General features: G+C 68.9%; 47 protein-coding genes and 1 pseudogene (2 of these 48 running past the window's edge). 18 read left to right on the top strand and 30 right to left on the bottom strand.

From position 1 onward, the window contains the following. Together H4O13_04235 and H4O13_04240 are read right to left on the bottom strand one after the other, a co-directional pair. A protein-coding gene (locus tag H4O13_04235; GenBank protein ID MBE5314593.1) for a hypothetical protein crosses the window boundary here: on the bottom strand, positions 1-558 show its 5' portion. The gene continues 501 nt to the left of window position 1, outside the view; the window shows 558 of its 1,059 coding nt (coding positions 1-558); the start codon lies at positions 556-558; the stop codon falls past the left edge of the window. A 5-nt stretch (positions 559-563) separates the two neighbouring features. Continuing rightward, a complete protein-coding gene (locus H4O13_04240) occupies positions 564-1,496 on the bottom strand; it encodes a triacylglycerol lipase (protein ID MBE5314594.1) in 933 nt (310 codons plus the stop codon). Positions 1,497-1,727: 231 nt separating this feature from the next. Between H4O13_04240 and H4O13_04245 the strand changes: the two genes are divergently transcribed. Further along, positions 1,728-4,316 (top strand): tandem-95 repeat protein, encoded by a 2,589-nt coding sequence (locus H4O13_04245; protein ID MBE5314595.1) that lies wholly within the window; start codon positions 1,728-1,730, stop codon positions 4,314-4,316. A 77-nt stretch (positions 4,317-4,393) separates the two neighbouring features. Next, on the top strand, positions 4,394-5,245 hold the full coding sequence (locus H4O13_04250; protein MBE5314596.1) for a DMT family transporter: 852 nt from the start codon (positions 4,394-4,396) through the stop codon (positions 5,243-5,245). Positions 5,246-5,332: 87 nt separating this feature from the next. Here the strand turns inward: H4O13_04250 and H4O13_04255 are convergent, their stop codons facing one another. The 9 genes from H4O13_04255 to H4O13_04295 all read right to left on the bottom strand — a co-directional run bounded on the left by H4O13_04255 (position 5,333) and on the right by H4O13_04295 (position 15,782). Next, on the bottom strand, positions 5,333-6,511 hold the full coding sequence (locus tag H4O13_04255) for a hypothetical protein (protein ID MBE5314597.1): 1,179 nt from the start codon (positions 6,509-6,511) through the stop codon (positions 5,333-5,335). 40 nt (positions 6,512-6,551) lie between these two features. Continuing rightward, positions 6,552-7,811: a hypothetical protein gene (locus H4O13_04260; protein ID MBE5314598.1), complete on the bottom strand. Its 1,260-nt coding sequence runs from the start codon at positions 7,809-7,811 to the stop codon at positions 6,552-6,554. Next, on the bottom strand, positions 7,808-8,611 hold the full coding sequence (locus H4O13_04265; protein MBE5314599.1) for an outer membrane lipoprotein-sorting protein: 804 nt from the start codon (positions 8,609-8,611) through the stop codon (positions 7,808-7,810). The genes H4O13_04260 and H4O13_04265 overlap by 4 nt, the downstream gene beginning before the upstream one ends. Then, positions 8,608-11,121, bottom strand: coding sequence for an MMPL family transporter (locus H4O13_04270; GenBank protein MBE5314600.1), 2,514 nt, complete (start codon positions 11,119-11,121; stop codon positions 8,608-8,610). Before H4O13_04270 ends, H4O13_04265 begins: the two co-directional genes overlap by 4 nt. A gap of 226 nt (positions 11,122-11,347) precedes the next feature. Then, positions 11,348-12,289, bottom strand: coding sequence for a hypothetical protein (locus tag H4O13_04275; GenBank protein ID MBE5314601.1), 942 nt, complete (start codon positions 12,287-12,289; stop codon positions 11,348-11,350). 121 nt (positions 12,290-12,410) lie between these two features. Next, on the bottom strand, positions 12,411-12,638 hold the full coding sequence (locus tag H4O13_04280) for a helix-turn-helix transcriptional regulator (GenBank protein MBE5314602.1): 228 nt from the start codon (positions 12,636-12,638) through the stop codon (positions 12,411-12,413). Further along, positions 12,635-13,249 carry a hypothetical protein gene (locus H4O13_04285; protein ID MBE5314603.1) on the bottom strand — a complete coding sequence of 205 codons (615 nt, stop codon included), beginning with the start codon at positions 13,247-13,249 and terminating at the stop codon, positions 12,635-12,637. The genes H4O13_04280 and H4O13_04285 overlap by 4 nt, the downstream gene beginning before the upstream one ends. Before the next feature lie 121 nt (positions 13,250-13,370). Then, positions 13,371-15,188 (bottom strand): ABC transporter ATP-binding protein/permease, encoded by a 1,818-nt coding sequence (locus H4O13_04290; protein MBE5314604.1) that lies wholly within the window; start codon positions 15,186-15,188, stop codon positions 13,371-13,373. A gap of 111 nt (positions 15,189-15,299) precedes the next feature. Next, entirely contained in the window at positions 15,300-15,782 is a 483-nt protein-coding gene (locus H4O13_04295) for a peroxiredoxin (protein ID MBE5314605.1), read from the bottom strand. A 126-nt stretch (positions 15,783-15,908) separates the two neighbouring features. Here H4O13_04295 and H4O13_04300 point away from each other — a divergent pair, with 126 nt between their 5' ends. From H4O13_04300 to genX, 5 genes are all read left to right on the top strand, one after another. Further along, positions 15,909-16,583, top strand: a complete 675-nt coding sequence (locus H4O13_04300; protein MBE5314606.1) for a glutathione S-transferase — start codon at positions 15,909-15,911, stop codon at positions 16,581-16,583. Beyond that, positions 16,583-17,197: a rhomboid family intramembrane serine protease gene (locus tag H4O13_04305; protein MBE5314607.1), complete on the top strand. Its 615-nt coding sequence runs from the start codon at positions 16,583-16,585 to the stop codon at positions 17,195-17,197. The genes H4O13_04300 and H4O13_04305 overlap by 1 nt, the downstream gene beginning before the upstream one ends. Before the next feature lie 286 nt (positions 17,198-17,483). Beyond that, positions 17,484-19,277 (top strand): elongation factor 4, encoded by a 1,794-nt coding sequence (gene lepA / locus H4O13_04310; GenBank protein MBE5314608.1) that lies wholly within the window; start codon positions 17,484-17,486, stop codon positions 19,275-19,277. 57 nt (positions 19,278-19,334) lie between these two features. Further along, positions 19,335-20,129 (top strand): signal peptidase I, encoded by a 795-nt coding sequence (gene lepB, locus H4O13_04315; protein MBE5314609.1) that lies wholly within the window; start codon positions 19,335-19,337, stop codon positions 20,127-20,129. Positions 20,130-20,134: 5 nt separating this feature from the next. After that, positions 20,135-21,112 (top strand): EF-P lysine aminoacylase GenX, encoded by a 978-nt coding sequence (gene genX / locus H4O13_04320; protein ID MBE5314610.1) that lies wholly within the window; start codon positions 20,135-20,137, stop codon positions 21,110-21,112. Positions 21,113-21,471: 359 nt separating this feature from the next. On the opposite strand, the gene H4O13_04325 is transcribed toward genX, so the two are convergent. Next, a complete protein-coding gene (locus H4O13_04325; protein MBE5314611.1) occupies positions 21,472-25,866 on the bottom strand; it encodes an autotransporter domain-containing protein in 4,395 nt (1,464 codons plus the stop codon). Positions 25,867-26,010: 144 nt separating this feature from the next. Here H4O13_04325 and H4O13_04330 point away from each other — a divergent pair, with 144 nt between their 5' ends. Next, positions 26,011-28,302, top strand: coding sequence for a caspase family protein (locus H4O13_04330; GenBank protein ID MBE5314612.1), 2,292 nt, complete (start codon positions 26,011-26,013; stop codon positions 28,300-28,302). 165 nt (positions 28,303-28,467) lie between these two features. Here the strand turns inward: H4O13_04330 and H4O13_04335 are convergent, their stop codons facing one another. From H4O13_04335 to H4O13_04355, 5 genes are all read right to left on the bottom strand, one after another. Beyond that, positions 28,468-29,199: a sulfite exporter TauE/SafE family protein gene (locus tag H4O13_04335; GenBank protein ID MBE5314613.1), complete on the bottom strand. Its 732-nt coding sequence runs from the start codon at positions 29,197-29,199 to the stop codon at positions 28,468-28,470. 16 nt (positions 29,200-29,215) lie between these two features. Next, entirely contained in the window at positions 29,216-29,416 is a 201-nt protein-coding gene (ccoS, locus tag H4O13_04340; protein MBE5314614.1) for a cbb3-type cytochrome oxidase assembly protein CcoS, read from the bottom strand. Further along, the gene (gene cadA, locus H4O13_04345; GenBank protein ID MBE5314615.1) at positions 29,413-31,848 is read right to left on the bottom strand and encodes a cadmium-translocating P-type ATPase; all 2,436 of its coding nucleotides are present in this window, start codon (positions 31,846-31,848) and stop codon (positions 29,413-29,415) included. The genes ccoS and cadA overlap by 4 nt, the downstream gene beginning before the upstream one ends. Before the next feature lie 8 nt (positions 31,849-31,856). Beyond that, positions 31,857-32,366: a FixH family protein gene (locus H4O13_04350; GenBank protein MBE5314616.1), complete on the bottom strand. Its 510-nt coding sequence runs from the start codon at positions 32,364-32,366 to the stop codon at positions 31,857-31,859. A gap of 560 nt (positions 32,367-32,926) precedes the next feature. Beyond that, positions 32,927-33,508 (bottom strand): NAD(P)H-dependent oxidoreductase, encoded by a 582-nt coding sequence (locus tag H4O13_04355; GenBank protein MBE5314617.1) that lies wholly within the window; start codon positions 33,506-33,508, stop codon positions 32,927-32,929. Between the two features lie 202 nt (positions 33,509-33,710). Here H4O13_04355 and H4O13_04360 point away from each other — a divergent pair, with 202 nt between their 5' ends. The 4 genes from H4O13_04360 to fghA all read left to right on the top strand — a co-directional run bounded on the left by H4O13_04360 (position 33,711) and on the right by fghA (position 37,941). Then, complete coding sequence (locus H4O13_04360; GenBank protein ID MBE5314618.1) at positions 33,711-34,709, top strand: LysR family transcriptional regulator; 999 nt, start codon at positions 33,711-33,713, stop codon at positions 34,707-34,709. Positions 34,710-34,821: 112 nt separating this feature from the next. Further along, on the top strand, positions 34,822-35,877 hold the full coding sequence (locus H4O13_04365; protein ID MBE5314619.1) for a calcium/sodium antiporter: 1,056 nt from the start codon (positions 34,822-34,824) through the stop codon (positions 35,875-35,877). A gap of 109 nt (positions 35,878-35,986) precedes the next feature. Beyond that, the gene (locus H4O13_04370) at positions 35,987-37,096 is read left to right on the top strand and encodes an S-(hydroxymethyl)glutathione dehydrogenase/class III alcohol dehydrogenase (protein MBE5314620.1); all 1,110 of its coding nucleotides are present in this window, start codon (positions 35,987-35,989) and stop codon (positions 37,094-37,096) included. Next, entirely contained in the window at positions 37,096-37,941 is an 846-nt protein-coding gene (gene fghA, locus H4O13_04375) for an S-formylglutathione hydrolase (protein ID MBE5314621.1), read from the top strand. The genes H4O13_04370 and fghA overlap by 1 nt, the downstream gene beginning before the upstream one ends. Positions 37,942-38,096: 155 nt before the next feature. Here fghA and H4O13_04380 read toward each other — a convergent pair whose 3' ends face one another. Next, positions 38,097-38,543: a DUF4174 domain-containing protein gene (locus H4O13_04380; GenBank protein ID MBE5314622.1), complete on the bottom strand. Its 447-nt coding sequence runs from the start codon at positions 38,541-38,543 to the stop codon at positions 38,097-38,099. 448 nt (positions 38,544-38,991) lie between these two features. Between H4O13_04380 and H4O13_04385 the strand changes: the two genes are divergently transcribed. Next, the gene (locus H4O13_04385; protein ID MBE5314623.1) at positions 38,992-40,683 is read left to right on the top strand and encodes a hypothetical protein; all 1,692 of its coding nucleotides are present in this window, start codon (positions 38,992-38,994) and stop codon (positions 40,681-40,683) included. 88 nt (positions 40,684-40,771) lie between these two features. Here the strand turns inward: H4O13_04385 and can are convergent, their stop codons facing one another. Then, entirely contained in the window at positions 40,772-41,461 is a 690-nt protein-coding gene (gene can / locus H4O13_04390) for a carbonate dehydratase (GenBank protein ID MBE5314624.1), read from the bottom strand. A gap of 191 nt (positions 41,462-41,652) precedes the next feature. Then, complete coding sequence (locus H4O13_04395; GenBank protein MBE5314625.1) at positions 41,653-42,201, bottom strand: hypothetical protein; 549 nt, start codon at positions 42,199-42,201, stop codon at positions 41,653-41,655. A 299-nt stretch (positions 42,202-42,500) separates the two neighbouring features. Between H4O13_04395 and H4O13_04400 the strand changes: the two genes are divergently transcribed. The 4 genes and pseudogenes from H4O13_04400 (at position 42,501) to H4O13_04415 (ending at position 46,083) form a co-directional block, all read left to right on the top strand. Further along, positions 42,501-43,949, top strand: coding sequence for a hypothetical protein (locus tag H4O13_04400; GenBank protein MBE5314626.1), 1,449 nt, complete (start codon positions 42,501-42,503; stop codon positions 43,947-43,949). A 138-nt stretch (positions 43,950-44,087) separates the two neighbouring features. Next, on the top strand, positions 44,088-44,945 hold the full coding sequence (locus tag H4O13_04405) for a serine protein kinase RIO (protein MBE5314627.1): 858 nt from the start codon (positions 44,088-44,090) through the stop codon (positions 44,943-44,945). A gap of 375 nt (positions 44,946-45,320) precedes the next feature. Next, positions 45,321-45,653 (top strand): annotated as a pseudogene (locus H4O13_04410) (non-ribosomal peptide synthetase). Between the two features lie 100 nt (positions 45,654-45,753). Continuing rightward, positions 45,754-46,083: a hypothetical protein gene (locus H4O13_04415; protein MBE5314628.1), complete on the top strand. Its 330-nt coding sequence runs from the start codon at positions 45,754-45,756 to the stop codon at positions 46,081-46,083. Here the strand turns inward: H4O13_04415 and H4O13_04420 are convergent. The 6 genes from H4O13_04420 to metG form a co-directional block, all read right to left on the bottom strand. Continuing rightward, the gene (locus tag H4O13_04420; GenBank protein ID MBE5314629.1) at positions 46,055-48,577 is read right to left on the bottom strand and encodes a PAS domain-containing protein; all 2,523 of its coding nucleotides are present in this window, start codon (positions 48,575-48,577) and stop codon (positions 46,055-46,057) included. The genes H4O13_04415 and H4O13_04420 overlap by 29 nt on opposite strands. Continuing rightward, positions 48,577-49,188 carry a PAS domain-containing protein gene (locus H4O13_04425; GenBank protein MBE5314630.1) on the bottom strand — a complete coding sequence of 204 codons (612 nt, stop codon included), beginning with the start codon at positions 49,186-49,188 and terminating at the stop codon, positions 48,577-48,579. The genes H4O13_04420 and H4O13_04425 overlap by 1 nt, the downstream gene beginning before the upstream one ends. A 154-nt stretch (positions 49,189-49,342) precedes the next feature. Next, the gene (locus H4O13_04430; protein MBE5314631.1) at positions 49,343-49,753 is read right to left on the bottom strand and encodes a YkgJ family cysteine cluster protein; all 411 of its coding nucleotides are present in this window, start codon (positions 49,751-49,753) and stop codon (positions 49,343-49,345) included. Between the two features lie 28 nt (positions 49,754-49,781). Beyond that, entirely contained in the window at positions 49,782-49,979 is a 198-nt protein-coding gene (locus H4O13_04435; GenBank protein ID MBE5314632.1) for a hypothetical protein, read from the bottom strand. After that, positions 49,976-50,470 (bottom strand): GNAT family N-acetyltransferase, encoded by a 495-nt coding sequence (locus H4O13_04440; protein ID MBE5314633.1) that lies wholly within the window; start codon positions 50,468-50,470, stop codon positions 49,976-49,978. The genes H4O13_04435 and H4O13_04440 overlap by 4 nt, the downstream gene beginning before the upstream one ends. Positions 50,471-50,477: 7 nt before the next feature. Then, on the bottom strand, positions 50,478-52,577 hold the full coding sequence (gene metG, locus H4O13_04445; protein MBE5314634.1) for a methionine--tRNA ligase: 2,100 nt from the start codon (positions 52,575-52,577) through the stop codon (positions 50,478-50,480). A 309-nt stretch (positions 52,578-52,886) separates the two neighbouring features. Between metG and H4O13_04450 the strand changes: the two genes are divergently transcribed. Continuing rightward, a complete protein-coding gene (locus H4O13_04450; protein MBE5314635.1) occupies positions 52,887-54,206 on the top strand; it encodes an inner membrane CreD family protein in 1,320 nt (439 codons plus the stop codon). Between the two features lie 201 nt (positions 54,207-54,407). On the opposite strand, the gene phoU is transcribed toward H4O13_04450, so the two are convergent. The 4 genes in view from phoU to pstC are tightly spaced (at most 13 nt apart) and all read right to left on the bottom strand, a layout consistent with a single transcriptional unit that may run on beyond the window. After that, the gene (phoU, locus tag H4O13_04455) at positions 54,408-55,109 is read right to left on the bottom strand and encodes a phosphate signaling complex protein PhoU (GenBank protein MBE5314636.1); all 702 of its coding nucleotides are present in this window, start codon (positions 55,107-55,109) and stop codon (positions 54,408-54,410) included. Between the two features lie 13 nt (positions 55,110-55,122). After that, positions 55,123-55,902, bottom strand: a complete 780-nt coding sequence (gene pstB, locus H4O13_04460; GenBank protein ID MBE5314637.1) for a phosphate ABC transporter ATP-binding protein PstB — start codon at positions 55,900-55,902, stop codon at positions 55,123-55,125. Next, a complete protein-coding gene (gene pstA / locus H4O13_04465; protein ID MBE5314638.1) occupies positions 55,895-56,743 on the bottom strand; it encodes a phosphate ABC transporter permease PstA in 849 nt (282 codons plus the stop codon). Before pstA ends, pstB begins: the two co-directional genes overlap by 8 nt. Continuing rightward, positions 56,743-57,236: the 3' portion of a phosphate ABC transporter permease subunit PstC gene (gene pstC / locus H4O13_04470; protein ID MBE5314639.1), read on the bottom strand. It continues 484 nt past the right edge of the window; the window shows 494 of its 978 coding nt (coding positions 485-978); its start codon lies beyond the right edge, outside the window; the stop codon is at positions 56,743-56,745. Before pstC ends, pstA begins: the two co-directional genes overlap by 1 nt.

A 57,236-nucleotide genomic window follows, 5' to 3' on the forward strand; every position in this document is an offset into this window, starting at 1 on the left:
CGCGGCCAGCGCCTGCCGGAACGCGACATAGCGATCGAAAGCCGCCAGCACTGATGCCTCCGAAGCGTTGCCCAGCCGCTGGCTTGCCTGTTCGGCGATCAGGCGGCGGATCGCCGCTTGATCGAGTTCCCCCAGCAGGGCGAGGTGGTACTCGAAGAAGCGCACCAAGCCGGCATCCCACTGCAGCCGGCCGTCTGCGCCCTGTCGCAGTTCGCCGTCCACTTCGCTGCCGCGCAGCGAGCTGCGCGCCAGCGTCTCCGAGCCGTGCGTCTGCGCTTCCGGGCCGAGTGAAGGGATGTCCCTGCCCTCGGTCGAGGGCCTCGGATCGATCAGAGCAGGAGTGCCGCCCGGCCTGAGCGCGACCTCGGTGGTGCTGCGGGTGGCGAAGGCGGCAGCTGAGGGGTTCTGCGTCGGCCGCTGCGGCAGCATCAACATCACACCCAGCACCCACAGCCCCAGCACCGCGCTGCTGGCCAACCCCAAGCGTCGCCGCGATGCCGACGCCGTGACCGACGCCGCCTCGGCGTGCGTGGCGTGCCGCTGCCACCGCAGGCCCACGCGTCTCACAGCCCTGCGTTCTTGAGTCGGTTGGCGTGGGCGCGCAGCACCGCTTTCGGGTCGGGCGTGAACCAGCGGGTCAGGCCCAGCACCTGGTTCACCTGATCCAGATGGTTCCAGGGGTAGTCGTTGCGCAGGACCACGCCGAGGTGCGAACTGCAGCGGCCGACCAGGCCATCGTTCTGCTCGAAGCCGAAGAACAGGCTGCCGGCGCCCAACAGTGGGTCGCTGGCATCCAGCGCGTGGGTGAGCACTGCCGTGCCGCCCCAGCTGTAGTAGCGGATGCCGTTGACCACGGCCGCGCCTTGGCCGCAGGCGGTCGCCGGCATACCCTGCGGAAAGCGCCGGTTGAAGTCGGCGGCACCGCGCGAGGACAGCGAGGCCAATGCACCCAGCGCGTTCTGCGGATCGCGGCTGCCGGACAGGAACTCGATGAAGCCCGACAGCGCGTTGACAAAGCCGGCCACCAGCGGCCGCAGCGGCGAACCCACGGGCAGGGTCGTGTCGAGCGCATCGGCCACCTTGCTGCCCGTGTGCGGCGCGCCGATCGACGTGATCGAGGCCACCAGATCCGGCCGCACGGCAGCGACGTAGCGGATGGTGGGCCCGCCGTGGCTGTGGCCGATCAGGTTGAACTTCGCGTGGCCGTGGATCGCGCGCAGGCTGTCGAGCTGGCGGATCAGCTGCTCACCGCGCACCTCGCTGAAATTGCTGGCGGAGACATCGGCGATGTAGACCCGCGCCCCGCCCGTGCGCAGGTCGGCGGGCATGCCGTACCAGTAGTCGTACACGCCCAGCAGCGAATCAAAACCCAGCAGGCCGTGCACCAGCACGATCGGATGACGGGTCTGGGTGTAGCCGCTCTGCGCAAGCGCGGCGGTGGATAGCAGGCACAGCAGCAGGGCCGCGAAGGCGGCGCGGATCGAACGTACGAACATGCTTCCCTCCCCGAAAGCGTGTCGATGCGGTGTTCGGCGAGCGGGCGGCGTGTTGTTGTGTTGGCCTGCCGCGCGCGCCGGTCGAGTCCGTTCGCGTGAGTCCCGGGCGGACCCTACGCAGCCGTAGGGAGAGCATCAAGCTGCGCTGCAGCGAAGCGCAGCACGCGTTTGTGACCGAACTGTTAAAGTTCCCCGCCAATGCGCTCCGCGCTGAACCTCAAGGACACCGCCATGCACAAGCCGATGCTCCTGGCTGCGCTGCTCACCTTCGCTTCCGGTTTCGCCCAGGCGCAGACCGCGCCGCCGCCCGCGGAAGGCGTGGTGCCGATCACCTATGTCGGCAGCAATGGCCGCATCGGCCTCGGTGTCAACGACGACGGCGACGTGAACGCGGAGTTCCTCGGCTTCTTCGCCCACCGGGGTCACGCCACCGGCATGGTCGAAGGCTGGTACGGGCAGGGTGGCGCCGGCGGTGTGAAGCTCGGCTACCACTGGCTGTGGGGCGGCCGCACGCTGGACCAGGTCATCGCCGATCCGACCGGCGCCAGCGTGGCCAAGGTGTTCGCGGCGATCGACCGCAACGTGATGGGCGACCGCAAAGCCAGCCTCGGCTTCGGCTGGGAGCGTGAGACCTGGTTCGGCGACCTGTACGTCTCCGCGGGCCTGACCGACGAGCGTCTGGTCGATACCCGCAGCGTGGTCAACGTCAGCACGCTCACCGGGACCACGGCCGCAGGCCGGCCCTTCACCCAGCAGCGCACCCTGACCACGATCACCCGCGCTTTCGAGCAGGCCTATGACCAGGGCGTCGGCGCCCGCTTCGGCCGCTTCTTCGAAGACGCCCAGCTGCGCCTGCAGGCCGGCTTCGACCGCGAGTGGGGCGATTTCAGCTCGCACCAGAACACCTTCAGCCTGGGCGTGGAGAAGTTCATCCCCGGCACCGGCCACAGCATCGGCGTGAGCCTGGAGGCCCTGCGCCGCGCGGGTGACTTCGTGCTGGACCGCTCGGACACCCGCGGCCTGCTCAGCTGGCGCTATGACTTCGGCGGCGCCCAGGCCTACCGCGCCGTGGAGCCTTACCGCGACGTGGAAGTGGTGACCGAAGTGGAAGTCACCGGTGAGCCCCAGCTCGTCCGCAACGAAGTCGGCATGGACGCGGCGACCTACTTCAAGCTCGATCGCTTCAGCCTGCAGGATGCCGATGCCTCGCAGCTCGATGCCCTGCTGGCGGCACTGAAGTCCGACAGCCGCGTCTCGCGCATCCGCATCGTCGGTCACACCTGCGATCTCGGCCGCGAGGCGTACAACCAGGGCCTGTCCGAGCGCCGCGCGCGTGCGGTGGCCGAGTTCTTCGCCGGCCACGGCGTGTCGATCGAGGAGATGGACATCAGCGGTGAAGGCGAGGCCGCGCCGCGCTTCGCCAACGACAGCGAGGCCAACCGCGCCAAGAACCGTCGCGTCGACGTCAGCTTCCTCAGCGTCGAAGAGCGCACCGTGCCGGGCGCCGTGCGCAAGGAGCAGCGCAGCGAGTGGAAGCGCGAGCCGGTGGAGGCCGCGCCTGCCTGGATCGAGCGCGCCCTGCGCAATCCGGCCGCGCACAAGCGAGCGGTCGACGTGTATCGCTTCGAAGAGGTCCAACAGACCGAGCAGCTCGGCCCGCAGGTGCTGGTCAACCGCGCGCCGCTGGCGGCCAACGACAGCGCCACCGTCGATCGCAACGCCAGCGCCGTCAGCATCGCGGTGCTGGGCAACGACAGCGACCCGGATGGCGATACGCTGACGATCACGGCGACCACCGCGCCGGCCAACGGCACGGCGACGATCAGCGGCCGCAACGTGCTCTACACGCCGCGCGCTGGCTTTGTCGGCAGCGACAGCTTCGCTTACACGATCAGCGACGGTGCGCTCACCGCCACGGCGACGGTCAGCGTGACCGTGCGTGCCGCGCCGCCGGTGGCCAACCCCGACACCGCCAGCACCGTGCGCGGCACGCCGGTCAGCTTCAACGTGCTGAGCAACGACAGCGACCCGGCCGGCGAAGCGCTGAGCCTGGTCGCCGTCGGCACACCGTCGAACGGCAGCGCCAGCTTCAACGCCGCCGGCGTGGTCACCTACACCCCGGCCGCTGGCTTCGTCGGCAGCGACACCTTCAGCTACCGCGCCCGCAATGCCTCGGGCGTGGAGGTGGAAGGCCGCATCACCGTCACCGTCACCGCGGTGCCGCCGCGCGCCCTGTCGGACGTGGCCACCACGCCCTACAACACGCCGATCACGGTCAACGTGCTGGCCAACGACACCGACCCCTCGGGCGACACGCTGACCCTGGTCGCCGTCACCGGCGTCAGCAATGGCACCGCGAGCTTCACCCCGAGCGGCAGCGTCACCTTCCGTCCGGCCGCCGAGTTCTTTGGTGGTGTCGTCACCCTGGGCTACCGCATCCGCAACAGCGCGGGAGGCGAAGACACCGCCAGCCTCGTGATCACGGTATCGCCGCCGGTGGGACCGATCGCGGTGGCCGATGAAGCCCTGACGCCGGGCGTCACGCCGGTGGAGATCGACGTGCTGGCCAACGACAGCGACCCGCAGAACCTCGCCATTCGCGTGGTCTCGGTCAACCGCGGCTTCCGCGGCACCACCACCCTGCTGCCGAGCGGGCGCGTGCGCTACGTGCCCAGCGACACCTGGTGCGGCACCGATCTGTTCACCTACACCATCGCGAACAGTGCCGGTCTCACCGCCACCACCACGGTGATCGTGCGCCGCATCGCCGGCAGCTCGTCCGCCCCCGGCGCCGAGCCCAAGAGCTGCTCGATCCAGTAAACCCACGTCGACGGCGGGCCGCGTTGCAGCGGCCCGCCCTCGCGCGGCGCTGAGGTCAGCGGCGGAGACGGGTGCCGATGCGTCGAACTTCCATCGCTGGCCTGACCGCGCTGGCCTTGCTCGCCTTCGCCGGCAACTCGCTGCTGTGCCGCGCGGCGCTGCGCGACACCGCCATCGACCCGGCCAGCTTCACCCTGCTGCGCATCGTCTCGGGCGCCCTTGTACTGGCCCTGCTGATCGGGCTGCGTAGGCCGGCGCAGCTGCGCGCCGGCAGCTGGGCTTCCGCTGCCGCGCTGTTCGCCTACGCCATCGCTTTCTCCTACGCCTACATCGGGCTCAGCGCCGGCACCGGGGCGCTGATCCTGTTCGGCGCGGTGCAGGCCAGCATGCTGGGCTGGGCCCTGCTGCGCGGCGAGCGTTTCGGCGCGCTGCAGATGCTCGGCTTTGCACTCGCCATCGCCGGTCTGGTGGCGCTGCTGCTGCCCGGCCTGTCCGCACCGCCCTTGGGTTCGGCCCTGTTGATGCTGCTGGCGGGCGTCGCCTGGGGCGTTTACAGCCTGCGCGGCCGAGGCGCGGGTGATCCCGCGGCCGCCACCGCAGGCAACTTCCTGCGCGCCGTGCCGATGGCCGGTGCCGCCCTCGCGCTCGCCCTGCTGCTCGCGCCTGATGCAGTGCAGATCGACCTGTCGGGCAGCCTCTATGCCGTCGCCTCGGGCGCGCTCACCTCGGGCCTGGGCTATGCGATCTGGTACCGCGTCCTGCCGCAGCTGCGCGCCAGCGCCGCCGCCACCGTGCAGCTGAGCGTGCCGGTGATCACCGCGGTGGCAGGTGTGATTCTGTTGAGTGAACCGGTGAGCCTGCGGCTGGTGCTGGCCTCGGCGGCCGTGCTGGGGGGTGTGGCCCTGGTGGTGCTTTGGCCGAGGAGATAGGACTCCGCCCGCGATTTCGGGTCTGGCGTCGAACTCGTGCTCGTTGGCTGCGACCGGGCCTCCATTGGCCGAACCAAGGGCGACTGCTTAGCAGTGATCAGAGGAACGCAAACTCAGTTCTAGCTGATCGAGCTGGTCGGTCAGAAACACTCTGCTGCCCTCATCGACCACACTTTGAATCAGTGCGCGACTCTCCTTAGCCGACTCCAGCGCCTCCTCGGTGCGTAGCTCAAGCTGAGCCTGCACGGCCTTTAGCCAGAGTAGCTGCGCGCGCAGATCGACCCAATGCTGGCCGATGTGAGGTAGCCACGCCGCGAGCAGCTCAGGATCGCGCGCGCAAGCTGCAGCGTATGTCGCCATCAGCAGGGCAATGCTCGTTGCCGAGGCGCCTTCTGCTGTAGCGAACTCTTTCGCCAGCGAGAACGCGTAGATTCTCGCGGTGGTCGCATCGCCCTCATCAATCGCGCGCAGCCCGGCAAGATAGGTGTAGCCGGTTCGAATCGGCGGCTTGATCGATTCCAGCTCCGAGGCGTGTGGCAAAAGCGAGCGGGGCCACTCGCGCGGACGTACGCCGTCTCGGCTCAGGTTCACCACCTGCTGTAGCTGTTGTCCCGCCAGATAGCTGCTCGGCGACAGAGCCAGGTCGAGAAGCTGGCCACCATCACTGCGTATCCCCGCGGTGCTGAAGGGCAACAGATTCAACAGTCCAAAGTAGCCAGCACTGATCAGTGCCAGCCACCAGAGGCTGTTCGCGAGTCCGACGCCCGCGTCCTTTGGCATGACCACACAGATCAGCAGGGCGGTGGCGAAGTTGGTGGCTGGCCCCGCGGCGACGTGGATCGCCACCTCGCCTCGACTCATGCATCGGTGTCTTGGTGGAAGCATGAAGACATAGCCCAAGATCCCGCGAAGACCTCGCTCCCACCTCGCTTTCCACTGATGCGACTGGCGCTCCCAATGGATCGGCCCCAGGCTGAATCCGTGCAGCTCCATGCCCACGGCAAGTCCGGCTCCGGCATGTCCCAATTCATGCAGCGCGACGTGCGCGGCGCAGATCGGAAGCAGCAGCGCAAGGGCGATCCATGCCTCGCTGCTCGATAAAGGGTCAATCAGCGCTTGGTAACTCAAGATCAGAGTCATGCCGCCCACCACACCGATGCCGACCTGCACCAGAAACGAGCCCAGCGCCCTCAGCCAGTTGCCTCGGCCCCTCGGCTTCTGCTTTCTGGGCAGCAACTCGCTCCCAGCTGCGTCTTCAGTCGTCATTGGCTTGCCGTCGAGGGAGGGGCGGGGCGTGAGGTCGGTGTCAGAACTGCCGCCTCACCCAAACCCCCGCATTGCTGTCGTCCTCCAGCTGGCCGAAGAAGCGCTGCACGCGGCCGCCAAAGACGTTCGCGCTCGCTCCGAGCAGCCACTGGTCGCTCAGGCGATGGCTGGCGGTGAGGCGCAGCCAGCTGTCGTGCTGGTCGGTGGAGTGGAAGGCGATGGCGCTCAAGTTCAGGCGATCGCGCAGGGCTTGTCGCGTGATCCGCAGCGAGACCAGACGGCGCGATTCGCCGTTGAGGGGTGAGAGGTTGCCGGGCTCGCCGTCGTGGCGCTCGGCGTAGACCTGCAGGCCGATGGTCAGCTTGGGTCGCCACTCTTTCTCAAAGGCCGCCATCGCGGCGCTTTTGTGCGGCACGCGCGCGGCGACGGTTCCGGGGCTCGCGCCCAGTTCGGCGCCCGACCACTCGCGACCGGCCTCGAAGGAGGCGATGCCGCCGAATACAGGCCCGCGCAGACTGAAGCCCGCGCTGTCGCGGCGCAGGTGGCTGGGTCGACCCTGCGCATCGGCGCCCAGCGGCTGCTTGTCGAAGCCGCGGTAGGCGTACAGCGCGTACTCCACGCCTTCATGCCTGCGATGCAGACGCAGGCCCCATTCGCTGCCGCCCGGCTCGCTCGCGTCGATCAGATCGCGGCCGCCGACGCGCTCGCCGCTGCGCGCATCGAAGAAGCCGAGACGCTGGCCATCGATGTAGCGGTCGGGCGTGAAGCGCGGCGTCCAGGCGAGATCGACGCTCAGCGCATCGAAGCGCCAGTCGAGCCGCAGGCTGTTGGACGGCGCCTTGAAGTAGAGGTCCTCGCCGCCGGCCAGCGGGGTCTCGAAATCCTTGGGAAAGCGGTCGTTGATGAACAGCAGATCGCCCGTGCCCCAGGACAGCACCTGGCGGCCGATGCGCGCGTGGCCGCGGCTGCCGACCGGCAGGCTGAGCATGGCTTCGCGCAGGTCGAACCAGAGGCCGTCTTCGATGCCATCCGCATGCACATCGAGCTTGGCGCTCAGCTGCGCGCGTTCGAGCTCATGGCTGACTTCGATCTGGCCCTTCAGCTCGGCGCGGCTGGCGCGCGCATCGAACAGCGGGTCGCGGTCGAAGCGGGTGCTGTAGGCGGCTTCGACGTAGCCGCTCCACTGGGTGGGAGATTCCTCGCCCCAGTCGTCCCAGTCGTCGCTCTGCGCGATCACTGAAGACGACAGGCCGAGCGCCAGCAGCGCGGCCAGCGGCTGCAGACGCAGCGCTGCACTCACGGGCGCAGCCACTGCTGGGGCGGGTTGCGCAGGGCGCCGGTGCCGAAGGCACTCTCATCGAGACCGATGTCGTACTGCGGGTTGCGCATTTCCATGAGCGTGCTGCTGCCGGAGCGCAGGTCGGTGACCTGGCTGCGCACCACGGTCGGGTGGCCTTGCACCACGGCCGTCTCCAGCGTCTCGATCTTGCGGAAGAGCTCGCCGTCGGCGTTGTAGTACTCGGCGCGGATTGGTAGGAAGGTCTTGGCATCAATCACTGCGTGCGAGTAGGCGAACTCGACGCTGTCCGGTTGCTTGGGATCGCAGCGGATGACGATCTCGCGCTCGCCCTGGCTGACGATGGAATGCCAGTCCAGCGCCGGGTTGCGGCCGCTGATGTCCTCGTAGAAGAAATCCGAGCCGACGAAGCTGGTGCGCTTGTCGCCGGCCGAAATGCGCTTCTCCAGATCCAGCGCCGGCAGGTAGAGCCAGCGGTCGTCGTCGCGCTCGGTCTTCTTGTTGACCAGAAACGCCGTGCCGCGCACGTCGGCCGGGCGCGAGAACACCACCAGGAAATCCTGGTCGCCGCCGTCTTCGATATCGCGGCGCAGGATCGTGAACACGCGCTGCTGCTGTTGGCCGCGGCCATCGGTGATCAGCATGCGCGCGAGGCTGCGGCCGTCGTCGCCAGCGTAGCGTGCGGCCTGCTGGGCCTTCGCCACGATGGCTTCGGCGCGTGGATCGACGTCGCGAGCCTGCGCATGGCCTGCAGAGAGCGAGGCCAGCAGGGCGAAGGCGAGGGTCTTCAGTACGGGCGTCATCGCATCATCCTCTTCAACATCCATCCATTGCCGGCGCCCAGCAGGGCCGCCAGCAGGTACAGGCTGACCACGGCCGAGAGCGCCATGATGCCGGCCAGCAGCCAGCCCACCGTGATGTAGGGCACCAGCGGCGCGAACAGCAGCGGCGTGAAGCCCACGGCGATCACGATGGCGTTGCGGCTGATAGCCAGACCCGGCTCGCGGAACAACGCGTCCAGCGTGGCTTCGACGTCTTGCAGTCGGCGCGCAAGGTCGCGCGCACGCTGCAGGAAGTGGATCGCGAAGTCCACGGCAAGCCCCAGCGCCAGCGCCGACAGCACCGCGATGGGCATGTCGTAGTCCTTGCCCAGCCAGCCGACCAGGCCGTACAGCACGGCGATCGAGAGCGTCAGCGGCAGCATGGAGAGCAGGCCCAGCGGCAGGCTGCGGAACAGCACGATCATCATCAGCAGCACGGTGAGCCACGCCCCCGCCAGGCTCCAGGCCATGCCGTGCACCATCTCGCCCTGCCAGACGCGGTTCAGATGCGTCTTGCCGGCCCAGCGCGCGCTGACGCCGGTAGGCAGCGGATGCGCCGCGAGGTGCTCGGCGACGAAGGCTTCGACCCGGCTCATGTCCTGGTTGTCGCCGCTGGTCATCTGCAGCCAGACCAGCGCGCTTCGGTAGTCGGGGGTGACGAAGTGCCAGAGGTCCTGCGGCCGGTGCGAGCCCTGAAACTGCAGCAGGGTCTGGGCGACGCCGGCCTGGCTGTCGGGAATGCGCTCCTCGGACGAATCGCCGCCGCGCAGCTCGCGGTGCACGGTCTTGACGATGTCGGTGACGGCGTTCGACTTGCCGACCAGGCCTGAATCATCCAGCGCCCGCTGCAGCTGTTCGATCCAGCGCAGCAGCTCGGGCTGCTGGAAGCGCGCCAGCTGGCTCTGGGCGGCTTCGATGCGCGCGGTCCAGTCCTCGATCAGGCCGAAGTCGGCGTCGCTTTCGTCGATGGCGTCCTGCGCGGCACGCAGCGCGTTCGCCGTCTCAGGCTCGGACTGCAGGGCGGCGAGCACCGCTTCGCGCAGCGGGTCCGCCGGCAGCGCCGACCAGTCGCGCGTCCAGTCTGCGCGCAGGGCGTCCACGTCCTGCTCCAGCACCAGCCAGGCGTCGTAGGTGCCGGCGAAGTGGGCGTTGAGCGCGCGGTCGGCCACGCGGATCTCGTGGCTGGCCTTGAACCAGCGCACCGGGTTGTCGTTGATCTCGATGCGCAGGATGCCGAACACACTGAACGCCACCGCCAGCAGGGCCACACCGAGCACCAGCGGCCGATGGCTCTGCGAGCTGCGGCGCACGAAGGCCAGCGGCGTATACAGTCGGCTGCGCTGGGTGTCGACCGCGGCGATGCGCGCCAGCGTGGCCGGCGACAGCCGGCACAGGAAGGCCGGCAGCAGGGTCAGGGTCAACACGAAGGCCAACAGGATGCCGAAGGCCACGAAGGCGCCGAACACCTGCACCGGCGGGATCGGCGTCAGCAGCAGCGAGGCAAAGCCCACCGCCGAGGTCAGGCTGGTGTAGAGCATGGGCTTGAACAGATCGCCCAGCACCTCCTGCATCACCGCACCGGCGTCGTCGCCGGGGCGATAGCGCTCGGCAAAGTCCGACTGGATGTGGATGGCATCGACCACCGCGATCGGCATCAGGAAGATCGCGATCATCGAGCTCATGATGTGGACCGGAAACCCCAGCCCGATCAGCGCGCCCATGGTCACGATCACGCTGCCCATCGCCACCAGCATCGGCCCGGTGACGAACAGCGCGCTGCGGAAGAAACCCCACATCAGCAGGAAAATCACCAGCCCGGCCAGCGGCGCGCAGATCGCCATCTGCACGAACATCTCGTAGCCGAAGGTGTCTTCGGCCACCGGCAGGCCGGTGATGTGGAATGCATCTTCGCTGTCGAGCGCGTCGATCAACCCGCGGATCTCGCCGGCGATGCGATGGCTCTCGTTCTTGTCTTCGATCGGCACGTACAGCGCGGCGGCGCGTGCGTCTTCCGAGGCCAGAGTCCCGTAGGCCTGCGGCAGACGCTCGACGGCGGCGCGGATCGCCTGCGCTTCGGTCTCGGTCGTGGGCGGCGTACGCATCAGCCACTCGAAGCGCACCGTGCCCGGCCCGCCCTGGGTCACGTTGTCGACCTCGGCCAGCGACATCAGATCGACTTCGACCACGCCCTCGATGCGCTTCACCTCGGCGCTCAGCGCATGCAGAGCCGCCAGCGAGCGCGGGGTGTAGATGCTGCCCTCGCGGGCGATGACGCCGACCACGATTGCATCGCTCAGCCCGAAGCGCTGTTTGGCGGCGTTGTGGAACACGCGCTCGGGCTGGTCCGTCGGCAGCATGTTCTCGGGGTCGGTGTCGATGCGCACCTGCGGGAACTGCAGCAGGGCGAACAGGGTGATCGCCAGCGTGGCCGCGAACACGGGCCAGGGACGTTCGATGCAGACGCGCCAGAGCGCGCGCAGGGCAGGGGACATGGAGACGGGTCTCGTCGAGGCGCACAGGCGCCGTTGCAGGGCGCGAAGTCTAGCGGCTTCGCGCCCGCTCTCGCCCCCGGGATCGGCGACGCGCCGCTTTCGCCTGCGCGTGATCAGGGCATGCAGCGAACCGCGTTGGCGCTCTCGTCTGCCACTGCCTCGGAGGGCGGCTCGGCCGCGCTAAAGGCGCTGTAGCGGCAGACGTGCACTGCCGCGCGGCGCGCGCTTATCTGTTGGTTTGCGCGGGCAGCGTCGCGGACCCGCAGCCGGGACGGGAGCTCATCTGCGCCTGCAGGAACGCTTCGACCTGATCGAACTGGCGGGTCGGGGAGGCATGGTCGCCATCGACCTCGATCAGTGCGCGCGCATGCGCGTAGCCCGCCGCGTCAAGGCGGGCCATCAGGCGCTTCGCCATCCATAGCGAGGGCCACATCTCGTCTTTGTCAGCCGCGACCAGCAGCAGCGCCGCTTGCATGCGCTCCACCGGAATGCGCGCGGCCTCAGCCTCGGGCTGCGCAAGCACGCGCTGCATGACCGCATGAAGATTGCCGCCCAGCAGGTCCAGCGTGGCCGACCATGGCATCGGCGCGAACGGAAGGGGCTGTCCGTCCTTTGACCACGAGGACGTGGTCATGGCGTCGGTATGCGCCGGAAACACCGTATCGCCGGGCGCCAGCGCGATCACCGCATCGATGTCCGGGTAGTGGGCCGCCATCGCGAGCGCAAGCTCACCGCCTTTGGAGCCGCCCAGCAGGATCACGCACTCGGAACTGACGCGTGGATCCTGCTGGGCGTTCTGGATCGCTGCGTGCACCCCGTCGAGCGCGATGCGATCGAGTGCGGCCGGCGTGTTGGGCAGGCCGAAATAGCCGATCGCGAGGAAAGCGTAGCCCTGATCGAGAAAGCGCTCGCGCTGCGGTTTCCAGAAATCGCGCGTCCAACTGTTGCCACCCTCGGCGCCGCCGAGCCCGACGATCAAGGGTTGCGCGCCTCTGTCGCGGGCGAACAGCTGGGCATCGACCTGACCGTGGCGGGCTGGCAAGGTCTCGGTATCGAAGCTGTAGACGTTGTAGAGCACGTAGGTCACGGCGACTGCGACCATCGCGAGCAGGGCGGCCAGCACCCACAGGGACGTCTTCAGCAGTAGCGACGGCAGGCGACGTGGCATGTTCTTGGGCTCCGCTGGGTGGATGAGGTGCTGGGGCAAGCGGCGAGGGCGCGTGAGGTTTGGCGCTGGGCACTGCGCGGCCAAGGCAGCCGCGATCCGCCGCGTGGGCGGAGGGCAATACCTAGTTCGGCGGCGGGGGCTCCTGCCAGAAGAACACCTCATCGACGCCGCGCTTGAACACTCGCGCCAAGCGCATGGCCAGCTCCAGTGAGGGCGCGTAACGCCCGCCCTCGATCGCGATGATGGTCTGGCGGGTCACGCCGACCGCGCGCGCCAGCGCTTCCTGCGAGAGTTCCCCGTGCTCGAAGCGCAGCCGCCGCAGATGGTTGCCGATTGGCGTAGCGCTCATGCCGCGCCCTCGTCGGCGGCTTTGGCGTCGCGCGCATACAGCCAAAGGCGGGCGATGGCGTCGGCAAGCGTCGATGCCAGCAGGGCAAGGATCAGCGCGTGGGCGATGGACGGGTGCGAGAGCTCGCCGATCCAGCCTTCGCGGATGAAGCCGAGTGCAAGGATCTGCACGATCAGTACCGCCACCAGCGCGTAGTGCGCCGCGCGCAGTCCAAAGGTGCCGATCCAGGCGTCGCGCTCGTCCGTGCGTGGCTGCGGTTCGCGGGCGATCCAGTAGGCAATGAGCGCAGCAGCCACCAGGGTCCAGCTGTCGATGCCAAGCGCGTGCACCGTGGGCGTGTGCATCACCATGCGCGGACCGATGTGCCACATCGCTGCCAGCAGATGACCGGCCACGATCGCCGTGCCACCCAGAGACACCCACAGCTGGCGCTCGGGCGTGCCAGGTGCCGCTTCAGCCAACAGACCCCAACGGCGGCGCACGGCCAGCGCGGTGCTGAGCATGATCAGCGCGCCTCCGACTCCCGCCGGCAGCGGCAGTCGGCCGGCAAGCGCCGCCAGCGCGAGGCCAAGGCAGAACGCTGAAATCAGGACGCACAGGATCTTGAGCATGTGTCTGGTTTGGCGGACGTTGTGTCCGGTAAAGCGTACATATGCGCACCGGGTCCGGCAAGGGCGCGATGTCTGCATCGCAGGGCTCTGGGATTCCGCTTGTCCTGTTTCGGTTGAGGCGTCAGCCCGCGATCGCAGCCGCGGTGTCTTCCTGCGCAGCCTCGCGCTGCTGCAGCCGCCACATCTGCGCGTAGTGCCCGTCGGCGGCCAGCAGCTCGGCGTGTGTGCCTTGTTCGATGATGTGGCCGGCGTCCATCACCAGGATGCGGTCGGCAGCCATGATGGTCGACAGGCGATGCGCGATGACCAGCGTCGTGCGGCCCTGCTGGATGCGGTCGAGCTCGGCCTGGATGGCGCGCTCGGATTTGGAATCCAGCGCCGAGGTGGCCTCGTCGAAGATCAGGATGGCGGGGTTCTTGAGCAGGGCGCGGGCGATGGCGACGCGCTGCTTCTCGCCGCCGCTGAGCTTCAAGCCCCGCTCGCCGACCGGGCTGTCGTAGCCCTCGGGCAAAGCGCTGATGAAGTCGTGGATGTGTGCCGCACGGGCGGCGTTCTCGACCTCTTCATCGCTGGCGTCGACCCGGCCGTAGCGGATGTTGTAGCGGATCGAGTCGTTGAACAGCACGGTGTCCTGCGGAACGATGCCGATCGCCGCGCGCAGGCTGTCCTGGGTGTAGTCGCGCAGGTCGAGGCCGTCGATGCGGATGTGGCCGGATCCCACGTCATAGAAGCGATACAGCAGCCGCGCGAGCGTGCTCTTGCCGCTGCCCGAATGACCCACAACCGCAACCGTGCCGCCGGCCGGTATCTGGAAACGGATGCCGTGCAGGATCTCGCGGCGCTCGTCGTAGGCGAAGCGCACATCCTCGAACTCGACCACCGGGCGCGTCGCCTGCAACACGCGGGCGTCGGCGCGGTCCTGCACCTCGCGGTTCTCGTCCAGCAGGTTCCACAGCTTTTCGATGTTGGTCAGCGCCTGCTTGACCTCGCGGTACATCATGCCGAGGAAGTTCAATGGCGCGGCCAGCTGCAGCAGGTAGGCGTTGACCAGCACCAGATCGCCAACGGTGAGCTCGCCCGAGACCACGCCCGAGGCCGCACGCCACATGAGCGCAGTGACACCGATCGAAATGATCGCGTTCTGGCCGACGTTGAGCACGGCCAGCGTCTTGTAGCTCAGCACCTCGGCCTCTTCCTTGGTGCGCAGGCTGGCGTCGAAGCGCTGGGCCTCGTGCTCTTCGTTATTGAAGTACTTGACTGTCTCGTAGTTGAGCAGCGAATCCACGGCCGAAGCGCTGGCGGCAGTATCGGCCTCGACCGAGGCGCGATAGAACCGGGTGCGCCACTCGGTGACGCGGATGGTCCAGATGACGTAGGCGACCAGGGTGATGCCGGTGATGATTGCGAAGCCGCTGTCGTAGAGCACCACCAGAACGATAGTCACCAGGGTGACTTCGATGATCGTCGGGAAGATGGTGTAGAGCGTCCAGTCGAGCAGGTCGGAGATCGAGCTGCCGCCGCGCTCGACGTCACGGCTGACGCCGCCGGTCTTGCGGTTCAGATGGAAGCGCAGGCTGAGCGCATGCAGGTGGCGGAACACCTTCAGCATCACCGTGCGCGCGCTGCGCGCCATGACCCGGGCGAACACGATCTGCCGCAGCTCGGTGAATACGCGCTCGGACAGGCGCGCCGCGCCGTAGGCCAGCAGCAGGCCGACCGGCAGCACGAGCATCAGGCTGGCGGCGTCGGACGGCAGGTTCAGCCCGTCGACCAGGTTCTTCAGAATCATCGGCACCGTCAGCCCGGCCAGCTTGGCGGTCAGCAGGCAGGCCAGCGCCAGCGCGATGCGGCCGCGGTAGGGCTTGAGAAACGGCAGCAGGGTGGCCACCACCGCGCGGGTGGTGCGACGGTGGTCAGCGGCAGGGGCGGGGGTATCCATCGCGGCAAGGTGAGGGCAGGACGCCCGTCGCGCAAGCGCCAAACGCGAAGCGGGCGCCCAGGGCGCCCGCTTCGGAGTCTCCAGCGCGGGCGCCAAGCGCCCGCGTGTGGCTCAGGCGTCCAGTGCGGACAGAACGGCCTCGGCCGACGACACCTTGAACTCGCCGGGGGCTTCGACGTGCAGCAGCTTGACCACGCCGTCCTCGGCATACAGCGCGAAGCGCTTGCTGCGCAGGCCCATGCCGAAGGCGGTGGCGTCGAGCTCAAGGCCGAGCGCCTGGGTAAAGGCGCCGTTGCCATCGGCCAGCATCATCAGGCCGTCCGGCGTGCTCTGGCTCTTGCCCCAGGCGCCCATGACGAAGGCGTCGTTGACCGCCATGCAGGCCACTTCGATGCCGCGGCGCTGGAACTCCTCGAACTTCTCGACGTAGCCCGGCAGGTGCTTGGCCGAGCAGGTCGGGGTGAACGCGCCAGGCACCGAGAACAGCACCACCTTCTTGCCCTTGAAGATTTCGTGCGTCGTTACCGCCTGCACGCCGTCGCGCAGCAGGTTCAAGGTGGCTTCGGGGAGGGAGTCGCCGATCTGGATGCTCATGGGCTGCGCCTGTGTGGGGGTGAACGGGCGCACAGGGTAGCCGGAAAGCGTGAAAGACCGGCGAGGAGGCCGCGCCGAGTTCGCGTGGGCTACCCTTGGCGCCCTCGTCCTGCCCGGAAGCTGCCCATGATCGTCGTCCATCATCTGGAGAAGTCGCGTTCGCAGCGCGTGCTTTGGCTGCTGGAGGAGTTGGGCCAGCCCTACGAGGTCAAGGTCTACAAGCGCGACCCCAAGACGATCCTGGCGCCGAAGTCGCTGATGAAGGTGCACCCGCTCGGCAAGTCGCCGGTGATCACCGACGGCGGTGTCACCGTCGCCGAATCGGGCGCAATCCTCGAGTATCTGGTGGAGCGCTACGACACGGCCGGCGCCTTCAAGCCCACACCCGGCACCCAGGCCGCGCTCGACTACCGCTACTGGCTGCACTACGCGGAGGGCTCGCTGATGACCCCGCTGATCCTGGCGCTGGTGTTCGCGCGGCTGCCGACCCAGCCCATGCCGTTCTTCGTGAAGCCCGTGGTCAAGGGCCTGTCTGCCAAGGTCATGGCCAACTATGTGCGGCCGCAGCTGCAGACCCACTTCCGCTTCGTCGAGCAGCACCTCGCGAAATCCGACTGGTTTGCCGGTGATGCGTTCTCCGCTGCCGACATCCAGATGAGCTATCCGCTGATGGCGGCGGTGGAGCGCAGCGGGCTGGAGCTGCCGCGGGTGCGTGACTTCGTGGCCCGGGTCAAGGCGCGACCGGCCTGGCAGCGCGCCGAAGCCGCGCATGGGCCCTTCGAGCTGCCGGGGGCAGACTGATGGACTTCGATTTCCCCTTCACCCTGGGCTTCATCCTGCTCACCGGGCTGGTGAGCTGGCAGTGCTTCGAGCGGCCCAGCCTGCTCGATCGACTCATGCTGTGGTCGCCGGCGGTGCAGCGCGGCCAGTACGAGCGCCTGTTCACCTACGGCCTGGTCCACGCCGACTTCGGCCACCTGCTGTTCAACATGATCACGCTGTTCTTTTTCGGGCGGATGATCGAGGGCTTCCTGGCCGAGCGCTTCGGCCTGTGGGCGTTTTCCTTCTTCTACCTCTCGGCGCTGCTGGTGTCGGTGCTGCCGGGATACTTCCGCCACGCCCGCGACCCGCACTACCGCACGCTGGGCGCCTCGGGCGCGGTGTCGGCGGTGCTGTTCGCTTTCATCCTGCTGGCGCCCTGGAACCTGATTTTCGTGTTCTTCCTGCCGGTGCCGGCGGTGATCTACGGCGCGCTCTATATCGGCTACAGCGTCTACATGGATCGCAGGGGCGATGACCGCATCAACCACAGCGCGCACCTGTGGGGGGCGGTCTATGGCCTGGTGTTCATGCTGATCGCCGAGCCGCGGGTGCTGCAGCATTTCCTCGCCCAGCTGTTCAACCCGATGGGCTGAGGACCGCCGGGATTGGGATTCGGGATTCGGGATTGGGATTGGGATTCGGGATTGGGGATTGGGGATTCGAGGGGCGTCGCTCCACGCAGACGCCGGCTTGAAGTCTGCGCGCCGGTCTTGCTCCCGTGTCCAGCCGTTGCTGGCTGGGCAGCAGGCTGACTCGCCGCGGTCTTCCAACCCTCGGCCAATCCCGAATCCCAAATCCCTAATCCCGGCTCTCACGCCGCCGCGGGCTATAATCCGCGGTCATTTCGCCCAGACCGAGGCGGGCCGAGCGGCCCCACGCATGCAGCACATCCGCAATTTCTCCATCATCGCCCACGTCGACCACGGCAAGTCCACGCTCGCCGACCGCATCATCCAGATCTGCGGTGGCCTGGCCGAGCGCGAGATGGAAGCCCAGGTCCTCGACTCGAACCCGATCGAGCGCGAGCGCGGCATCACCATCAAGGCGCAGTCCGTGTCCCTGCCGTACACGGCGCAGGACGGCAAGACCTACCAGCTCAATTTCATCGACACCCCCGGCCACGTCGATTTCAGCTACGAGGTGAGCCGGTCGCTGTCGGCCTGCGAGGGCGCGCTGCTGGTGGTGGATGCCGCCCAAGGCGTCGAGGCGCAGTCGGTCGCCAACTGCTATACGGCGGTCGAGCAGGGCCTCGAAGTGATTCCCGTGCTGAACAAGATCGATCTGCCGACGGCCGACTGCGAGCGCGTCAAGGCCGAGATCGAGGCGGTTATCGGGCTCGATGCGACCGATGCGCTGCAGGTGAGCGCCAAGACCGGCCTGAACGTGCGCGATGTCCTCGAAGCCATCGTCCAGCGCATTCCGCCGCCGAAGGTTGGCGACACCGATCGCCTGCAGGCGCTGATCATCGACTCCTGGTTCGACAACTACCTGGGCGTGGTCTCGCTGGTGCGCGTGGTGCAGGGCGACCTGATCCCCGGCGAGAAGATCCAGGTCATGTCCACCGGCCGCGTCCATCAGGTCGATCAGGTCGGCGTGTTCACGCCCAAGCGTCTGGTCAAGGACAGGCTGGGTCCGGGCGAGGTCGGCTGGATGTGCGCCTCGATCAAGGATGTGCACGGCGCGCCGGTCGGCGACACCATCACGTCGGCAGCCAAGCCGGCCGCGCAGCCGCTGCCCGGCTTCCAGGAGATGCAGCCGCGCGTGTTCGCCGGCCTGTTCCCGGTCGATGCCGAGGACTTCCCGGCCCTGCGCGAGGCGCTCGAGAAGCTGCGCTTGAACGATGCCGCCCTGCGCTTCGAGCCGGAAAGCTCGGAGGCCATGGGCTTCGGCTTCCGCTGCGGTTTCCTCGGCATGCTGCATCTTGAGATCGTGCAGGAGCGTCTGGAGCGCGAATACGACCTCGATCTGGTCACCACGGCACCGACCGTGGTGTACGAGGTGCTGACCACCGACGGCGAGACCCTGACCCTCGACAACCCGGCCAAGCTGCCGGCGGTCAACAAGATCGACGAGATCCGCGAGCCGATTATTCTCGCCAACGTGCTGACTCCGCCCGACTACGTCGGCAACGTCATCAAGCTGTGCGAAGAGAAGCGCGGCGTGCAGAAGAACATCCAGTACATGGGCAGCCAGGTGCAGATCAGCTACGAGCTGCCAATGGCTGAGGTGGTGCTCGACTTCTTCGACCGCCTGAAGTCGGTGAGCCGCGGCTATGCCTCGCTCGACTACCACTTCCAGCGCTTCGAGCCAGGCCCCTTCGTGCGTCTCGACGTGCTGATCAACGGCGACCGCGTCGACGCGCTGTCGATGATCTGCCACCGCATGCATGCCGACCGTCGCGGCCGCGACATCTGCGAGCGCATGCGCGAGCTGATCCCCCGGCAGATGTTCGACGTCGCCATCCAGGCCGCGATCGGCGCGCAGATCATCTCGCGCTCCACGGTCAAGGCACTGCGCAAGAACGTGCTGGCCAAGTGCTACGGCGGTGACGTCAGCCGCAAGCGCAAGCTTCTCGAGAAGCAGAAGGAAGGCAAGAAGCGCATGAAGCAGGTCGGCAGCGTGGACATTCCGCAGGAAGCCTTCCTGGCCGTGCTGCAGGTCGACAACAAGTAAGCACGGCGCCCTCCGCTTCGTTTTCGTCAAACACCCACTCCCTGGAACGCCCCCAACGTGAACTTCGACTTCGCTGCCCTGCTGGTTGGTCTGGCCGCATTCACCGGAATCGTCTGGGGCATTGACGCCCTGTTCTTTGCCCGAGCACGCGCCGAGCGCGCCCAGGCGAACTCCAGCCTGGGCACGGAGGTGGTACGCGAGCCGATCCTGGTCGAGTACTCGCGCTCGTTCTTCCCGGTCATCCTGATCGTGCTGATCGTGCGCAGCTTCCTGGCCGAGCCGTTCCGCATTCCGTCCAGCTCGATGATGCCGAACCTGCAGGATGGCGATTTCATCCTGGTCAACAAGTTCACCTACGGCCTGCGCCTGCCGGTGCTGGATACCAAGATCATCGAGATGGGCTTGCCTGAGCGCGGCGATGTGGTGGTGTTCCGCTACCCGGTGAATCCGAAAGAGAACTACATCAAGCGCGTGGTGGGTCTGCCGGGCGACGAGGTCGTGTATCGCAACAAGACGATCTTCATCAACGGCGAGCCGCAGGCGCAGGAGCGCATCGGTCGCTACATCGGCGTGGGTGCGGGGCGCGAGATGGACGGTGCCGATCACCTGCGCGAGACGCTCGGCGAGCGCCAGCACCAGATCCTGATGCGTCCGAATCAGCTGGGCCGGCAGGGCGAGGGCCGCTGGGTGGTGCCGGAAGGCCAGTACTTCGTGATGGGCGACAACCGCGACAACAGCGCCGACAGTCGCGTCTGGGGCTTCGTTCCGGAACAGAATCTGGTCGGCCGCGCCTTCCTGATCTGGTTCAACAGCGACTTCGAGTTCGGCCGCATCGGCCAGGGCATCGAGTAATCGCCATGCAGGCGGACTGGCGCCCCGGTGCAGGCATCGAGGCGCTGCGCCTCCGGGCGCGCCTGAATCACTGCATCCGCGCCTTCTTCGAGTCGCGCGGCGTGCTCGAAGTGGAAACACCGCTGATGTCGGCGGCCGGCAACACCGAGCCGAACATCCGCAGCTTCGCGCTCGACTACAGCGGCCCGCACGCAGGCGGCTCCCGGCGTCGCTATCTGCGCACCTCGCCCGAGTTTCCACTGAAGCGCCTGCTGGCTGCGGGCATCGGCGACTGCTACGAGCTGGGCCGGGTCTTCCGCGACGGCGAGTGCGGCGGTCGCCACAACCCAGAGTTCACCATGCTCGAGTGGTACCGGCTGGGCATCGACCATTACCGCTTGATGGATGAGGTGGCCGAGCTGCTGTGCGCGGTCTTCGCCCTGCTTGGGCGGACGCTGAAGCTCCGCCGTTCGAGCTATCGCGATCTGTTCCGCGAGCATGTCGGGATCGACCCTGCGTTGGCCAGCGAGGACGAGCTGCGCGCGGCGCTGTCAGGACATGACATCGATGCTTCCGGGCTGGAGCGCGACGACTGGCTCGACCTGCTGCTGACCCATCGCATCGAGCCGGCGCTGCCGCGCGACGAGCTGCTGCTGCTCTACGACTTTCCTGCCAGCCAGTGCGCGCTGGCGCGGGTGGTGGGCGAGGGCGCCGAAGCGCACGCCTGCCGCTTCGAGGCCTATGTCGGCGGGGTCGAGCTGGCCAACGGCTACCACGAACTGAGCGACGCGCGCGAGCAGCGCGCCCGCTTCGAGCGCGACAACCAGCGTCGCCGCGCGCGCGGCGATACTCCTCTACCGCTGGATGAGCACCTGCTGGCCGCTCTGGAGCATGGCCTGCCCGACTGCGCGGGCGTGGCGCTGGGCGTGGATCGGCTGATGATGCTGCTGAGCGGCAGCAAGCGGATCGACCAGGTCATTGCCTTCGCTGGGCCAAGGGCTTGAGGAGCGGGGAGGCGTTAGGAGTGAGTGGAGAGGAGCTAGGAGTGAGTGGGTGGAGCTAGGAGTGAGGAGCGAGAGCTTCGCAGCCGCGCGCGGCCGCGGGGCGAGGGCAGCAGATGCGGTGCGCGGGCTCTGTCTCTTGATTACCATCGCGCCAGATCTCGCCTCGCGCCCGCTCACTCCTCACTCCTCTCCACTCACTCCTAGAAGTGAGAGCTACGCAGCCCCGCGCGCCGACGGCAGCAGATGCCGCGAGCGGAGCTCTGTCTCGTGAGTACCATCGCGCCAGACCTCGCCTCGCGCCCTCTCACTCCTCACTCCTCTCCACTCACTCCTCATTCCTCTCAACTCGTTCCTGGCTCTCAGAACTCCCAACGCCCGCCGATCGACAGCAGCCAGTGGCTGATGTTGTCGTCCTGCAGGCGGCGTTCGTATTGCAGGAATCCGCTGCGTCCGCCCGGGAACAGTGCGCTCACCCCAAGGCCGAGGTTGAGGTGGCTCTGGTCGATCGCAGCTCCGCTCTGGGTGAACACGCCGCCGGTCGGGTCGGCGAGGAAGCGGGCGTCGAGCCGCGAGGGGTCATCGCTGAACTCGCGGCTGTACTCGAGCAGCAAGCTGGGCAGCAGCACGCCCCAATCGAAGCTGTAGGCGCGCGAGGCGCGGCCGCCCAGGACACCCTCAAGGCTGCTCCAGCGCGGCGACTGCACGCCGAGGCCAAAGCCTTCACCGGCGCGGCCGCCAATCAGCCGCTCCTCGAAGGCGTCGTACTCGACTTGGCTGAACTGCCCGCGCAGGTAGGCGCCCAGGCTCCAGGCGCGATGCTGCCAGTCGCGGCCCAGGGCAAGGCTGCCGCCCAGCAGATTGGCATCGGTCTCGGCCAGGGCGAGCTGGTCGACGCTCAGGTTGCCCAAGCGGAAGCGCAGGCGTCGAGTGAGATCGAAGCGGCTGCGACCGAGGCTCAGGTTGGCGTCGAGGTAGGCGTCTTTTGGCAGCCAGAGGCTGGCGTAGGCCGAGACTGCGCTGCCGCGGCTCTTGAGCTCGCCGCGGCCCTCGGCGAGATCGGTGCTGTCGCGGTTCAGGCCCACCGCAGCGCCAGCGACGAAGCGGTCGCTGAAGCGATAGTCGACGCCGGCGGTCACGCTGCCGAGCTGGTAGTCGAAGGCCGGGTTCAGGCCGACACCGCGCGAGCGGCCGCGGCCCAGGCTGCCGTTGACGAAGGCGCCCCAACGCTCAAAGCTGGCCCCAGCCTCTTCCTGCACGCCCTCGCCATCGGCCAGCGCCGCCAGTGCGGGCAGGGCCGACAAGGGCAGGCTGCCGTCGGGCGTGTTCAAGCCCAGTTCGATCTGCACGCGCGGGCCACCGCGCAAGGCGCGCTGACGCTGGTCGAGGTTACCGGTCTGGCCGCGCATGGCTTCGTCGCCGGCGCGCGCGAGGTTCAATCCGACGTCGTTGGGCAACTGCGACAGCGCGGTTCCGACCGCCCCGGGGTCACCGCCGGCGGCGCCGGAGAAATCGGCGCAGCGGGCAAGCAGATCGCGCTGGGCGGCGGTCGGATTGGCGAGTGCAGCCAGCGCCGTGCAGGCGCGGTCGAGCACGTCGGCGATTTCGCGCTGGCGCGGCGTCAGCTGTGACAACTGCCCGAGCCCCGCGTTGAGCGTGAACTCGACGCGGGCTTCGCTGCCTTCGATCGTGGCCTGCACGCGGGCTTCGCCGGGCAGGGCAAGGCGCGCGCGCACGCTGGCCCGGCCGCCAGCGTCGGTGGTGCTGGTTTCGGCGTCGAGCCGGGCGCTGGCGCTGCTCCAGCGCAGGCGCTGGCCCGGCGCGGGCGCGCCCGCTGCATCGAGCACGCGCACCACCAGCGGCGCGCTGTCCACGCCCGGCGGCAAGCGCTGGGCGTTGCCGCTGACGATCTCGAGACGCGTGCCGGGCAGGGCCCCCGCTTGCGCGGTGAAGACCTGTTCCGCGCCACCGGCCAGGCGCACGCCCACGGTCTGCGGGCCGGGCTCCGGGCCGAGCGTCCAGCGCGCCCGGGCTTCGCCATTGGCGTCAGTGCTGGTGGTGGTTTCGCTCAATCGTCCGCCGCCCGAGAGCACGCGCCATTCGACCGGAATGCCGGCCGCGCGGGGTTCGATCCGCACCACCAGCGGCTGCGCCAGCGCGCTGCCGGCGGCGGCGGACTGGTTGTTGCCGGCGACCGGCTGCAGTGCACCCTCGACCGTCTCGATGCGGAAGCGCACTTCGAGATCGGCATTGATGCGCGCGAGGATCTGCGAGCTGCCGGCCGCGCCGCCGAACTCCAGCGGCACGCGGGCGCGGCCTTCGGCGTCGGTGAGGCTGCTGGTCTGGAGCGGGCGCGCGGGGCCGGAGAGGCTGCTCCACTGCACGCTGATGCCGGCTGCGGGTCGACCGTTGACGGTGTGGCGCACCACCAGGTCGCTGCCGCGCGCGCCGCGCACGCCGACCTGGGCATCGCCGGCCTCGATCTGCAGGCTGGTTTCGCCGCCAACGGCTGCGAACAGGGTGAACTCCGCGCTGGCGCTGGGATCGTCGCTGCGCGTGGCCAGCACCCGCAGCGGCCCGGCGGCCAGCGAGGTCAAGCGCACCTGCGCCGACAGTCGGCCGTCGGCACCGGTAAGGTCCGCGCCGGGCAGGACCTCGGCGACGCCCTCGGGCTGCACGCTGAACTGGATGCGCACGCCCGACGCGGCGCGGCCGTCATCGGTGGCCGCCAGCAGCAGCGGTCGCGCCAGCAGGCTGCCGGGAACGCCGCTCTGGCCGCTGCCCTCCAGTGCCTCCAGGCGGCGTTGGGCAGGTGCGGTGCCGGCGCTGGCGCGCAGCGCCACCTGCGCGCCGCTGTCTTCGCGCAGGCCGCGCAGCGCCACCTCGCCCTGGGCATTCGCCGAAAGCCGCACGCGGAAGCTGGCGCGGCCCTGACTGTCGGTGTTGGCGACCGCGGGGGTGGCCTCGACCAGGCCTGCGACCACCGAGCCCAGACGGACGGGAATGCCGGATTCGGGGGCGCCATCGCGAAGCGCCTGCAGCACGATCGGAAAGGCCAGATCCGTGCCGGCCGGTGCGCGCTGTCCATCGCCCGATAGCACCCGGAGCTGTCCGCCCGCGACCTCGACACGGAAGCGCGCGCTGCCGCCGGTGAGACCGGGGCCGGGTTCAAAGCGCGCCGTGATCTCGTAGACCCCCGGCGCGCCCGGCGTGAAGCGGTTGCTGGCCACACCCTGGGTGTCGCTGCGCGAGTTGGTGTCGGCCAACTGCCCCGAGCCGGCGCTCCAGGTGACCAGTCCATCCACGACGGGCACATCCACACCCGCCGCACCCTGCCGCCACAGCTGCGCGTTGAGCAGATACGTGCCGCCGAACGGCGGCACCTGTGGCCGCGCTTCGATGCGATAGCGTGAGGCGCGCACGCCGACCACAGCCTGCGTCCGCGGCAGGCCCGGGCTGGCGATCTCGACCACGATCGGGTTGGTGCTGCGACCGGCGGTCAGACTGGGGCTGCGCGTGCGGCCGCTGGCGTCGGTGCGTTCGATGTGCAGGCCGCTGCCATTGCCAAAACCGCCTTCGCCGCTGCTGATGTAAAAACTGACCTCGGCATTGGCCAAGGGGGCGGGCGCGCCGTTGCCGACCGGCCCGCTGAGCAGCACTTCGATGCCGCCTGCCGTGGTGTCCTCGCTGAACACAGCGGCGGGTGCATCGAGCACCTCGATGCTGCCGGTCGAACCCGCGCCCACAGTCACGGTGAACGACTGGAGGCTGGGCGGGAACAGCGGGCTGGCGGAAAAGCCTGCCTGGACGACATAGGTGCCCGGCTGGGAGGCCAGGAACACCGCGCTGCTGGCGCCCGTGGTTGTGGTCAAGCCGCTGTTCTGCGGGCTCAGCTGTGCGCCAGCGGGGCCGGAGACCAACTGCCAAAGCACCTGCGCGCCGACCGGCGCGCTCAAGGTCTGGGCCTGCCGCGTGAGCAGGGCCTGCAGCGTCAGCGCTGTGCCCGGCACGGTGCTGGTGGCGCCCGCGCCGGGGCTGAGGCTGTAAACCACCGCCTCGATCGGAATCACGGTGCTGACCAATGGATCATCGCCGCGAGTGGCTCGAAACAGCCCTGGCCCCGGCACGGGTGGCGCCTGCAGAACGTTGGGCGCCAGTCCGGTGGCGTCGGCGGGCGTGTTGGCCTGCTGCACTGAGCCGCCGCCGCTCACGACCGCCCAGTTCACCGCCACGCTGGGCGCGGGAATGCCGCCGTCGGTTACGCGTACCGCGACCGGCACCGGCGCTCCGGGCGGCGCTTCCGTCGGCGTGCCGCCCAGCAGGCTGATCTCGCGCGGGCCGCCGAGGATGTTGACCGTGAGCGTGGGATTGGGCGGCGTCGCAGCCTCGCAGCCGCTGACGCAGGCCGCTTGCCAGGTGATGGTGCCGCCACCCGCGGCGGGCGTCGTGACGTTCAGGGTCTGCGGCGCCGAGTTGCCGATCAGACTGCCGGTCAACGGGGCGATGAGCGTGCCGGCGGTCGTGTTCGCGGACACGCTGATCGCGTAGTTCGCGAGGGTGCAGACGCCCACGCCGGAATCGACGGCGCGCAGCGAGACCGTGATGCTGCTGGCTGGCTGCAGGTTGAGTGGCGAGGATTCGGCAAACTCGAGGCGACAGCCCGTCGCCTGCACGGCGCTGTGGCCGAGCAGAAGCACTGCTGTCGCGGCCAGCCGCTGCGCGCCAATGCGCCGGAGCAAGGTGCGGATCGTGGCCATTGGCGGGGCTCCTGCGGGCTGCGGTGTCATGGCGGGTTCCGACTGGCGGTCAAGCGGCCCAGTCCGAGGGCCGGAACGTGACCAAAGTCACGCGAGTATACTCGCGGCTTCACAACGCGTTCAGGCAATCGCCGGAGGTGTGGCATGAGCGGCAGTGTGCTGTCTCGCTTTGCGTTCGGCGCCCTGGGCGCGGCTCTGGTTCTGGCAGGCGCGCTGGCGGCGCCGGGGGCGGCGACGGCCGCCGCGGTCGCCACACCGGAAGACCTGCTGATCGTCGATTGCCTGCTGCCGGGTCAGGTTCGACGCCTCGGGGCGCAGGCCAACTTCCTGTCAGCGCGTCGACCGGTACGCACCACCCAGGCCGACTGCGCGATTCGCGGCGGCGAGTATGTCGCCTTCGATCGCGCCGACTACCGCACCGCGATGAAGGTCTGGCTCGGCGCGGCCGAGTCCGGCGACGCCGAAGCGCAGAACTACGTCGGCGAGATCCTGATGAAAGGCTTGGGCACGGCACCCGACCCGCTGGCGGCTGCGGGCTGGTTCGAAAAGGCCTCCGCCCAGGGCCACAAGCGCGCCAAGGCCAATCTCGCCCTGCTGCTGGAGCAGGGCCAGGGCGTGGCGGCCGATCCCCTGCGTGCGCTGAACCTGTACCGCGAGTCCGCCGGCGCCGGCGACGAACTGCTCTACGCCTCGGTGGTGCGGGTGGAGTTCGAAAAGCGCGACGCGACCATCGCCGCGCAGCGCGAGCAGATCGCGGCGCTGGAGCAGCGCGTGGCGGAACTCGAGGCCGAGCTGGCGCAGCGTCGCGCCGATGCCGCTCGCGCGCGCAGCGAGGCCGAGCGCCTGCGCAGCCAGCTCGCCGAGGTGCGCGAACGCGCCGGCGCCGAGCGCGCCGACCTGCAGGCGATGCGCAGCCGCATCGAAGCGCAGGAGAACGAGCTGCAGAGCCTGCGTGAGCGGCTGGCGGCGCAGCGCGAATCGGTCAAGCGGCGCGAGGCCCAAGCCGCGGAACTGGCCAGTGCGCAGGCGGCGGACGCGGCTGCGCTGGAGGAGCAGCGCCAGCGCGTGCAGCGCGCGATCGAGTCCGGCCAAGCCTCGGCCGCGGCGCTGGAATCGCAGGCCGCGGCGGCCGCATCGTCGACCGAGCGCGAGCGCGCCGCCTATGCCGAGCAGCTTGCCGCGATGGAGCGCGAACTCGAGGCGCGCAAGCAGGAAGACTGGCAGCTGATGAAGCTGCTCGAAACCCAGCTCGCCGAGCGCGACAGCGTGCTGCGCGAGCAGCAGCTCGCCATCGTCGCGCTGGAGCAGCAGGTGGCTCTGGCCGGTGGCGGGGTGCTGGCGAGTGTCCTGCCGCAGCTGGAAGTGATCAGCCCCTCGCTGGTGCTCACCCGCGGCGGTGGCGGTGGCGCCGCGCGCAGCGCTCCCGGACGCCAGGCGGTGGTGGGCCGGGTCTCCCAGCCGAACCGCATCGAGCGTCTCAGCGTCAACGAGCTGCCGGTGGTGCTGGCCGACAACGGCCTGTTCCGCGCCAGCGTCGAAGTGCCGCCGGGCGGGCTCGACGTGCGCATCGAGGCGCTGGGTCGCGGCGGCGAAGTCGCCGAGCTGAGCTTCAGCCTGCTCGCTACTGAGGCCGCGAACGCCGAAGCGCCGTCCTCCAGCCCCGCACCCGGACGGCTGCCGGACTCGATCCAGCTTGGCCGCTTCCATGCGCTGGTGATCGGCAACAACCGCTACAGCGACGCGCGCTTTCCGGCCTTGGGCAGCGCCGTCAACGACGCGACAGCAGTGGCCCAGCTGCTGCGCGAACGCTATGGCCATGAGACCCGCCTGCTGCTCAACGCCACCCGCATGGACGTGCTGAGTGCGCTCGCCGAGCTGCGCCAGACCCTGAAGCCCGAGGACAACCTGCTGGTCTACTACGCCGGCCACGGCGAGCTGTCGGCCGACGGCCGCGAGGGCTACTGGATTCCGGTCGATGCCCGCGGCGCTGACGCCTCCAGCTGGATCTCCAACCGCGCGGTGTCGGACCTGCTGGAGGGACTCGCCTCTCGCCATGTGCTGGTGGTGGCCGACTCCTGCTACTCGGGCGCCCTGGCCGGTGCCGGCGTGCCGAGCTACGCGGCCACCGAGCCTGACGCCGACTGGGCCGAGTGGGTGCGCAGCCTGAGCAGCTCTCGCTCGCGTCTGGCCCTGACCTCGGGCGGCCTGCAGCCGGTGCCGGACGCCGGCAGCGGCCGCCACTCCTACTTCGCCCGCGCCTTCCTGAACGTGCTGCAGGACAACAACCGCGTGCTCGAAGGCGCCCGCCTGTACCGCGAGATCAACGCCTCGCTGGCGCTGGCCGCCCTCGACGCCCCGATCTCGCAGGTGCCGCAGTACGCGCCGATCCAGTTCGCCGGGCACGAGGCGGGGGAGTTTTTCTTCAGGCCGCTTTGAAGCGACGGGATTGGGGATTGGGGATTCACAGCCGCCGGAGTCGCGCGTGGCGTAGTCGCCCTGCCTGTGGATTGGTTTCGCATCGCGCCCTTGGCTTCAGCCGCAGCCTCGACGCTTGCGGGCTTGGAATCCCCAATCCCCAATCCCCAATCCCCAATCCCCGCTTCAGACCGTCCTACACCCCAAGGCCTGCAGCACCCCGTGCACCGCCGGGATCTGCGCCAGCCAGGGCGCGGCCAGGGTCAGCAGGCCGGAGGTGATGACGAGGGCGGCCGCGGCGCGGCGGGCGCCGGGGCGCTGCAGCCAGCGCAGCGCACGGGCGCCGCTGTAGGTCAGCGGCAGCATCAGCGGCAGGGTGCCAAGGCCGAAGCTGGCCATGATGAGGGCGCCCTGTAGGGCGTCAGCGCTGAGCCATGCGGCTGAGAGCAGGGTCAGGCTCAGGCCGCAGGGCAGCCAGCCCCAGAGCAGGCCCATCGCGAACTGTCGCGGCGCGGTATTGGCCGGCAGCAGGCGCCGCTGCAGCGGCGCCAGTCGCGCCCACAGCGCGGCGCCCGGCTTGGCAAACAGGTTGAAGCCAGCGCCGGGGAACAGCATGCGCAGGCCGACCAGTACCAGCACCGCGCCCACCGCCATGCGCGCGCCGAGCAGCAGGGCATCGCTGCGCGCGAGTGCGATCAGACCCGCGCCGAAGCCACCCACGAGCAGACCCGCCAAGGTGTAGCCGGTGATGCGACCGAGGTTGCTGCGCCAGGCCATGCGCCAGGCCTCGCCCGGCGTCTGCGCGCGCGCGCTGACCGCGATGCCGGCGGCGACGCCGCCGCACATGGCCACGCAGTGCACGCCGCCGAGCAGGCCGGCGACCAGGGCGGCGCCCAGGCTCAGCCAGTCAATGGGCATACGGCGTCGCGTCGAGTCATGGCGGCTCCTGCTCGGCCTGCGAGCGCGCTTCGGCGGTGTCCTTCAGCGCGCCGTCCTTGCGGTCCTCGGCGAGGATGTCGATGGCCGGGGTGTCGAGATCGTCGAACTGCCCGCGCTTCACTGCCCACCAGAACGCCCAGACCGCGAGACCCAGCAGCACCAGGCTGACCGGCACCAGGTAGATCAGAACGCTCATCCGCTGGCCTTGGCCGATGCTGGAGGCAGCATTCTCCCCGCATCCGGCAGCGTCCACGCAGCGCTGCGTCCGAGCCGCAGCGCGTTGAGCGTGACCAGCAGCGACGAGCCGGCCATGCCCAGCGCCGCGATCCACGGCGTCACCCAGCCGGCGGCGGCGAAGGGCAGGGCGATGGCGTTGTAGAGCAGGGCCCAGGCGAGGTTCTCGCGGATCATCCGGCGCGTGCGCTGGGCCAGCTGAACCACCTGCGGCAGGCGCATCAGGCGCTCGCCCGACAGCACGATATCGGCGGCGCGGTGCGCCATCGGCGCGCCGCAGGCCAGCGCGATCGAGACATCGGCGCCGCCCAGCACCGGCGCGTCGTTGATGCCGTCGCCCAGCATCAGCACGCGATGGCCCTGCGCCTGCAGTTCGCGCAGGCGGACCAGCTTGGATTCCGGCGTGGCGCGCGCCGACCAGCGCGCGATGCCGAGCGCGCGCGCCGTGGCCTGCACTGCCTCCGGCGCATCGCCGCTCAGCACTTCGACGTCCAGACCCTGGGCCTTGAGCGCGGCGATCGCCTCGCGCGCATCGCTGCGCGGAGCATCGACGAGCTCGAAGCGGGCGAAAGCGCGTGCGCCGTCGCCCAGCCAGACGCCGGGCAGATCGCGATCCAGTCCTGCGGCGAAGCGGGCGTGGCCGATGCGCCAGCTTCGGCCTTCGACGTCACCGGCGACACCGGCGCCGGCGGTGACTTCGATGGCCTCCGCGCGCGGTGCGGCGAGGCCTGCGAAGGCGCGCGCCAGCGGATGGCCGGCGTCGCGTTCGAGCGCGGCGGCAATGCGGGTGACGGCCTCGGCATCGAGCTCGCCCAGCACCTCGACGCGCGCGATCTGCGGGCTGCCGGTGGTCAGCGTGCCGGTTTTGTCCAGCAGCACGGTGTCGACTTCGGCCAGATCGCTCAGCGCGTCGCCGCGCAGGGGCAGGGCACCGAGCTTGGTCAGCGCATTGCCGGCGGTGGCGAGTGCAGCCGGAATCGCCAGCGACAGCGCGCAGGGGCAGCTCACCACCAGCACCGCCAGCATCACCTCGAAGGCGCGCTCGGGGTGGAACTGCCACCACACTGCAAATGTGAGCGCCGCCGACACCAGCAGGGCAGCGACGAAGTGGCCGGCCACGCGATCGGCGATCTGCGCCACGCGGGGCCGCGCGTTCTGCGCGCGTTCGACCAGTTGAGTCAGATGCGAGAGACGCGTGTCCTGGCCGGTGCGGGTGATGCGCAGTTGCAGCGGCTGCAGGCGCGCGACGCTGCCGGCATAGACCTCGTCGCCTTCGCGTTTGGCCACCGGCGTCGATTCGCCGCTGAGCAGGGCTTCATCGACTTCGGCGGCCGCCATGTCGAGCACGCCATCGGCCGGAAGCGCTTCGCCCACCGGCACCCGCACGCGGTCGCCCACCGCCAGCGCCGCCACCGGCACCTGCTCGGCCTCGTCGCCTGCATCGAGCCGCCAGGCCAAGGCGGGCCGCGCCTGCGCCAGCGCATCCACCGCAGCATTCGCGCGCTGCCGCGCCATGCGTTCGAGGTAGCGCGCCACCAGCAGGAAGAACACGAACATCACCGCGGCGTCGAACCACACGTGGGCGCCGCCGCGCAGGGTTTCGACGAGGCTCGCGACATATGCCAGCAGCACCGAGCTGGCGATCAGCGTGTCCATGCCGAGGCGACGCTGGCGCCACTCGCTGACCATGCCCGCGAGAAACGGCCAGCCCGCGTAGAACACCACGGGCGCCGAGACGCCGAAGGTGATCCAGCGGAAGAAGTCGCGCGTGGCCGGCGCCATCTGGTTGGCGAAGTCCAGATACAGCGCCTCCGCGAACATCATCGCCTGCAGGCTGCCCAAGCCCGCCACGCCGAGACGCAGCAGCAGCTGCCGGCGCTCGGCGGCGCGGGCGCGCTCCAGCCCCTCGCCGGGCGAGAGATGCGGCGCATAGCCGAGGCCGGCGAGACGTTCGAGTGCCGACGACAGGCGCAGCTGCGCCGGCCGCCAGCGCAGACGCACGCGCCCGCTGATCGCGTTCGACTGCACGTCCTCCACGCCGTCCAGCGTGCTGAGCGCGCGATCGATCAGCCAGGCGCAGGCTGCGCAGCGCATGCCGTCGACGATCAAGGTCAGCTCGCGGCAGTCCGGTGCCTCGGTCGGCACGCGGCTGTGCTCGTGCAGCACGTCCTCGCGGTCGAAGGCGCTGTAGTCCTGCGCGTCCTCGCCGACCCGGCGGCCCTGCTCCTCGCGCAGCGTGTAGTAGTCGCCGAGACCTGCCTGCTCGATGAAGCGCGCAGCGCCCGCACAGCCGCCGCAGCAGAACGCGCGCTGCGTGCCCTTGAACTCGGCCAGCACCGGGGCGGCCGGCAGCGGCTCGCCGCAGTGGTGACAGGCGGGGCTGCGCATGTCCATGCCAGGACTCAACCGCCCGACAGCATGGGGATGAGTTCGCTGTGAGTCGCGCCGGGGTCGAGCCGGCCGCCGACACGCCAGCGGTGATCGGGCGCGGACAGCTCGATGTTCCAGGCCTGCCCCTTGGCGCCGTCCACCCGGCCGTGCCAGGTCTCGCCTGCCTGCACCAGCCGGACTTCGAGGTCGCGGCTGGCGCGGCCGGCGTGCAGCAGGCGCAGGGTCAGAGCCGGCGTGTTCTCGCCAAGGCCCTGCATCCGCGCAGCAATGGCGCCTGTCTCCACGTCGATGCTCAGTTCGCCGCGAAGGCCCAGTTCGATCGCGCGGCGGTCGGCCGCGATGTCGGCATCCTGGATCTGCAGGGTGCGGCGCACGACGTCGGGCACGGCGTCGGTGCTGCCGGAGCGGATCGCGATGGCGAGCGTGCTCAGCCCGGCGACAACGGCGGTCATCGGCAGGGCGATGACCAGCCAGACCATGGGTTCGCGGAACCAGGGGCGGACGGACGGATTGGAGCTCATGGGCGGATCGACCGGGGGCGGCGCAGGCCGCGAAGGCGACAGGTTAGCCGCCGCGGCCGTAAGCGCTTTGAGGTCGATCAATCCGCGGCGCGCGTTCGGCGCCGCTGTCCGGCAGTTCACCGCGGCGCCGTCCGTGGCGACCGCGGTGTCCCGGGGACGTCCAGGGCTCAGTTCGATCGTTCGAACACGCCCGTCCAACAATCAGGACAACGCTGAAGAATTCAGCGTTGCCGCGCGCCATGGAGGGCGCGCCCGCGGATCGAGCACGCAGGTGCTTGATCCCGCGCAAGCGAGTCCGGACCTGTGCCGGACTCGCGACCACGTATCAAGGCCAGGAGGGACTTGATCCGTGTTGCCTTAGGAATCCGGAACGGCCGGGGAGGACCGTTCCGGAGGCCGGGCTGCATCCTGTGGAGTGCACGCACAGGAGGGGAGAGCGGCCCGACAGTGTTCCTACTCGTAAAACGCTGACGGTTTCGATCATCGGCGCAAGCCGCCGCCTCTGATTCACGCTTCGCGCGGCGCTCAGCCGCCCAGCGCTGCGCGTGGAAGCGCTCGCTTCAGGCGGCCACCGCCGGAGCGCTCTGGATGGCAGCGTGCGCCGCCGCCAGGCCCTGCTGGCGATTCTCGGGTGAAAGGCTGAGGCCTTCGGCGCGCAGGATCTCGATGCTCGGAATGCCGAGGAAGGCGAACACCTGGCGCAGGTAAGCCTCCTGGAAGTCGGCCGGGCTCGCATCTCCGTACACGCCGCCGCGGGTGCTGGCGACGATCACGCGCTTGCCGCCGGCCAAGCCTTCCGGGCCATGGGCCGTATAGCGGAAGGTGACGCCGGCCACCGCGATGCGATCGATCCAGGCCTTGAGCGTGGAGGGCAGGCTGAAGTTGTACATCGGCGCGCCGATCACGACGACGTCGGCGGCGAGAAACTCATCCAGCACGGTCTTGGCCAGCGCGGCCTCGGCGGGGTCGCTCTTCGCCAGGGTGGCGCCGGTGAAATGCGGCAGCGGCTGCGCGTCGAGATCGCGATAGCTGACCTCGACGTGCGGGCTGTCGGCGCGCAGCTGGCGCACCACGGCAGCGGTGAGTTCACGGCTCGCGGACGCAGTACCGAGTGCGCTCGAATCGATGTGCAGGATCTTCATGGCTGTGCTCCGGGGTGGACGGTGGTGCACAGCTTGATTGTCCCGATGGTTGCGATAAACCCGACAAGAAGGCACGCTCCGTTGCGCTGGTGGAACGAACCAGCGAGGCCTCGCCCCAAGCCTTCGATGGCCCCGCGCCTCAACACCGCCGCCATCCGCTCTCTCGAATCCCGAATCCCCAATCCCGAATCCCCGCTCTCAAATGCACGACCTCAACGATCTGCAGTACTTCGCCCTGGTGGTCGAACACGGCGGCTTCTCCAAGGCCGAGCGCGCCAGCGGCATGCCGAAGTCGCGGCTGTCGCGACGCATCACCGCGCTCGAGGACTCGCTGGGCGCGCGCCTCCTGCAGCGCTCCACGCGGCGCTTCGCGGTCACTGATCTCGGCCAGAGCGTCTATCGACACGCTCGCGCCATGCTCGATGAAGCCCAGGCCGCGCGCGAGGTGGTGGAGCGCCAATCCGCAGTGCCGCGCGGTCTGGTGCGGATCAGTGCGCCGGTGGCGATTGCCCAGCGTCAGCTGGCCCTGCTGCTGCCCGAGTTCCTGGAGCGCTACCCCGAGGTGCGCGTGCAGCTGCACGTCAGCAACCGCCGGGTGGATCTGATCAACGAGGGCATCGACGTCGCCCTGCGCGTGCGCACGCGGCTCAACGACGACGGCAGCCTGATCCTGCGCAGCTTCGCCCAGATCAACGAGTTCCTGGTCGCAAGCCCGCGCTATCTGGAGCGCAGCGGTCGTCCGCGCCATCCGGTCGACCTGGCCGCTCACGCCTGCCTGTCGATGAGCGAGGAGCCCGGCCAGCAGCGCTGGGAGCTGCATGGCCCGGAAGGCGCGATCGAGCGGGTCGACTTCCAGCCGCGGCTGATGGCGCACGACTTTCCAGTGCTGCGCGAAGTCGCCGCTGCCGGCCACGGCATCGCCCTGCTGCCGGAGACGGTCTGCGCCGATCTGCTGGGCGCGGGGGCGCTGGAGCGCGTGCTGCCCGACTGGAGCCTGCCGCAGGGCATTTTCCATGCGGTCTTCCCCTCGCGCAGCGGCCTGCTGCCTTCGATTCGCGCGCTGATCGACTTCCTCGCCGAACGCCTGCCGGCGCTGCTTGAAGACCAGCGCCGGCACAGCGGCTGTCCGCGATCGCAGAACCCCGCCGCGAACGCCGCTGCCGCGCCCAAGGCAACGGCCCGGCGCAAGAAATCGCCGTGAGCGCGGTGCTTGAACACCGCCGGCGCACTTTAAGATGGCCTGATCTCCCGTCGATTTCCCGCCGGGCACGGCCCTTTCATTCGCAACCCGAGGTCTTCCTGTGAGTCTTCTGATGTTTGCCGCAGGCCTCGTCCTGCTCGTGCTCGGTGCCGACCTGCTGGTGCGCGGTGCGAGTCGCCTCTCGCTGTCCTTCGGAATCTCGCCGCTGGTGGTCGGCCTGACCGTGGTGGCCTTCGGTACAAGTGCGCCGGAGCTCGCGGTCTCGGTGCAGGGCGCAATCAGCGGTCAGGGCGACATCGCCGTCGGCAATGTCGTCGGCAGCAACATCTTCAACGTCCTCTTCATCCTCGGCATTTCGGCCCTGATCACCCCGCTGGTGGTGCACCGCCAGCTGGTGCGCAAGGAAGTGCCGATCATGATCGGCGTCTCGGTGCTGGCCCTGCTGCTGTCGCTGGACGGTGCCCTCAGCCTCTTCGACGGCCTGCTGCTGACCGGACTGCTGGTGGTCTATGTGGTCGTGCTGTACGTGCAGAGCCGCCGGGCGCCGGCCGACGAGGGCGGTGACGAGCTGCCTGCGGGCGGCCCGTGGCTCGATCGCACCTGGGTGCAGCTGCTGCTGATCGTGGCCGGCCTGGCCTTGCTGGTGCTCGGCTCGCGCTGGCTGGTGGCGGCGGCGATCGCCTTTGCGCAGAAACTCGGCATCAGCGAACTGGTGGTCGGCCTGACCATCGTCGCCGCCGGCACCTCGCTGCCCGAGGTCGCGACCTCGATCATGGCGGCGCTGAAGGGCCAGCGCGACATCGCCGTCGGCAACGTCGTGGGTAGCAACATCTTCAACATCCTGGGCGTGCTCGGGCTGGCTTCTGTGGTCGCCCCCGGCGACATCCCGGTCGCGGCTTCGGCACTGCGCTTCGACATTCCGATCATGATCGCCGTGGCCGTGGCCTGCCTGCCGGTGATGTTCAACGGCTACCGCATCGAGCGCTGGGAGGGCGGCTTCTTCTTCCTGTTCTATGTGGCCTACACCGCTTGGCTGGTGATGTACGCCCAGGAGCACGCCCTGCTCGATGAGTACCGCACCGCCATGATCTACGGCGTGCTGCCGCTGACTGCGGTGACCCTGTTCGTGATGGCCTGGCGCGGCTGGCAGCTGCGGCATGGCCGCTAGTCGACAGCGCTGAAGCGCACACGTCCCGCGCGGGCTTCACGCCGCGCGACCATGCGCGGCGGCCGGGAAACGTAGAATCGGGGGCCCACCATCGCCCGGAGCCCCCGCCATGAAGACCCGCGCCGCTGTTGCCTTCGAGGCCGGCAAGCCGCTCAGCATCGAAACCGTCGAGCTCGAAGGCCCGCGCGCCGGTGAGGTGCTGGTCGAGATCAAGGCCACCGGCGTCTGCCACACCGACGAATTCACCCTGTCGGGCGCCGACCCCGAGGGCCTGTTTCCGGCCATCCTCGGCCACGAGGGCGCAGGCGTGGTGGTCGAAGTCGGCGCGGGCGTGAAGTCGCTCAAGCCCGGCGACCACGTGATTCCGCTGTACACGCCCGAATGCCGCGAGTGCGAGTACTGCCTGAACCCCAAGACCAACCTCTGCCAGGCGATCCGCAGCACGCAGGGCCAAGGCCTGATGCCCGACGGCAGCAGCCGCTTCTCGCTCGACGGCCGGCCGATCCGCCACTACATGGGCACCTCGACCTTCTCGAACTTCACCGTCGCGCCGGAGATCGCGCTGGCGAAGATCCGCCCCGACGCGCCCTTCGACAAGGTCTGCTACATCGGCTGCGGCGTCACCACGGGCATCGGCGCGGTGATCTACACCGCCAAGGTGGAAGTCGGCTCCAAGGCGGTGGTGTTCGGCCTGGGCGGTATCGGCCTGAACGTGATCCAGGGCCTGCGCCTCGCCGGCGCCGACATGATCGTCGGCGTCGATCTCAACCCCGCGCGCGAGGCGATGGCGCGCAAGTTCGGCATGACCCACTTCGTCAACCCGAAGGAGGTCGAGGGCGACCTCGTGCCTTATCTCGTCGCGCTGACCAAGGGCGGCGCCGATTACACCTTCGAGTGCATCGGCAATGTCCAGGTGATGCGCCAGGCCTTGGAGTGCGCGCACAAGGGCTGGGGCACCAGCGTCATCATTGGCGTCGCACCCGCCGGTGCCGAGATCAGCACGCGGCCCTTCCAGCTGGTCACCGGCCGCAACTGGCGCGGCAGCGCCTTTGGCGGCGCGCGCGGCCGCACCGACGTGCCGAAGATCGTCGACTGGTACATGGAGGGCAAGATCGACATCGATTCGCTGATCACCCACACCCTGCCGCTGGAGCGCATCAACGATGCCTTCGACCTGATGCATCGCGGCGAGTCGATCCGCTCGGTGGTGGTGTACTGATGAGCCTCGAAACGCTTTCGGCCCAGCGCTGCTTTGGCGGCGTGCAGGGCTTCTACCGGCATGCATCGATGGCCTGCGGCGGGCCCATGCAGTTCGGCGTCTACACGCCGCCGCAGCCGGGCCCGCGGCCGGTGCTGTTCTATCTGGCCGGGCTGACCTGCTCGCCCGAGACCTTCGCGATCAAGGCCGGCGCCCAGCGCATCGCCGCCGAGCTGGGCCTGGTGCTGGTGACGCCGGACACCAGCCCGCGCGACACCGGCATCGAAGGCGCCAGCGGCGACTGGGAGTTTGGCGAGGCCGCCGGTTTCTATCTCGATGCCACGCAGACGCCGTGGAGTGCGCGCTTCAACATGCAGCGCTATCTGCTCGATGAGCTGCTGCCGGCCGTGGCCGCAGGCTTTCCGGTGGATCTGCAGCGCTGCGGCGTGTTCGGCCATTCGATGGGCGGGCACGGTGCACTGACGCTGGCGCTCAAGAACCCTTCTGTCTTCCGCAGCTGTTCGGCCTTCGCGCCGATCGTCGCGCCCAGTCAGGTGCCCTGGGGGCAGAAGGCGTTGCCGCGCTATCTCGGCGAGGATCGCGCCGCCTGGCGTGCCTACGATGCCACCGCCCTGGTCGAGGACGGTCATCGTTTCAGCGGTGAACTGCTGATCGATCAGGGCCTCGATGACAAGTTCCTCGATGCCCAGCTGAAACCCGAGCTGTTCGAAGCCGCCTGCGCGCGAGCCGGGCAGGCCCTGCGCCTGCGTCGCCACGCCGGCTACGACCACAGCTACTGGTTCATACAGAGCTTCGTCGAGGACCACCTGCGGCACCATGCGGCGGTCTTGAACCCGGTCGCGTGAGCCGGCATTCAATGGCGTGCTGGTGAGAGCGTTCATCGCACTTGCGGTCGGCGCTCTCCGCTCTGAGCCGCAGCCCGGCCTGGCGTGCGCGTAAGGCAGTGCAGGCTTCGTCTCTTCGGCGAAGGTCGAGCCTGGGCTCTCGCATCGGGTGCTGCTCATTCCGACGCGCTTGAAGCCCTCGTCTCGCGGACGCGCATCGGCATCGAATCGACCGCATCGATCAGCTCTTGGAGCGGATCGACGCCGCTGCGGCTGGCCTTCAGCCCACCATCGAGTCCAAACAGGTGCAGGCCCGGCCGCGGCTTGGCGCGCTCAAGCGCTTGACGCAGCCCTGCGGTCGAAAGGCCGCTGACCTCACCGACGGCGAGGGCGGGCATGCCGCCCATCCAGTTCAGCGATTTGCCGTCCCAGCGCCATACGGACATCCGGCGCTCGCGGAGCGCCGCCGCGTGCGGCGCCAGCGTGGCCTCCAGGGCAGGTGCGAGTGCTTCGTCTACGATGACGAGGCGCCGCTGGCACTGCTGTGCGGCCAGCCAATCGCCCGCCACGGCCGCGATGGGCAGGCAGGTGAGCAGCAGGAAGAGATATCCGCGAAAGCACATGTCGCGCAGCCTGCAGCGGCTGCGGTCGAAGCTGCGTGTGTGCGTGTGCGTGTGCGAGCGCGCTTGGCCGGTGCATGGCTGCGCCGGAATCGCCAGAACGCAGCGGCATGAGCCAGGCTCGGCTGCCCGCCACGGGAGTCGCGGCGGTTGAGCGCGACTGACCGCAGCAAGCCGCGTGATGCGTCGCACAGATCCAGAGGCCCCCGCAGTTCTCCTACCCCCGGCCGCGACGAAGTCCGACTGACAGCCGGGCCGCGCGCCGACTGTGGGGAATTGCGCGGAAGCGGAGCCTGTGTCGGCCGCAGCGCTGCCCGAACGACATCGCGACACGCCCCGAAACGGCAAGGCCGCAGCCACCCCTTCGCCCCCCCGCGCCCCGGCAATCCCACACCCCGCGCCTCACGGAGCCGATCTCCGTGATTCCTGCGCGCCCCTCAAGGAGAACCTCATGAACCCCCTGCAGATCCGCGACCTCGCCATCGTCGACATCAACCCGGACCTCCTGCTCGCGCGCCTGCGGCTGTGCCGACCGCGCATCCTCATCGTCACCGAGCCGGACCTGAGCTACGGCAGCGGCGGCTTCGGCCTGCTGCGCGTGCTGGAGGCGCTGACTACCGACAGCGGCGTCACCAACAAGCCCCTCCTCACGCTGGCTTACCGCGGCGTGCATGCCAACCCGGTGACGCTGGGCAGCGACAGCTACACCGTGCTCAACAACTTCAACTTCGCCACCGCGGCGACGCCGGTGACCGTCGCCAACTACGACCAGATCTGGCTGTTCGGCCGCATTGGCGGCAACGGCACGCTGCCGAACAATGAGATCCAGACGATCGCCAACTTCATGAATGCGGGCGGCGGCGTCTTCGCCACCGGCGACCATGGCAGCATCGGCAAGCCGCTCTGCGGCAGCCTGCCGCGCATCCGCCACATGCGCGAGTGGAGCAGCATCCCGATGGGCGGCGAGACCGACATCGATGTCGCCGTGCAGCGCATCGACACCGTGGTCGATCCCGGCGCCAATGGCCTCTACGACTTCAGCGACCAGGGCGACAGCATCCCGCAGCGGATCTTTCCGCACTACACCGTCACCCCCGATGCCACCACGCGCTGGCAGGCACGCGTGCATCCGCTGCTGATGCTGCCGGGCGCGCCGGTAGTGCGCGATGGCAACACCGGCAACCTCAACTTCAACCGCGACATCGACGTGCTGCCGGATCACCCGCACGAAAGCGTGTGCTACGCGGTCACCAATGCCGCCGTGCTTGGCGCCAACTACACGCTGGCCGGCCTCAACTTCGCCGAGTTTCCGGCGCAGTCGGCCAACCCGGCTCTGCGCGTCGGCGCCGAGCTGGTCGCCTCAGGTGTCTCGGGCGGTCGCTCGGTGCAGAACGGCGTGTGGAAGCCGCCGGTGCAGCCGCGCATGTTCGGCCTGATCAGTGCCTGGGACGGCCGCCTCGCCAACGCCTATGCGGGCCAGAGCCAGCGCCCGGGCCGCATCGTTTGCGACTCGACCTGGCATCACTACGTCAACGTCAACTTGAACGGCATGCGCCCCGGCGGTGTGCCCGACGCCAACCTGCAGAAGATCTACGCCTACTACCGCAACATCCAGAGCTGGCTGCAGCCTGCCAACCGCGTCTGGTGCCGGCTGTGGTGGGACCTCACCGTGGTGCGTCTGCACCCGCGCTTCCTCGAAGAGCTCAGCCTGCCGCAGGAGCTGAAGCCCTGGCCGGTGCGGGTCGGGCTGGGACGCGAGGCCCTGGCCCTGCTGCGCGAAGAGGGCGGCGCCGATGCCGCCGATGAGTTCATCGACGCGGTGCTGCAGGGGGACGAAGAGAGCGCCCGCATTCTGGATCTGCTGGCGCACGAGCGCATCGGCGAGACCGGCATCGACGCCGCCACCCTGCGCGCCGGTGCACTCGGCTCCATGCTGGCGAGCGTGGCCGAAGCCCTGCCGACCGATCAGCCCGAAGCTCTGCTGAAGCGCATCGATGCGGGCCCCGAACGCGATATCGCGGAACTCACCCGGGCGGCGCGCACAGCCATGCGCGAAGGCTTGAGTGCGGCGGCCGCACGTGCCGAGGCCACGCTGGGCCTGGTGCGTGCGCTGCGAGGCAAGGCGGAGGCCGCTGCCGACTGAGAGCACTCCTGCGCGCCGGAAGCATAGATCTCCTGCCAAGGCTTGCCCGGCTTCGCCGCAGTGCGGAGCCGGGCAGGGCGCTGAGACCTCAGTCAGCGCTGGTCCGGCGCGCGCTTGCGCCGGTCTGCGAATCGCCGCGCACGGCCGCGATTGCCGCGGCATAGGCGGGCTCCAGATCGTCGGGGCCATCGACGCCGAAGCCGAGTTCGCGGATGCGGCCATCCATCAGGCCGTAGATCCAGGCGTGCACGCTCAGCGCCTGGCCGCGCGCCCAGGCGTCGCGCACGATCGCGGTCTGGCAGACGTTGACCACCTGTTCGATCGCGTTGAGCTCGCACAGACGGGCATGGCGCAGGCTGTCGAGCTTGGCCTCGGCCAGCAGCGCGGCATGCCGATGGGCCACGTCGCCGACATGGCGCAGCCAGTAGTCCGCGAGGCCCACCCGCGTGTTCGCCATCGCCGCATGCACGCCCGAGCAGCCGTAGTGTCCGCAGACGATCACGTGCTCGACGCGCAGCACGTCGACCGCGAACTGCAGGGTCGACAGGCAGTTAAGATCGGTGTGCACCACCACATTGGCGATGTTGCGGTGGACGAAGACTTCGCCGGGCGCGAGACCGGTCACCTGATTCGCTGGCACCCGCGAATCCGAGCAGCCGATCCACAGGTACTTGGGCGCCTGCTGCGCGGACAGCCGCTTGAAGAAGCCCGGATCCTCGGCGCGCACCGCCTCTGCCCACTGACGGTTCTTCTCGAGCAGTTCGCGGAGTTGGGTCATGCGCGGCAGGGCTCGCAGCGAAAGTGGCCGCGCATTGTAGGCGCAGGCTTGGGCAGGCTTGGGCGCGGGCACGCCGCAAGAACCGAGAACGCCCATGCCCCGCGCGGGCAGGAGCGCCATCGCCCTCCGCGCCGCGCCTTGACCCGGGCGGGCGCCCGGCCGGTACGGCGCGGCTGGCGTGCGCGCCCTGTCTACTCTCCGGATTGCGGTTCGCGCGGCTTCGCGCCCAAGGGCCCGCTGCCCATCGAGATCACGTTGCCCGAGCGCGAGGCCGGCGCCCCGGCGGCCGGCGGGAGTTCGTTCTGCAGCGGCGCTGGCGGCGGCTCGCGGCCGGGCAGGTGGTTGGTCATGCGATCGAGGGTGCGGTCCAGCATCTGAATGCGGAAGTGGGTGCGCAGGGCTTCGAGATCGCGCACGAAACTGCGCGCGTCATGGCGCTCACCAAACTTCACGCGGAGCTTGACTCGACCCTCTTCCGACTCGGGCAGACCCTCCAGCACCTTGAGGTCGCGCACGCGCAGCTCGATGGATGGCATCAGCCAGAGAAAGCCGGACGAAAAGCGCACGCTGAGCAGGCTGTCCAAGGGAATACGCAAGCTGCGCATCTCGCTCTTGATCACCCCGAACACCGCATCGCGCGTACTGAACTGCAGCTCCAGCCCGAACTCGTCCAGCCGCGCCAGCCCCTTGACCTCGCCGAAGCCGCCGTGGGAATCGAAGTGGAAGGGGATGGTGTCCATGGGCGGGCTCGGTGCGTTGGAATGTGGCGCGGGCAGACTGCGCCGTCCCCCTCGTTGTGACAAGACCGGCTGTCACCGGTGAGGCCTGGGGCTCGCGGCGGAGCGCTGCGGCCGGTAGTGTCGAACGTCTCGTAGTTCCGCCTCGTGCGTCGTTCTTTCCCATCTGAACGCAGGTCTGACCGTATGAAAACCGTTTCGCAGGCTGAGATTCCATTCCTGATGCTTTGCCCCCCGACGCGAAGCTGGGCGAAACGCGGACACGCGTCGCAGCCACGCCTTGGCTCGGAGGGGTGCGAAGCATGAACTCCGAGGTCGAAGGGCGTCCCGCCACGCCCAAGGCTCGCGGCGTGGCGCGCCGTCTCCTGCTCGCCGCAGGAGCGCTGCTCTTGATCGGCACCGTCCTGGTGGTCGCCGCCTGGCTGGTGCGCCGCGCGCCCCCCGATCCCGCGGTCGCGACCTTGACGGCGCGCTGGAAGGCCCCTGCCGAGGCCGCGGGCCCCAACGCTTTCGAGCACCTGTGGCTGATCGAGTGGGACATTCCCGAGTCCGAGCGTGCTGCTGTCGCGGCGGAGGACCGGCGTCGTGCGCTCGTGCATGCGGAGGCCTTGCAGCGTGCCGCTGCGGAGTCGGCACCGCCGCCCGTCCTGACCCGCAGCGCAAATGCCCGCTTCCCGCGCTGGCCGCTGGAGGATCTTCCGCAGTTGGACTGCGGCGGTAGCCAGTCCGAGTGCCTCGATGGACTTGCCGCGATCGATGCCGAAGCCTGGCGTCGTCTGGACAGTGCGTCTCTGCTGAGCGCTCGTTTGGCCGCCGTGCACGAGTTTGGGCATCTGCGCGTGGATGATGCGCTGCATTTCGCCACCTACCTGGCCGTCACGCCGGAGCGAACGGGCGCCTCGCGCGTGTGGCTGGCGATGGCGGCGCGCGCTTTTCGCGCGGGCTCGACGGAACAGGGATTGGGCATGGCCTGTCGCGAACTCGCCACCGCGCGACGCTTCGCCGAAGGCAGCGCGCACCTGATCAGCCGCCTGATCGAGTCGAGCCGGATACTCGAGGCCGCGCACCTCGCGGCCGATCTGCTGGCCGAGTACCCCGCCGAGATGCCGCTGCCCACCGAGTGCGAGGTGCTGAGTGCGCCCCTGCAGGCCCCATTGGTGTCCCTCTGCGCGGCGGTCGGGGGCCAGTATCGCTGGCTTCGGCATGAGCTGAAGGCCGCGTCCAGCCGGGGTGTCTCGGACCTCTGGCCTGCGGAATCCGGTCAGCCTTCGCGCCTGCTGTTCGACGGCAATCTGAGCCTGCAGTGGCGAGCCCAAGCGATGTCCTGGGCCTGCGATCAGGACGTGTTGGCGGATATGCAGCGCGGCGACCCGGCCGTCACCCGGCGCGTGCGCGAATGGCCCGCGGATCCGCCCATGCTCCAATGCCTGGCGAACCCGGTGGGCTGCTCCCTCGATGGCGTTGCGCGGCCAGACTTGAGCGTCTACGTCGAGCGGATCCTGGAGGAAGCCGCGGCGCTGCGGATGCTGGCGGTGCTGGTCGAACTGCGGCCGAAGCTGGCCGACGGTCTCTCTGTCGAAGAGGCGCTGGCTGAGCGCAAGCCTCCTGAGACGGTCGTCGAGCCCCGTCTGGGTCTGCAGGGTCAGGCCTTGGCCTGGGATGGGCCGCCGCCGAAGCGCGCCCTCGGGCTCTGGCCGGTGCCGGCTAGTCGGCTATCGACGGCGTCCGCAGCACGCGAGTTGCTGCCTTGAGGCTGGTCCGCCTGAGGTCTCCGACACGTCTGCAGTCTCGAAGCTCCGCTGGGACCGCTTTCCGGGCCGCTTCTGGTTCCCTGCGCGGCGCGGCTCCAGCCTGCTAAGGTGCCGGGCCCTGACGCCGCCGGACCCCGGATGAAAGCCCCCGCCGCCCTGCTGGAACTGATCGAAGACGGCATTCTCGATGCCGTGATCCGGCCGCTGAAGAGCGGCAAGGAGGCGGCGGTGTATGTCGTGCGTCGCGGTGAGGAGATCTGCTGCGCCAAGGTCTACAAGGACATGGCGCAGCGCAGCTTCCAGAACCGCGTGCAGTACCAGGAAGGGCGCAAGGCGCGCGGCAGTCGCGAGGCCCGCGCCATGGGCAAGGCCACCAAGTTCGGCAAGCGCGAGGCCGAGGCTGCCTGGAAGACCGCCGAGGTCGATGCGCTCTACCGGTTTTTCGATGCCGGCGTCCGCGTGCCGCGGCCCTACGGCTTCTACAGCGGCGTGCTGGTGATGGAGCTGGTGGCCGATGCCGACGGCCACAACGCGCCGCGGCTGGGCGAGGTGCAGCTCGCGCCCGAGGTCGCCCGCGACTACCACGCGCGGCTGATCCGCGAGGTGGTGCGCATGCTCTGCTGTGGCCTGATCCACGGCGACCTGTCCGAGTACAACGTGCTGGTCGACGCTGAGGGCCCGGTGGTGATCGATTTTCCTCAGGTGGTCGACGCCGCCGGCAACAACGCCGCGCGCGACCTGCTGCGTCGCGACGTGAACAATCTCAGCATCAGCCTTGGCCGCTTCGCGCCGGAGCTGATGCAGACGCGCTATGCGGAAGAGATGTGGGCCCTGTTCGAGGCCGGCGAACTCACGCCGGATACGCCGCTGACCGGCGTCTTCGAGGAGCAGCTGGCCGAGGTCGACCTCGACGCCATCGAATGGGCGATTCGCGATGCCCGCGAGGAGGCCTTGATCCGCGAGCAGGGGCGGCAGGCGGCCGAGCAGGGCGACTGATCAGGGTCCGACCTGAGGCTGTGCGCCGGGCGCGTCGGAGGACGCCGCATCCACGGATCCATCGCTCTTGGTCAAGGCCGGCCGAGGGCCTGAAGGGTGGGCGCTGGCCTTCCAAGGCTGGCACAGCCTGCTGCCGCCAACCGGGACGGGAGGGCTTTTCTGCACCGCGCGCTCGGTGCGGGGGCTGCGGCCGCGCATGGGCGGGCTTTGGAATCTGCACGGGCCGACTGAAACCACGGTCTGGTCCAGCCTGCAGCGCATCGAGTCGGCTCAAGTGGAGCGCTGTCCGATCGGTCGCCCGGTGGCCAGCACCGGCCTGCATGCTGTTGACGCGCAGCCGCAGCCGCAGCCGCAGCCGCAGCCGCAGCGGCTGGCCTGCGCCTGCCCTCGGGCGAGCTGTTGCGCCTGGGGCGTCGCGACCATCAGGTCAAACTGCGCGGCTATCGCATTGAGCTCGGCGAGATCGAGGCCGCGCTGTGCGCGCACCCGCAGGTCATTTCCGCTGTCGTCGCCGTGCAGGGCAGCGATGACGACCAGCGCCTTGTGGCCTGGGGGGGCGGCGCGCAGTCGGCGCCGACGGCAGCCGAGCTGCGCGCGCATTTGGCGAGGCGTCTGCCGGCCTACAGGCTGCCCCAGCATTTCCCGAGTCTCGCGGCGCTGCCGCTGCTGCCGAACGGCGAGCTCGAGCCCGCCCGTTTGCCGCGGCCGAACGCGAGCGACGCGTGTCGCGCGGAACTGCGGCAGGCGGCGGGGCATCCGAGACGCTCTCGCCGGCTGCGCAGACGCTGCTTGAGATCGACCCAAACTGTTGGGCAGCGCCGAGGTGCAGCTTGGCGACAAGGTTTTCGAGGCTGGCGGCCACTCGCTGCTGGCCCTGACGCGGGCGACTCGCATCGAAAACAGCCTGGGCGTGAAGCTGTCCCTGCTGGCGATCGCGCAAAGCAGTCTGGCGGCGTTGGCGGCGCAGATCGAAAGCGCGGAGCAGGGCGCACCGGTGGCTGCGGAGGCCCAGCCCTCGCCGCGTTCGCGCGCGCGCGTGGCCCGTCTGTTCGGATTGGCGCGTCGATCAGCCGAAGGCATGCCGCCGGGCGCAGCGCGACACGGCTTGTTCAGTGTTTGGAGAGGTCGAGCAGAGTGATCACCACGCCGTCGATCAGGTTGTCGATACGGCGGTAGGGCATCACCCGCACCTGAAACTGCCGGCCGTCCTCGGTGCTGATCTGCTTCTCGCAGGGCACCAGGGTGCGCAGGGTTTCCAGCGCATCTACGTGCAGTCCCGGGTAGCGGAGGCTGCTGGTGAGGTCGCTGAGCGGTCGGCCGATGTCGGTCTCGCGAAGATTGATGAGCGAGGCTGCGCGATCGGTGTAGCGGCGCACGTTGAGCTGCTGGTCGAGAAACAGGATCGCGATCTCGATGCTGTTCAGGACGTTCCGCATGTCGCTCTGGGCCAGCGCGAGGTCGTCCAGCTTCGCCTGCAGCTCGCTGTTGATCGTCTGCAGTTCCTCGTTCATCGACTGCATCTCCTCTTTCGAGGTGGTCAATTCCTCGTTGGCGGACTGCAGCTCTTCGTTGGCCGACTGCAGTTCTTCGCGTGAGCTTCGGGCTTCTTCGCGGAGGCGTTCGATCTCGTTCCGGTACTGCTGCAGTTCGGCCTCATGTGCGGCCGAGACCGCGTCCTTGGGCTTTCGGGATGTGCGCCGGCCCGACGGGCGGCGTGCTTCGCGAAACACGATGAGGGTCATGCCGTTCAGGGCAGGGGGCTCTCTGAAGGACTGCAGCGACACGTCGACCAGCTGGGTGCCGGTGCCGGTCTGTACCGGCACGTCCTGAAGCAGCAGCGGCTCGACCTGCGCCGTCAGCGTTACCAAGGCTTCGCCCAAGGGCGCGCGCAGTCCATCTCGCGCCATGGCATGGATGTTCCAGTTGGCCTTGCCCGCGGCCGGTTCGAGGTAGTTTCCGGTGCGACCGCTGATGTACACGATATCGCCCTGTGCATTGATTACCACCGCGGCAGGCGCATAGTTCTGCAGAAGGACTTCATCTGCAGATCGCTGCAAGCCATCGCTGGCGGCTTCGGAAGAGGTGGAAGCAGGCATCGGAGATTCCTTGGGCCGGCCGCGCAAAGGAGGAAACGACCGCAGCAGCAGCTCGTGGCCGTGGCGCGCGCCTGCCTCCAGTCGTTCGTAGAGGCGCAGCCTCGGTTGCAAGGCCGCGAACAGATGGGTCAGACGGCCCACGGTCTCGGCGCTGCCGAGCAGCAGCAAGCCGCCGGGGCGCAGGCTGTAGTGGAACAGCGGCAGCAGTTTGCGCTGCAGCTCCGGTACGAAGTAGATCAGAAGGTTGCGGCAGACGATCAAGTCGAGCCGCGTGAACGGTGGATCGAGCACAACGTCATGCTGGGCGAACAGCACCCGGTCCCGAATGCACTTGCTGACCTCGTAGCAGGTCGGGTGCCGCACGAAGAAGCGCGCCAGTCTGGACGCCGACATGCTGTTGGCGATCGACAGCGGATAGCGGCCACGTCGTGCGATCTTGAGGGCGTCGGCGCTGATGTCGGAAGCGAAGATCTGCACACTGGTCGCATGCGGCTGTGGCAGCCGGTCGAGCACCTCGCTGAAGGCGATGGCCAGCGAATACGCCTCCTCGCCGGTGGAACAGCCCACGCTCCAGACCCGCAGGTGCGGCTCCGCGCGAGGTCGTGCGAGCAGCTCGGGCAGGGCGGTCGCGGTGAGGTAGTGCCAGACCGGGGCGTCACGGAAGAAGTCCGTCACGCCGATCAGCAGCTCCTTGAACAGCAGCTCCGTCTCCTGGCCGTTGCGCTCCAGGAACTGCGCGTAGAGCGCGATCGAGCCGATGGCGTGTATCGCCATGCGTCGTTCGATTCGACGCTGCAGCGTGCTTTGCTTGTACAGGCTGAAGTCGTGACGGGTCCGGTGCCGGAGCAGGTCGACGATGGCGCCAAACGCGTCGTCCTCGCTGCGCGTACGCGTCGCGGACGGCGCCGCGGTTTGCAAGGCCGAGTCTCGCCGCAACACTTCCAGGAGGCGGCCCGGCAGCTCCGCGGCCGTGGCCACGATGTCGACGCAGTTCGAGGCGATCGCGCTCTGCGGCATGGCTTCGAACTGGGCGTCGGCCGGTGTCTGCACCGCGTTCAGTCCGCCCACGGTCTTGATCGCCTGCATGCCGAGCGTGCCGTCGGAGCCCATGCCGGACAGCACCACCGCGATCGCCTTGTCGCCCAGAGTGCTGGCCAGAGAGGAGAACAGCACGTTGATCGGCAGCCGCAGTCCGCGCGCCTCGGTCGGCCGCGATAGCCTCAGGCGATCCCCGGCGAGACTCAGCTCGGCGTTCGGCGGAATGACGTACACGCAATCGTGCTCGATCGGCATGCCATCGCGCGCTTCGCACACCGGCATCGGCGTCACCCGCTGCAGCAGCTCGGGCAGCAGGGCCTTCTGGGTGGGATCAAGATGCTGCACGACCACAAAGGCCAGACCGCTGTCGTTGGGGCTTGCCGCAAGAAAGCTTTCCAACGCCTCCAGGCCCCCGGCCGATGCTCCGAGGCCGACGATCCGCACCACCGCCGTGCGATGCCCGGGCGGCTCCAGGGGCGCGCCAACCGACTCGGACATCAGCCTGCGGGCAGGTGCGCGGCCGCGGTGACCGACAGCAGCACTGCGGAGCTCGCGGGGAGGGTGCTGGCCGTCAGCTGCCAGCCCTGAGAGGCCTCAGGCGAATTGCGCAGCCGGACGGGACAGGAATGTCGTGCGGCGGTGTCTGCCCTCAGCGCGTGCAGCAAGTCGAAGAACGCTGGCCGCGTTTCCGCGGACAGGAAGGCGTCGAAGGGGCGCGCCACCAGGTCTTCTGCGCGAGCCGCCAGCAGCTCGGCGCCTGCCCGATTGCTCTCTTCGATGCGCGCCTGCGCATCCAGCACAAAGCAGGCGGTCGGCGCCCAGTCGTACAGGGCGCGATAGCGGGCCAGGTCCTCGGCCAGTTCGCGCTCGCTGGACTCGAGTTCGGCTTGCTGCAGGTCCAGCTCGACCTGATGGACCTGCAGCTCATGCAGCAGCTGCAGGGCATCCGCCGCGCTCTCGGGCGCCCCGGCGAGCCTGTGCAGCAGGCTCAGCGCCTCAACGCCGACACCCCAGCCGCGAGAGGGAGGGGCGACACCCGCCCGCAGCTTCTGCTGGGCCGCCTCTCGGAGGCCGCGGCGCCCGGCCGATTCTTCGATGCCATGGGACATGAGAGCCTCCTGTCAAAGGTGTGCAGCGGACCCCATGGTAGCCGGGCAACGGCTTGCGCAGGCGCAGGTGTGCTCCGCAACCGTCGCAGAGGGTCAGCGCGGGCGCCAAGCCTGAGCCGGACTGGCACAAACCGCTGCATGCGGCGTGGAGCCGCTACAGCAGCGCGTGTGGGATATCGTCGTAGCGCTTTGAATAGCTGAGACGTTCGGCGCGACAGAAACCGCTGCCCATGGTGAAGCTGCGGCAGATGCTGGGGCGCTGGCTGTAGATGCTGCAGCACATCTGCATGCGGTCCACCGCCACGCACCAGCCATCTTCATCGCGTGCCATCACTTCCAGCCCCTGCGGCGTGCGCTCGGTCAGATGGCGCGGTACGATGTCATCGGGCATCACCACCACGGTCAGGCGACAGCACACGGCTTCGCAGTCGTCGCACTGCACCTTGGGGTCGACCAGATGGTCGTCGGGGAGGATCTCGAAGGGCACGCGCGGCTCCGTGGCGGGGGAACGCACTCGGCACGGGCCGAACACGGCGCGCAGGGTCGCACGTTCCCGGCCTGCCAGGGTGAACGCAGTCGACACCTCCGCCCACTCAGCGCAGCAGCGCCAGCGCGGCGATGCCGATCACCAGCGACCAGAACAGCAGGGTCAGCCGGCGCTGGCCGCGTGTCAGGCTGCGCGGCGGCGCGAGATTGAACAGTGCGCTGCCGAGCAGCCACAGGGGCGCTAGCACGAGATCGCACAGCCAGCACTCGCCGCGCAGCGCGCGTTGCTTTTCCTCGGGCGTCATCGGCGAGCTCCGTCGACGCTGGCGGCCTGCATGGACACCTGCTTGCCGTTGGCCCTCTGACGGCCGATCTCGACAAAGCCGAAGCGCGCGTGGAAGGCGGCCGAGACCGGGTTGGGCGGATCGAGGTCGTATTCGCAGACCACGGCATCGAAGCCGGCTTCGCGGGCAAAGGCGAACAGCGCCTCGTACAGCCGGCGGCCGCCGCCTTGCCCCTGCGCGGAGGCGCCCACCACCACGCGATCGACGTAAAGAAAGCGCCCGCCGCGCGCCTCGAACCAGCGGTAGTTGGGGCTGTCGTAGTCGGCGCCGGGCGCGAACGCGAGCAGGAAGGCGCAGACGCCCGTGTCACCTTCGATGACCTGATGCCATGCGGATTGGGCATGCAGATGAGCCAGCCGCGGCGCATCCAGCTTGCTCAGAAAATGCACCTGCTCGGCGTTGAGCGCGAGCAGGGCGGGGAGGTCATCGAGCGTCGCGGGGCGAGTCCGCACGCCGCGCTTACTTCACCTGCGCGCCGGCGCTGGCGCCGGCATCGACATCCAGCAGGAACAGGTCGTCACCGCCCGTGCCGGCCGACAGGATCATCCCCTCGCTGATGCCGAAGCGCATCTTGCGCGGGGCCAGGTTGGCGATGAACACCACGCTGCGGCCCACGAGTTTCTCGGGTTCGGCGTAGGCGGCGCGGATGCCGCTGAAGATCTGGCGTTCGCCCAGATCACCGGCGTCGAGCTTGAAGCGCAGCAGCTTGTCGCTGCCTTCGACGAAGCCGCACTCCAGCACCTTGCCGATGCGCAGGTCGAGTTTGGCGAAGTCGTCGATGGCAATGGGATTGGGGATTGGGGATTCGGGATTCGCAGCCGGCGGTGTGGAGGACGCGGGCTTGGCCGCAGCCTCGGGCTTGGCCGCGGGCTTGTTGGCGTCCGCGGCGGGGGCGAGGCTTTCCTTGCTGTTCTCGATCATGGTTTCGATGTGCTTGGGGTCGATGCGGGTGGCCAGCGCTTCGTAGGGCGCGATGGCGTGGTGCAGCAGGGGCTGGGCCAGCGCGTCGAAGGCGGCCAGCGGGCTCTGCAGAAAGGTTTCGATCTTGGCCACGGTGGCCGGCAGCACCGGCGCGAGGAAGCCGGCGAGCAGGCGGAACATATTGATCGCCAGGGTGCAGATCGCATGCAGCTCGGCCTCGCGGCCGTCCTGCTTGGCCAGAGCCCAGGGCGCCTTGCCTGCGATCAGTTCGTTGGTGGCGTCGGCCTCGGCCATGATCCGGCGCAGTGCGCCGTTGAAGTCGCCGCTGGCAAACGCGCCGCGCTCGCCCAAGCAGGCCTGCGAGAGACGATCCCAGGCGCCGAGGTAGTGCTCGAGGTCGGCATCGCCCATCGCCTCGGCCAGCTGGCCGCCGAAGCGCTTCTCGATGAAGCCCGCGCAGCGGCTGGCGATGTTGACGAACTTGCCGACGATGTCGGCGTTGACGCGCTGGGCGAAGTCTTCGAGGTTCAGATCGAGATCGTCGACGCCGCCCGAGCTCTTGGCGGCGAAGTAGTAGCGCAGGTATTCGGGGTTCAAGCTCGCATTGAGATAGGTGCGGGCCTGGATGAAGGTGCCGCGCGACTTCGACATCTTGGCGCCGTTGACCGTCAGGTAGCCGTTGACGTGCAGCGCGCTGGGCACGTTCATGCCCGCGCCCTTCAGCATCGCCGGCCAGAACAGGCCGTGGAAGTTGATGATGTCCTTGCCGATGAAGTGGTGCATGCGCACGCCGCTGTCAGCGGCGGTGAGCGCGTCGAAGTCCATGCCGCGCGCAGCGCACAGGGCCTTGAAGCTCGCCAGATAGCCGATCGGTGCGTCCAGCCAGACGTAGAAGAACTTGCCGGGCGCATCGGGAATGGCGAAGCCGAAATAGGGCGCATCGCGCGAGATGTCCCAGTCGCGCAGGCCGCCGTCCAGCCACTCCGCCAGCTTGGCGCGCACGCCCGGGTGCGCCACATCACCGGCCAGCCACTCGCGCAGGAAGGCCTCGAACTTCGGCAGCTCGAAGAAGTAGTGCTCGCTCTCGCGCAGCTCGGGCACGGCCCCAGACACTACCGAGCGCGGGTTCTTGAGATCGGTGGGTGCGTAGGTGGCGCCGCAGACTTCGCAGTTGTCGCCGTACTGGTCCTGCGCGCCGCACTTCGGGCAGTCGCCCTTGATGTAGCGGTCGGGCAGGAACATCTGCCGCTCGGGGTCGAACAGCTGCTGGATGCTGCGGCGGGCGATGTACGAATCCTTGATGCGGCCGTAGATCAGCTCGGCCAGCGCGCTATTCTCGTCCGAGTGGGTGCTGTGGTAGTGGTCGAAGGCCACGCCGAACTCGGCGAAGTCGCGCTCGTGGCTCTGCTGGATGCCGCGGATGAAGTCCTCCGGCGCCATGCCCGCTTTCTCTGCCGCCAGCATGATCGGCGTGCCGTGGGCGTCGTCGGCGCAGACGAACCAGGCCTCGCGGCCCTGCATACGCTGCGCGCGCACCCAGATGTCGGCCTGGATATAGCCGACCAGATGGCCGAGATGCAGATGGCCGTTCGCATAGGGCAGGGCGCAGGTGACGAGCAGGGGAGCGTGGTCGGACATGGATTCGGTGCGGCCAGGGCAAACGGTCGCGGATTATCCCATGCGGGGGCGGGGCGCAGAGAAAGGAGGATTGCGGCCGTGCGCAGGTGGCGGTCGCCTGCAAGCAGGCTCCTACAAACAGCGAGGGCGCGGGGCCCAGCGCGGTATGCGGCGGGGCAGGCTTTTCGCGAATCCCGAATCCCGAATCCCGAATCCCGAATCCCGAATCCCGGCTCTCCCCGCATCGCCCGTAAATCGCCAGAACCCGCGCGCTGCGCTGCCACGGCGTTGCCTCGCAATGCAGGCTCCCCCTCTCGCGGAGCGCGCGCCATGCGACTCGGTTTCAAGATTCCCCTGATCGGCTTCACGATGCTCGTCCTGCTCGTGCCCATCCTGCTGTTGAACGGTCTGGTGTACGAGCGGCAGCAGCGTGCGGCCGAGGTGCGTGCCGAGGTTGCCCAGAGCAGCAGCCGGGCGCAGCGCATCACCGGCCCGCTGCTGCGGATTGAAGTGGAGCGCGTGGTGCCCGAGCGTCGCTTGGTGATGGAGGACGGCGTGCAGCGCGAGGTCGTCGAAACCAAGACCCTGCGCGAGGCGCGCCTGCTGCTGCCGACGCGCTTGGACTTCGATGCCGGGTTCACCAGCGAGCGGCGCGGCCGCTCGCTGTTCATGGCGCTTCTCTACCACCTGCAGGTCAAGGGCAGCGCCGAGTTCGATACCGTCGGCCTGCTCGGCGAAGGCGAACGCGCGATCCGCGCGGATCTGCTGCTGGGCCTGGGCGACAACCGCGGCATCCGCAGCCTGGCGCTGAGCGCTGGCGGCAAGGCACTCAGCCTCGAGCCCGGCGCGCAGCTGCCCTGGCTCGAAGCCGGCGTGCAGGCGTCGCTGCCCGTGGCACAGCTTGCGGGGCGACAGCTCAGCGTGCAGCTCGACGCCGAGATCAGCGGCACCGAGGCGCTCGATTTCGTGCCGGTCGGGGCAGACACCGAGGTGCAGCTGTCCGGCGACTGGCCGCATCCGTCCTTTGGCGGCGACCTGCTGCCGCAGGCGCCGGACCTGCGCGAGGACGGTTTCAGCGCACAGTGGAAGGTCTCGCGCCTGGCCAGCCAGGCCCAGCAGGCGGTGCGCCAGTGCGGTCTTGAATCCACGCACTGCGCCGGGCTCAGCACCCATGCATTCGGACTGCGCCTGGTTGATCCCGTGGACCGCTACCTGATGACGGACCGAGCAATGAAGTACGCCCTGCTGGTGCTGGTGCTGGTGTTCGGTGCGGTGTTCTTTGTCGAAGTCGTGGGGGGCGACGAACTGCACCCGCTGCACTACGGGCTCATCGGGCTGGCGCTGGCGATGTTCTTCTTGCTGCTGCTGGCGCTGAGCGAGCACATCGGCTTCGGGCTCGCCTATCTGCTGGCGGCCATGGCCTGCATCGCTCTGATCTCGGTCTACCTCGCCGGCGTGCTCGAAAGCCGGACGAAGGGCTGGGCCTGCGCCGGCCTGCTGGCCGGCCTGTACGCCCTGCTGTACGCGCTGCTGAAGGCCGAGGATTACGCCCTGCTGGGCGGCGCGCTGGTGCTGTTCGGCTGTCTGGCGGTGTTCATGCTGGCGACCCGGCGGGTGCGCTGGTCCGCGCTGGGTCGGAAGAGCGCATGAGCCAGGTCGGCCGAGCAGGTGTGAGGCTCGCGCTGGCGGGTTTCACGCTCAGGCGAGGCGGATCGAATCCATCCTGCAGTTGATCAGAAGTCGCGAGTCCGGCGCTGCCGGACTCGCTGCTGCTGAATCACGCAGCGCGCGTTCGCTGCGCGATCAGGCTCTCCGCGGTGCGCGGCCAGGCATCCAGCTTCCGCCTTGTGCTCAGTCGCGGACGCTGCTGCTGGCGTCGCGCTTCTCGCGCGCTTCGAGCGGGGTTTCGCCGTGTTCGATGAACCAGACGTTCTCGGCGATGTTGGTGGCGTGGTCACCGATGCGCTCGATGTTCTTGGCAATGAACAGCAGATGCGTGCCGGCCCCGATGTGGGTGCTGTCCTCGCCCATCCAAGCCACGAGCGCGCGGAACAGTTCGGTGTGCAGGCGATCGAGCTCGGCATCGCGCTCGCGCACGGCGATTGCCAGCGCCACGTCGCGCTGCACGTAGGCGCGCAGCACGTCGCGCAGCTGGCGCTGCGCGAACTCGGCCAGCGGTCGCAGGCCGGCGGCGGCGGGCACGAGGGGCAGGGTATTCAGCACGCGGCAGCGTTTGGCCAGGTTGGCGCCGAGATCGCCGACGCGCTCGATGTCGCTGGCGATGCGCAGCGCCGCCAGCACTTCGCGCAGGTCGCGCGCCACCGGCTGGCGCAGGGCCAACAGGCGCAGTACGTCATGGCTGACCTCGCTCTCGCGGCGGTCGATCGCGAGATCGCTGGCGACTACGCGCTCGGCGGCTTCGGTGTCGCGCTGCTCAAGCGCGATCAGGGCGGCTTCCAGCTGCTGTGCAGCGGCTTCGCCCATGGTTTCGAGCTCCTGCCCGAGGCGGCTCAGCTCGGCGTCATAGCTCTTGTGGGTGTGTGGCTCATGCATGGCGCGCTCCCGATCAGCCGAAGCGGCCGGTGATGTAGCCCTCGGTCTGCGGGTTCGAGGGTTTTGTGAAGATGCGTTCGGTTTCGCCGTGTTCGATCAGCTGGCCCAGATACATGAAGGCCGTGTGGTCGGAACAGCGACCGGCCTGCTGCATGTTGTGGGTGACGATGACGATGGTGAACTGCTGCTTCAGCTCGGCGATCAGCTGCTCGATCTTGCCGGTGGCGATCGGGTCGAGCGCCGAGGTGGGTTCGTCGAGCAGGATGACCTCGGGTTTCAGCGCGACCGCGCGGGCGATACAGAGGCGCTGCTGCTGTCCGCCGGACAGGCCCAGCGCGTTCTGCTTGAGCTTGTCCTTGACCTCTTCCCACAGCGCGGCCTGGCGCAGCGCGGCCTCGACGCGGTCGTCGAGTTCCGAGCGCGACAGCGTCTCGTGGTGCTGGATCGCCCAGGCCACGTTCTGGTGGATGCTCATCGGAAACGGCACCGGCTTCTGGAACACCATGCCGACCTTGCTGCGCAGGCGGTTGAGCGGGTACTTGGGGTCGAGGATGTTGTCGCCGTCGAGGCTCACCTCGCCGCTCGCCACCAGCCCCGGATACAGCGAGTAGATACGGTTCAGGCAGCGCAGCAGGGTCGACTTGCCGCAGCCCGACGGTCCGATCAGCGCCGTCACCTGCCGCTCGGGGATGGGCAGGTGGATGTCGCGCAGCGCGTGGTAGCCGTTGTAGTGGAAGTTCAGGCCGCGCACGTTCATCTTCAGCGCGGGTGCCGCTGCGGGGCTGTCAGTCATGGCCTTGGGACTTGCGGAGCAGGAAGGTGCGCGCCGCCAGACTCAGCAGCAGCACGAACAGGGTGATGACCAGCGCACCGGACCAGGCCAGCGCCTGCCAGGCGGGGAAGGGGCTCATCGCGAACTGGAACACCACCACCGGCACATTCGCCATCGCGCCGGTCAGGTCGGTGCTCCAGTACTGGTTGGAGAACGCGGTGAACAGCAGCGGTGCGGTCTCGCCCGAGATGCGCGCCAGCGCCAGCAGCACGCCGGTGAGGATGCCCGGCGCAGCGGCGCGGTAGAGCACGTGCACGGTCACTTTCCACTGCGGGATGCCCAGGCTCAGCGCGGCCTCGCGCATCTGCGAGGGCACCAGGCGCAGCATCTCGTCGGTGGTACGCACCACCACCGGCAGCACGATGAAGGCCAGCGCCAGTGCGCCCGCCAGGGCCGAGAAGCGCGTGTGCTGCACGACCAGGGCGTAGACGAACAGGCCGATCACGATCGACGGCGCCGACAGCAGGATGTCGTTGACGAAGCGGATCACCTCGCCCAGCACGCGCCGGTTGACGTACTCGGCCAGGAAGGTCCCGGCGGCGATGCCGACCGGTGCGCCGATCAGGATCGCCAGCAGGCTCATCACCACGCTGCCGAACAGCGCATTGGCCATGCCGCCTTCCTGGCCCGGCGGCGGGGTCATCTGGGTGAACAGGTTCAGATCGAGCGCGGCGATACCGCGGCCGAGCGTGGTCCACAGGATCCAGGCGAGGAAGAACAGGCCGAACAGGGTGGCCGCGCCGGCGAGAATCAGCGCCAGGGTGTTGCGGATCCGGCGGCGCAGGTAGAGAGCGTTGGACATCACTGGCCCTCCCGGCGCTTCAGGCTGAGCAGCATGAGCTTGGCGATGCTGAGCACGATGAAGGTGATCACGAACAGGGTGAAGCCCAGCATCAGCAGCGAACCCAGATGCAGCGGGTCGCGCGCCTCGGCGAATTCGTTGGCGACGGTGGCCGTGATCGAGTTGCCGGGCTCCAGCAGGCTGGCGCTGATGCGGTTGGCGTTGCCCAGCACGAAGGTCACCGCCATGGTCTCGCCGAGGGCGCGGCCCAGGCCCAGGAAGATGCCGCCGATCACCGCCGAGCGTGTATAGGGCAGCACGATATGCCAGGCCACTTCCCAGGTCGTCGAGCCCAAGGCATAGGCCGATTCCTTGAGCCGGGTCGGCACGGTCAGGAACACCTCGCGCATCACCGAGCTGATGAAGGGGATGATCATGATCGCCAGCACCAGACCGGCGGTCAGCGTGCCCAAGCCCAGCGGCGGGCCGGAGAACAGGTGCCCGATCAGCGGCA

The organism is Lysobacterales bacterium (assembly GCA_014946745.1).
Taxonomy (GTDB): domain Bacteria; phylum Pseudomonadota; class Gammaproteobacteria; order Xanthomonadales; family Xanthomonadaceae; genus Aquimonas.

Bases quoted from the DNA above. Each gene is read 5' to 3' on its own strand.
- H4O13_04240 (MBE5314594.1), bottom strand. From the start codon at position 1,496: ATGTTCGTACGTTCGATCCGCGCCGCCTTCGCGGCCCTGCTGCTGTGC.
- H4O13_04245 (MBE5314595.1), top strand. From the start codon at position 1,728: ATGCACAAGCCGATGCTCCTGGCTGCGCTGCTCACCTTCGCTTCCGGT.
- H4O13_04250 (MBE5314596.1), top strand. From the start codon at position 4,394: ATGCGTCGAACTTCCATCGCTGGCCTGACCGCGCTGGCCTTGCTCGCC.
- H4O13_04255 (MBE5314597.1), bottom strand. From the start codon at position 6,511: ATGACGACTGAAGACGCAGCTGGGAGCGAGTTGCTGCCCAGAAAGCAG.
- H4O13_04265 (MBE5314599.1), bottom strand. From the start codon at position 8,611: ATGACGCCCGTACTGAAGACCCTCGCCTTCGCCCTGCTGGCCTCGCTC.
- H4O13_04270 (MBE5314600.1), bottom strand. From the start codon at position 11,121: ATGTCCCCTGCCCTGCGCGCGCTCTGGCGCGTCTGCATCGAACGTCCC.
- H4O13_04275 (MBE5314601.1), bottom strand. From the start codon at position 12,289: ATGCCACGTCGCCTGCCGTCGCTACTGCTGAAGACGTCCCTGTGGGTG.
- H4O13_04280 (MBE5314602.1), bottom strand. From the start codon at position 12,638: ATGAGCGCTACGCCAATCGGCAACCATCTGCGGCGGCTGCGCTTCGAG.
- H4O13_04285 (MBE5314603.1), bottom strand. From the start codon at position 13,249: ATGCTCAAGATCCTGTGCGTCCTGATTTCAGCGTTCTGCCTTGGCCTC.
- H4O13_04290 (MBE5314604.1), bottom strand. From the start codon at position 15,188: ATGGATACCCCCGCCCCTGCCGCTGACCACCGTCGCACCACCCGCGCG.
- H4O13_04295 (MBE5314605.1), bottom strand. From the start codon at position 15,782: ATGAGCATCCAGATCGGCGACTCCCTCCCCGAAGCCACCTTGAACCTG.
- H4O13_04300 (MBE5314606.1), top strand. From the start codon at position 15,909: ATGATCGTCGTCCATCATCTGGAGAAGTCGCGTTCGCAGCGCGTGCTT.
- H4O13_04305 (MBE5314607.1), top strand. From the start codon at position 16,583: ATGGACTTCGATTTCCCCTTCACCCTGGGCTTCATCCTGCTCACCGGG.
- lepA (MBE5314608.1), top strand. From the start codon at position 17,484: ATGCAGCACATCCGCAATTTCTCCATCATCGCCCACGTCGACCACGGC.
- genX (MBE5314610.1), top strand. From the start codon at position 20,135: ATGCAGGCGGACTGGCGCCCCGGTGCAGGCATCGAGGCGCTGCGCCTC.
- H4O13_04325 (MBE5314611.1), bottom strand. From the start codon at position 25,866: ATGGCCACGATCCGCACCTTGCTCCGGCGCATTGGCGCGCAGCGGCTG.
- H4O13_04330 (MBE5314612.1), top strand. From the start codon at position 26,011: ATGAGCGGCAGTGTGCTGTCTCGCTTTGCGTTCGGCGCCCTGGGCGCG.
- H4O13_04335 (MBE5314613.1), bottom strand. From the start codon at position 29,199: ATGCCCATTGACTGGCTGAGCCTGGGCGCCGCCCTGGTCGCCGGCCTG.
- ccoS (MBE5314614.1), bottom strand. From the start codon at position 29,416: ATGAGCGTTCTGATCTACCTGGTGCCGGTCAGCCTGGTGCTGCTGGGT.
- cadA (MBE5314615.1), bottom strand. From the start codon at position 31,848: ATGGACATGCGCAGCCCCGCCTGTCACCACTGCGGCGAGCCGCTGCCG.
- H4O13_04350 (MBE5314616.1), bottom strand. From the start codon at position 32,366: ATGAGCTCCAATCCGTCCGTCCGCCCCTGGTTCCGCGAACCCATGGTC.
- H4O13_04355 (MBE5314617.1), bottom strand. From the start codon at position 33,508: ATGAAGATCCTGCACATCGATTCGAGCGCACTCGGTACTGCGTCCGCG.
- H4O13_04360 (MBE5314618.1), top strand. From the start codon at position 33,711: ATGCACGACCTCAACGATCTGCAGTACTTCGCCCTGGTGGTCGAACAC.
- H4O13_04365 (MBE5314619.1), top strand. From the start codon at position 34,822: ATGTTTGCCGCAGGCCTCGTCCTGCTCGTGCTCGGTGCCGACCTGCTG.
- H4O13_04370 (MBE5314620.1), top strand. From the start codon at position 35,987: ATGAAGACCCGCGCCGCTGTTGCCTTCGAGGCCGGCAAGCCGCTCAGC.
- fghA (MBE5314621.1), top strand. From the start codon at position 37,096: ATGAGCCTCGAAACGCTTTCGGCCCAGCGCTGCTTTGGCGGCGTGCAG.
- H4O13_04380 (MBE5314622.1), bottom strand. From the start codon at position 38,543: ATGTGCTTTCGCGGATATCTCTTCCTGCTGCTCACCTGCCTGCCCATC.
- H4O13_04385 (MBE5314623.1), top strand. From the start codon at position 38,992: ATGAACCCCCTGCAGATCCGCGACCTCGCCATCGTCGACATCAACCCG.
- can (MBE5314624.1), bottom strand. From the start codon at position 41,461: ATGACCCAACTCCGCGAACTGCTCGAGAAGAACCGTCAGTGGGCAGAG.
- H4O13_04395 (MBE5314625.1), bottom strand. From the start codon at position 42,201: ATGGACACCATCCCCTTCCACTTCGATTCCCACGGCGGCTTCGGCGAG.
- H4O13_04400 (MBE5314626.1), top strand. From the start codon at position 42,501: ATGAACTCCGAGGTCGAAGGGCGTCCCGCCACGCCCAAGGCTCGCGGC.
- H4O13_04405 (MBE5314627.1), top strand. From the start codon at position 44,088: ATGAAAGCCCCCGCCGCCCTGCTGGAACTGATCGAAGACGGCATTCTC.
- H4O13_04420 (MBE5314629.1), bottom strand. From the start codon at position 48,577: ATGTCCGAGTCGGTTGGCGCGCCCCTGGAGCCGCCCGGGCATCGCACG.
- H4O13_04425 (MBE5314630.1), bottom strand. From the start codon at position 49,188: ATGTCCCATGGCATCGAAGAATCGGCCGGGCGCCGCGGCCTCCGAGAG.
- H4O13_04435 (MBE5314632.1), bottom strand. From the start codon at position 49,979: ATGACGCCCGAGGAAAAGCAACGCGCGCTGCGCGGCGAGTGCTGGCTG.
- metG (MBE5314634.1), bottom strand. From the start codon at position 52,577: ATGTCCGACCACGCTCCCCTGCTCGTCACCTGCGCCCTGCCCTATGCG.
- H4O13_04450 (MBE5314635.1), top strand. From the start codon at position 52,887: ATGCGACTCGGTTTCAAGATTCCCCTGATCGGCTTCACGATGCTCGTC.
- phoU (MBE5314636.1), bottom strand. From the start codon at position 55,109: ATGCATGAGCCACACACCCACAAGAGCTATGACGCCGAGCTGAGCCGC.
- pstB (MBE5314637.1), bottom strand. From the start codon at position 55,902: ATGACTGACAGCCCCGCAGCGGCACCCGCGCTGAAGATGAACGTGCGC.
- pstA (MBE5314638.1), bottom strand. From the start codon at position 56,743: ATGTCCAACGCTCTCTACCTGCGCCGCCGGATCCGCAACACCCTGGCG.